The 57,671-nt window shown below is 39.2% G+C and carries 63 protein-coding genes, 1 tRNA gene, 6 pseudogenes and 1 riboswitch (1 of these 71 running past the window's edge); of the genes and pseudogenes, 41 read left to right on the forward strand and 29 right to left on the reverse strand.

Going from position 1 to position 57,671, the window contains the following annotated elements; all coding sequences use genetic code 11:
* Window positions 1–301: 301 nt before the first annotated feature.
* The 15 genes and pseudogenes from DX522_RS00025 to DX522_RS00060 all read left to right on the forward strand — a co-directional run bounded on the left by DX522_RS00025 (window position 302) and on the right by DX522_RS00060 (window position 7,482).
* The gene (locus tag DX522_RS00025) at window positions 302–574 is read left to right on the forward strand and encodes an LIC_12616 family protein (protein WP_262054103.1); all 273 of its coding nucleotides are present in this window, start codon (window positions 302–304) and stop codon (window positions 572–574) included.
* 196 nt (window positions 575–770) lie between these two features.
* Window positions 771–983, forward strand: a complete 213-nt coding sequence (locus tag DX522_RS11475) for a DUF3383 domain-containing protein (protein WP_262054104.1) — start codon at window positions 771–773, stop codon at window positions 981–983.
* Window positions 973–1,131: a DUF3383 domain-containing protein gene (locus tag DX522_RS11480; RefSeq protein WP_262054255.1), complete on the forward strand. Its 159-nt coding sequence runs from the start codon at window positions 973–975 to the stop codon at window positions 1,129–1,131. Before DX522_RS11475 ends, DX522_RS11480 begins: the two co-directional genes overlap by 11 nt.
* A 28-nt stretch (window positions 1,132–1,159) precedes the next feature.
* Window positions 1,160–2,088, forward strand: a pseudogene (locus DX522_RS11930) (DUF3383 family protein).
* A gap of 71 nt (window positions 2,089–2,159) precedes the next feature.
* Window positions 2,160–2,591: a phage structural protein gene (locus tag DX522_RS00035; protein ID WP_115179383.1), complete on the forward strand. Its 432-nt coding sequence runs from the start codon at window positions 2,160–2,162 to the stop codon at window positions 2,589–2,591.
* A gap of 59 nt (window positions 2,592–2,650) precedes the next feature.
* Window positions 2,651–3,000, forward strand: a pseudogene (locus tag DX522_RS00040) (phage tail assembly chaperone).
* A gap of 151 nt (window positions 3,001–3,151) precedes the next feature.
* Window positions 3,152–3,382 carry a hypothetical protein gene (locus DX522_RS11495; RefSeq protein WP_262054106.1) on the forward strand — a complete coding sequence of 77 codons (231 nt, stop codon included), beginning with the start codon at window positions 3,152–3,154 and terminating at the stop codon, window positions 3,380–3,382.
* Entirely contained in the window at window positions 3,363–3,704 is a 342-nt protein-coding gene (locus DX522_RS11500; RefSeq protein WP_262054107.1) for a hypothetical protein, read from the forward strand. Before DX522_RS11495 ends, DX522_RS11500 begins: the two co-directional genes overlap by 20 nt.
* Complete coding sequence (locus DX522_RS11505) at window positions 3,679–4,047, forward strand: hypothetical protein (RefSeq protein ID WP_262054108.1); 369 nt, start codon at window positions 3,679–3,681, stop codon at window positions 4,045–4,047. Before DX522_RS11500 ends, DX522_RS11505 begins: the two co-directional genes overlap by 26 nt.
* Before the next feature lie 37 nt (window positions 4,048–4,084).
* On the forward strand, window positions 4,085–4,384 hold the full coding sequence (locus DX522_RS11510) for a hypothetical protein (protein WP_262054109.1): 300 nt from the start codon (window positions 4,085–4,087) through the stop codon (window positions 4,382–4,384).
* A gap of 154 nt (window positions 4,385–4,538) precedes the next feature.
* A complete protein-coding gene (locus tag DX522_RS11515) occupies window positions 4,539–5,246 on the forward strand; it encodes a hypothetical protein (RefSeq protein WP_262054110.1) in 708 nt (235 codons plus the stop codon).
* Between the two features lie 5 nt (window positions 5,247–5,251).
* Entirely contained in the window at window positions 5,252–6,037 is a 786-nt protein-coding gene (locus tag DX522_RS00050) for a phage baseplate protein (RefSeq protein ID WP_115179384.1), read from the forward strand.
* 5 nt (window positions 6,038–6,042) lie between these two features.
* The gene (locus tag DX522_RS00055; RefSeq protein ID WP_115179385.1) at window positions 6,043–6,351 is read left to right on the forward strand and encodes a phage baseplate plug protein; all 309 of its coding nucleotides are present in this window, start codon (window positions 6,043–6,045) and stop codon (window positions 6,349–6,351) included.
* 134 nt (window positions 6,352–6,485) lie between these two features.
* Complete coding sequence (locus DX522_RS11520) at window positions 6,486–6,611, forward strand: hypothetical protein (RefSeq protein ID WP_257004065.1); 126 nt, start codon at window positions 6,486–6,488, stop codon at window positions 6,609–6,611.
* Window positions 6,612–6,625: 14 nt separating this feature from the next.
* A pseudogene (locus DX522_RS00060) lies at window positions 6,626–7,482 on the forward strand (phage protein).
* Between the two features lie 30 nt (window positions 7,483–7,512).
* On the opposite strand, the gene DX522_RS00065 reads toward DX522_RS00060, so the two are convergent.
* Together DX522_RS00065 and DX522_RS00070 are read right to left on the reverse strand one after the other, a co-directional pair.
* Window positions 7,513–7,797, reverse strand: coding sequence for a helix-turn-helix domain-containing protein (locus DX522_RS00065; protein ID WP_053465044.1), 285 nt, complete (start codon window positions 7,795–7,797; stop codon window positions 7,513–7,515).
* On the reverse strand, window positions 7,787–8,107 hold the full coding sequence (locus DX522_RS00070; RefSeq protein WP_053465043.1) for a type II toxin-antitoxin system RelE/ParE family toxin: 321 nt from the start codon (window positions 8,105–8,107) through the stop codon (window positions 7,787–7,789). The genes DX522_RS00065 and DX522_RS00070 overlap by 11 nt, the downstream gene beginning before the upstream one ends.
* A 301-nt stretch (window positions 8,108–8,408) precedes the next feature.
* Here DX522_RS00070 and DX522_RS11525 point away from each other — a divergent pair, with 301 nt between their 5' ends.
* From DX522_RS11525 to DX522_RS00135, 14 genes and pseudogenes are all read left to right on the forward strand, one after another.
* On the forward strand, window positions 8,409–8,765 hold the full coding sequence (locus tag DX522_RS11525) for a Gp138 family membrane-puncturing spike protein (RefSeq protein ID WP_262054112.1): 357 nt from the start codon (window positions 8,409–8,411) through the stop codon (window positions 8,763–8,765).
* A gap of 50 nt (window positions 8,766–8,815) precedes the next feature.
* Window positions 8,816–9,167 (forward strand): annotated as a pseudogene (locus DX522_RS11935) (hypothetical protein).
* A 128-nt stretch (window positions 9,168–9,295) separates the two neighbouring features.
* Window positions 9,296–10,609 (forward strand): DUF4041 domain-containing protein, encoded by a 1,314-nt coding sequence (locus tag DX522_RS00085; RefSeq protein ID WP_115179386.1) that lies wholly within the window; start codon window positions 9,296–9,298, stop codon window positions 10,607–10,609.
* A gap of 334 nt (window positions 10,610–10,943) precedes the next feature.
* Complete coding sequence (locus tag DX522_RS00090) at window positions 10,944–11,834, forward strand: phage antirepressor N-terminal domain-containing protein (protein ID WP_115179387.1); 891 nt, start codon at window positions 10,944–10,946, stop codon at window positions 11,832–11,834.
* A 113-nt stretch (window positions 11,835–11,947) separates the two neighbouring features.
* On the forward strand, window positions 11,948–12,535 hold the full coding sequence (locus tag DX522_RS11540) for a baseplate J/gp47 family protein (protein WP_262054115.1): 588 nt from the start codon (window positions 11,948–11,950) through the stop codon (window positions 12,533–12,535).
* 46 nt (window positions 12,536–12,581) lie between these two features.
* Window positions 12,582–13,091, forward strand: coding sequence for a hypothetical protein (locus tag DX522_RS11545; protein ID WP_262054116.1), 510 nt, complete (start codon window positions 12,582–12,584; stop codon window positions 13,089–13,091).
* Window positions 13,091–13,666, forward strand: coding sequence for a DUF2612 domain-containing protein (locus DX522_RS00100; RefSeq protein WP_115179388.1), 576 nt, complete (start codon window positions 13,091–13,093; stop codon window positions 13,664–13,666). The genes DX522_RS11545 and DX522_RS00100 overlap by 1 nt, the downstream gene beginning before the upstream one ends.
* Before the next feature lie 9 nt (window positions 13,667–13,675).
* Window positions 13,676–15,178: a tail fiber protein gene (locus DX522_RS11550; protein ID WP_262054117.1), complete on the forward strand. Its 1,503-nt coding sequence runs from the start codon at window positions 13,676–13,678 to the stop codon at window positions 15,176–15,178.
* Window positions 15,178–15,648, forward strand: coding sequence for a hypothetical protein (locus DX522_RS11940; protein WP_315972042.1), 471 nt, complete (start codon window positions 15,178–15,180; stop codon window positions 15,646–15,648). Before DX522_RS11550 ends, DX522_RS11940 begins: the two co-directional genes overlap by 1 nt.
* Window positions 15,630–15,797, forward strand: coding sequence for a hypothetical protein (locus tag DX522_RS11945; RefSeq protein WP_315972043.1), 168 nt, complete (start codon window positions 15,630–15,632; stop codon window positions 15,795–15,797). Before DX522_RS11940 ends, DX522_RS11945 begins: the two co-directional genes overlap by 19 nt.
* Entirely contained in the window at window positions 15,776–16,060 is a 285-nt protein-coding gene (locus DX522_RS00115) for a DNA helicase UvrD (protein ID WP_115179389.1), read from the forward strand. The genes DX522_RS11945 and DX522_RS00115 overlap by 22 nt, the downstream gene beginning before the upstream one ends.
* Window positions 16,047–16,430 carry a hypothetical protein gene (locus DX522_RS00120; protein WP_115179390.1) on the forward strand — a complete coding sequence of 128 codons (384 nt, stop codon included), beginning with the start codon at window positions 16,047–16,049 and terminating at the stop codon, window positions 16,428–16,430. The genes DX522_RS00115 and DX522_RS00120 overlap by 14 nt, the downstream gene beginning before the upstream one ends.
* A 174-nt stretch (window positions 16,431–16,604) precedes the next feature.
* Window positions 16,605–16,931, forward strand: coding sequence for a hypothetical protein (locus tag DX522_RS00130; RefSeq protein ID WP_115179392.1), 327 nt, complete (start codon window positions 16,605–16,607; stop codon window positions 16,929–16,931).
* On the forward strand, window positions 16,931–17,590 hold the full coding sequence (locus tag DX522_RS00135) for a hypothetical protein (protein ID WP_115179393.1): 660 nt from the start codon (window positions 16,931–16,933) through the stop codon (window positions 17,588–17,590). Before DX522_RS00130 ends, DX522_RS00135 begins: the two co-directional genes overlap by 1 nt.
* Before the next feature lie 101 nt (window positions 17,591–17,691).
* Here the strand turns inward: DX522_RS00135 and DX522_RS12005 are convergent, their stop codons facing one another.
* The 13 genes from DX522_RS12005 to mukF form a co-directional block, all read right to left on the reverse strand.
* Entirely contained in the window at window positions 17,692–18,021 is a 330-nt protein-coding gene (locus DX522_RS12005; protein ID WP_115179394.1) for a DUF1870 family protein, read from the reverse strand.
* Window positions 17,967–18,113, reverse strand: a complete 147-nt coding sequence (locus DX522_RS11555; RefSeq protein ID WP_262054118.1) for a hypothetical protein — start codon at window positions 18,111–18,113, stop codon at window positions 17,967–17,969. The genes DX522_RS12005 and DX522_RS11555 overlap by 55 nt, the downstream gene beginning before the upstream one ends.
* 43 nt (window positions 18,114–18,156) lie before the next feature.
* A complete protein-coding gene (gene acrIIC4 / locus DX522_RS00145; protein ID WP_115179395.1) occupies window positions 18,157–18,423 on the reverse strand; it encodes an anti-CRISPR protein AcrIIC4 in 267 nt (88 codons plus the stop codon).
* A gap of 109 nt (window positions 18,424–18,532) precedes the next feature.
* Window positions 18,533–19,090, reverse strand: coding sequence for a site-specific integrase (locus tag DX522_RS00150; RefSeq protein WP_262054119.1), 558 nt, complete (start codon window positions 19,088–19,090; stop codon window positions 18,533–18,535).
* Window positions 19,087–19,518 carry a hypothetical protein gene (locus DX522_RS11560; protein ID WP_262054120.1) on the reverse strand — a complete coding sequence of 144 codons (432 nt, stop codon included), beginning with the start codon at window positions 19,516–19,518 and terminating at the stop codon, window positions 19,087–19,089. Before DX522_RS11560 ends, DX522_RS00150 begins: the two co-directional genes overlap by 4 nt.
* A gap of 221 nt (window positions 19,519–19,739) precedes the next feature.
* Window positions 19,740–19,825: transfer RNA gene (locus DX522_RS00155), tRNA-Leu, on the reverse strand.
* Window positions 19,826–20,019: 194 nt separating this feature from the next.
* Entirely contained in the window at window positions 20,020–20,520 is a 501-nt protein-coding gene (gene ftnA, locus DX522_RS00160) for a non-heme ferritin (RefSeq protein ID WP_070714008.1), read from the reverse strand.
* A 20-nt stretch (window positions 20,521–20,540) separates the two neighbouring features.
* On the reverse strand, window positions 20,541–21,026 hold the full coding sequence (gene ftnA, locus DX522_RS00165) for a non-heme ferritin (RefSeq protein WP_014065387.1): 486 nt from the start codon (window positions 21,024–21,026) through the stop codon (window positions 20,541–20,543).
* Window positions 21,027–21,795: 769 nt separating this feature from the next.
* On the reverse strand, window positions 21,796–23,217 hold the full coding sequence (gene sbcB, locus DX522_RS00170; protein ID WP_115179396.1) for an exodeoxyribonuclease I: 1,422 nt from the start codon (window positions 23,215–23,217) through the stop codon (window positions 21,796–21,798).
* A 2-nt stretch (window positions 23,218–23,219) separates the two neighbouring features.
* Window positions 23,220–24,092 carry a DMT family transporter gene (locus DX522_RS00175; RefSeq protein ID WP_115179397.1) on the reverse strand — a complete coding sequence of 291 codons (873 nt, stop codon included), beginning with the start codon at window positions 24,090–24,092 and terminating at the stop codon, window positions 23,220–23,222.
* A 69-nt stretch (window positions 24,093–24,161) separates the two neighbouring features.
* The gene (gene mukB / locus DX522_RS00180) at window positions 24,162–28,679 is read right to left on the reverse strand and encodes a chromosome partition protein MukB (protein WP_115179398.1); all 4,518 of its coding nucleotides are present in this window, start codon (window positions 28,677–28,679) and stop codon (window positions 24,162–24,164) included.
* Window positions 28,679–29,431 (reverse strand): chromosome partition protein MukE, encoded by a 753-nt coding sequence (gene mukE / locus DX522_RS00185; protein WP_115179399.1) that lies wholly within the window; start codon window positions 29,429–29,431, stop codon window positions 28,679–28,681. Before mukE ends, mukB begins: the two co-directional genes overlap by 1 nt.
* A 46-nt stretch (window positions 29,432–29,477) precedes the next feature.
* Entirely contained in the window at window positions 29,478–30,812 is a 1,335-nt protein-coding gene (gene mukF / locus DX522_RS00190) for a chromosome partition protein MukF (RefSeq protein ID WP_115179400.1), read from the reverse strand.
* 383 nt (window positions 30,813–31,195) lie between these two features.
* Between mukF and DX522_RS00195 the strand changes: the two genes are divergently transcribed.
* The 3 genes from DX522_RS00195 (at window position 31,196) to DX522_RS00205 (ending at window position 34,061) form a co-directional block, all read left to right on the forward strand.
* Window positions 31,196–31,969, forward strand: coding sequence for an FNR family transcription factor (locus DX522_RS00195; protein WP_049370968.1), 774 nt, complete (start codon window positions 31,196–31,198; stop codon window positions 31,967–31,969).
* Between the two features lie 137 nt (window positions 31,970–32,106).
* Window positions 32,107–33,030: a universal stress protein UspE gene (gene uspE / locus DX522_RS00200; RefSeq protein WP_115179401.1), complete on the forward strand. Its 924-nt coding sequence runs from the start codon at window positions 32,107–32,109 to the stop codon at window positions 33,028–33,030.
* Between the two features lie 197 nt (window positions 33,031–33,227).
* Window positions 33,228–34,061, forward strand: a complete 834-nt coding sequence (locus tag DX522_RS00205) for a DUF4198 domain-containing protein (protein WP_054419576.1) — start codon at window positions 33,228–33,230, stop codon at window positions 34,059–34,061.
* Between the two features lie 36 nt (window positions 34,062–34,097).
* On the opposite strand, the gene DX522_RS00210 is transcribed toward DX522_RS00205, so the two are convergent.
* Both DX522_RS00210 and topA read right to left on the reverse strand, forming a co-directional pair.
* Window positions 34,098–34,658, reverse strand: coding sequence for a TIGR00730 family Rossman fold protein (locus DX522_RS00210; RefSeq protein ID WP_115179402.1), 561 nt, complete (start codon window positions 34,656–34,658; stop codon window positions 34,098–34,100).
* A gap of 1 nt (window position 34,659) precedes the next feature.
* Entirely contained in the window at window positions 34,660–37,266 is a 2,607-nt protein-coding gene (topA, locus tag DX522_RS00215; protein ID WP_115179403.1) for a type I DNA topoisomerase, read from the reverse strand.
* Window positions 37,267–37,363: 97 nt separating this feature from the next.
* Here topA and DX522_RS00220 point away from each other — a divergent pair, with 97 nt between their 5' ends.
* A complete protein-coding gene (locus tag DX522_RS00220; protein WP_115179404.1) occupies window positions 37,364–38,263 on the forward strand; it encodes a LysR family transcriptional regulator in 900 nt (299 codons plus the stop codon).
* Window positions 38,264–38,292: 29 nt separating this feature from the next.
* Here DX522_RS00220 and rnm read toward each other — a convergent pair whose 3' ends face one another.
* From rnm to pepN, 3 genes and pseudogenes are all read right to left on the reverse strand, one after another.
* Entirely contained in the window at window positions 38,293–39,120 is an 828-nt protein-coding gene (gene rnm / locus DX522_RS00225) for an RNase RNM (RefSeq protein WP_115179405.1), read from the reverse strand.
* Window positions 39,121–40,139, reverse strand: a pseudogene (gene pyrD / locus DX522_RS00230) (quinone-dependent dihydroorotate dehydrogenase).
* 69 nt (window positions 40,140–40,208) lie between these two features.
* Window positions 40,209–42,818 (reverse strand): aminopeptidase N, encoded by a 2,610-nt coding sequence (gene pepN, locus DX522_RS00235; protein WP_115179406.1) that lies wholly within the window; start codon window positions 42,816–42,818, stop codon window positions 40,209–40,211.
* 161 nt (window positions 42,819–42,979) lie between these two features.
* Between pepN and purE the strand changes: the two genes are divergently transcribed.
* The 3 genes from purE (at window position 42,980) to DX522_RS00255 (ending at window position 45,964) form a co-directional block, all read left to right on the forward strand.
* Window positions 42,980–43,474, forward strand: a complete 495-nt coding sequence (gene purE, locus DX522_RS00240) for a 5-(carboxyamino)imidazole ribonucleotide mutase (RefSeq protein ID WP_049368745.1) — start codon at window positions 42,980–42,982, stop codon at window positions 43,472–43,474.
* 70 nt (window positions 43,475–43,544) lie between these two features.
* Entirely contained in the window at window positions 43,545–44,633 is a 1,089-nt protein-coding gene (gene purK / locus DX522_RS00245) for a 5-(carboxyamino)imidazole ribonucleotide synthase (RefSeq protein ID WP_115179407.1), read from the forward strand.
* 140 nt (window positions 44,634–44,773) lie between these two features.
* Complete coding sequence (locus DX522_RS00255; protein WP_115179409.1) at window positions 44,774–45,964, forward strand: amino acid aminotransferase; 1,191 nt, start codon at window positions 44,774–44,776, stop codon at window positions 45,962–45,964.
* A gap of 45 nt (window positions 45,965–46,009) precedes the next feature.
* Here DX522_RS00255 and moaE read toward each other — a convergent pair whose 3' ends face one another.
* The 4 genes from moaE to moaA form a co-directional block, all read right to left on the reverse strand.
* Window positions 46,010–46,462, reverse strand: coding sequence for a molybdopterin synthase catalytic subunit MoaE (moaE, locus tag DX522_RS00260; RefSeq protein ID WP_115179410.1), 453 nt, complete (start codon window positions 46,460–46,462; stop codon window positions 46,010–46,012).
* Entirely contained in the window at window positions 46,463–46,708 is a 246-nt protein-coding gene (gene moaD / locus DX522_RS00265) for a molybdopterin synthase sulfur carrier subunit (protein ID WP_005625813.1), read from the reverse strand.
* Between the two features lies 1 nt (window position 46,709).
* Entirely contained in the window at window positions 46,710–47,192 is a 483-nt protein-coding gene (gene moaC, locus DX522_RS00270; RefSeq protein WP_005642378.1) for a cyclic pyranopterin monophosphate synthase MoaC, read from the reverse strand.
* Between the two features lie 88 nt (window positions 47,193–47,280).
* Window positions 47,281–48,294, reverse strand: coding sequence for a GTP 3',8-cyclase MoaA (gene moaA / locus DX522_RS00275; protein WP_115180862.1), 1,014 nt, complete (start codon window positions 48,292–48,294; stop codon window positions 47,281–47,283).
* Window positions 48,283–48,424, reverse strand: a riboswitch (molybdenum cofactor riboswitch). Its footprint overlaps the gene before it by 12 nt.
* A gap of 157 nt (window positions 48,425–48,581) precedes the next feature.
* Between moaA and yvcK the strand changes: the two genes are divergently transcribed.
* Entirely contained in the window at window positions 48,582–49,526 is a 945-nt protein-coding gene (gene yvcK / locus DX522_RS00280; protein WP_115179411.1) for a uridine diphosphate-N-acetylglucosamine-binding protein YvcK, read from the forward strand.
* Window positions 49,511–50,776 (forward strand): annotated as a pseudogene (locus DX522_RS12010) (IS3 family transposase). Before yvcK ends, DX522_RS12010 begins: the two are co-directional and overlap by 16 nt.
* A gap of 34 nt (window positions 50,777–50,810) precedes the next feature.
* Here the strand turns inward: DX522_RS12010 and thiI are convergent.
* A complete protein-coding gene (gene thiI / locus DX522_RS00305; protein ID WP_115179414.1) occupies window positions 50,811–52,262 on the reverse strand; it encodes a tRNA uracil 4-sulfurtransferase ThiI in 1,452 nt (483 codons plus the stop codon).
* A 167-nt stretch (window positions 52,263–52,429) separates the two neighbouring features.
* Here thiI and xseB point away from each other — a divergent pair, with 167 nt between their 5' ends.
* From xseB to dxs, 3 genes are all read left to right on the forward strand, one after another.
* A complete protein-coding gene (gene xseB, locus DX522_RS00310; RefSeq protein WP_005696153.1) occupies window positions 52,430–52,672 on the forward strand; it encodes an exodeoxyribonuclease VII small subunit in 243 nt (80 codons plus the stop codon).
* 3 nt (window positions 52,673–52,675) lie between these two features.
* Window positions 52,676–53,569, forward strand: coding sequence for a (2E,6E)-farnesyl diphosphate synthase (ispA, locus tag DX522_RS00315; protein WP_115179415.1), 894 nt, complete (start codon window positions 52,676–52,678; stop codon window positions 53,567–53,569).
* A 70-nt stretch (window positions 53,570–53,639) separates the two neighbouring features.
* A complete protein-coding gene (dxs, locus tag DX522_RS00320; protein WP_115179416.1) occupies window positions 53,640–55,493 on the forward strand; it encodes a 1-deoxy-D-xylulose-5-phosphate synthase in 1,854 nt (617 codons plus the stop codon).
* 243 nt (window positions 55,494–55,736) lie between these two features.
* Here the strand turns inward: dxs and rplT are convergent, their stop codons facing one another.
* The 4 genes from rplT to DX522_RS00340 all read right to left on the reverse strand — a co-directional run.
* The gene (gene rplT / locus DX522_RS00325; protein ID WP_005596075.1) at window positions 55,737–56,090 is read right to left on the reverse strand and encodes a 50S ribosomal protein L20; all 354 of its coding nucleotides are present in this window, start codon (window positions 56,088–56,090) and stop codon (window positions 55,737–55,739) included.
* A gap of 66 nt (window positions 56,091–56,156) precedes the next feature.
* On the reverse strand, window positions 56,157–56,354 hold the full coding sequence (gene rpmI, locus DX522_RS00330) for a 50S ribosomal protein L35 (protein ID WP_005596065.1): 198 nt from the start codon (window positions 56,352–56,354) through the stop codon (window positions 56,157–56,159).
* A 197-nt stretch (window positions 56,355–56,551) separates the two neighbouring features.
* A complete protein-coding gene (gene infC / locus DX522_RS00335) occupies window positions 56,552–57,094 on the reverse strand; it encodes a translation initiation factor IF-3 (protein WP_075875453.1) in 543 nt (180 codons plus the stop codon).
* 145 nt (window positions 57,095–57,239) lie between these two features.
* Window positions 57,240–57,671 carry the 3' portion of a D-hexose-6-phosphate mutarotase gene (locus tag DX522_RS00340; RefSeq protein ID WP_115179417.1) on the reverse strand. The gene runs 387 nt beyond the window's last position, so only the last 432 of its 819 coding nucleotides appear in the window; its start codon lies off the right edge, out of view — the gene reads right to left on this strand; the stop codon is at window positions 57,240–57,242.

The raw sequence follows: 57,671 nt of genomic DNA on the forward strand, positions 1-57,671 counted from the left end.
ATAAAAATCTACACCATTAAGCCGTTAAAAATAGGTGATTTGGTTATTTATGAAGGGGAAACCTACAAAAAAAAACCGTAGCAAATTGGGAAAATATGGATACCACAACAATATCGGCGTTAGACACAGCCAAACTGCGAAAGTGGATTCAACAGGCTTTACAGTTACCTAATGGTGCCGTTATTGGCTGGCTCCCTGAAAATCCTTTACCTGCTTTTATTACCGTGGATTTGATGACAAGTAATGAAATCGGCAGGCCACGAGAGAATTTGACGGTAAGCGTGAGCGTATCATTCAGTCAATGCAAAGCACTGTTAGCGTCTCTTGTTTTGGTCGGAATTCCCTTGCGCAGTGTTACAAGCTAAAAGCCATTTTCCAAAGTTCGGCGTTTCTTTCTTTTCTAAAATCAAATCACTGGGGCGTGATTCGTTTTTCAGATGTCCGCAATTTAACGGCTACCGTTGGGGCAGATTATGAAGAACGAGGGCAGTTTGATGTTGTATTTAGCCATCATCACATTGTTGATACACCTCTAGATCCGATAGAAACGTTGAACAACGCACAAACCATTTAATTCAACAAATAGGAGGATAGCCTTATGGCATTATCTATCTCGCAGATTGTCAATGTGCAGTTAAATACTGTGCCAAAATCTGCCGCGCGTAAATCATTCGGTATAGTAGCATTGTTCACGCCCAGAGGCAGGACAAGCATTTGCTGATGCGAGTACGCGTTATGTTTATGTCGAAAATCAACGTGATGTAGAACAGTTGTTCGGCACAAATTCAGAAACAGCAAAAGCAGCACAGCCATTTTTTGCTCAAAGCCCTCGTGCAAAACAATTAATTATTGCGCGCTGGCAAAAAGAACCCGCAACCATTGATGCAACCAAAAACACATTAAGCGGTGCAACCTTATCGGATGATTTAGAGCGTTTTAAAAACGGTTGTAAATGGTCGATTCACTCTGACTATTGGCACTGAAACCAAGAAAGTAAATGGGCTATCTTTTGCTGATGCATCAGATTTCAATGCGATTGCAGTTAAAATCCAAGAGAAATTGACAGCACTTCCTTCATCTTTATCTATCTCTTACGATAAGCGTAGGACAACGTTTTATCATCACATCTAACAACGCTGGAGAAGATACAGCGACCGAAATCCATTACGCCTTTAATAGTGGTGGTAACGGTGAGTATATTGGCTCATTGCTTAAATTAGAAAATGGCCAAGCAAGCCGAAAAGTAGGCAAGGCATCAATTTCTTTGAAAAAAGAAACCGTTGCAGAGGCATTATTTAACGTAGCCGAAGTGAATAATGCGTGGTATGGCTTTACGTTTGCTGCACAGCTTACTGATGGTGAAGTGGAATCTGCTGCAAAATACGCGCAAGCTAATACCAAAATGTTTGGTGCGAATGTTATTCGCGTTGAACAGCTTGAATGGTCTGCTGATAACATCTATAAGAAATTATATGATGCAGGTTTAGATCACACATTAGCGATGTTCGATAAAAACGATATGTACCCAGCATCTTCCGCATTGGCTCGTTTATTATCAACGAACTTTGCGGCAAATAATTCAACCTTAACGCTTAAATTCAAGCAACAACCAACTATTACAGCAGATGAAATTACGGCAACGGAGTTCTCTAAGGCTAAACGCTTAGCATCAACGTGTACACCTATTTTGATGATGTAGCGATGATTGCTGAAGGTACAGTGATGGGCGGTAAATTTGCGGATGAAATCGTTATCTTAGACTGGTTTACCGATGCTGTGCAAAAAGAGGTATTTGCTCGCTTGTATAAATCACCGACAAAAATCCCATTAACAGACAAAGGCCAAGCGGTATTAATTGCTGCCGTGGAGAAAGTTTGTTTAGAGGGTGTAAACAATGGTGCTTTCGCACCAGGTCAATGGACGGGCGATAGCTTTGGTAACTTGACGACAGGTGATTATCTTGAGAAAGGTTACTATGTATGGGCGGCACCAATGGATACGCTATCTGATAGCGACCGTGAGCAACGCCGTGCAACGCCAATTCAAACCGCAGTGAAATTAGCAGCGCAATTCATTCAAGCGATGTGATTGTGAACTATAACCGATAATTCAAAAGCCAAGGAGAAATTCTTGGCTTTATTCTACTAGAGGAAAAAACTATGGCAGTTTTCGATCCAAAACAAGTTGTCGTGTTATTAGACGGCAAAGAAATAAGTGACTGGGCAGACGGATCAGATGTGATTAATGCGACCAACCAAGTTGATGCGGGGCAAATGGTTATTGGTGCAAATGGCACAGGCGTATTTATCGCAAACCCTGACCAATCAGGCAAATTAACCCTAAAAATTAAACAACATTCTGAGGATAACGCCTATTTATCTAAGTTGTTTAATCAACAAAAAACCAGTATTAAAACCTATTTACCGATAACTCTCGCTATCCGCGATTTAATCAATGATGATGTTGTCACGGCAAGTAAAGGGTATTTCACCACGCCTGCGCCTTACGTGCGTGGGAATGGACACAATGCGACAACCTGGACGATTGTGTTTGAGAAAATGACGATGAATCTTGAAAAAGGTGTTCAATAATGGAAAGTAAACAAATCAATATTGAAAATGTCACTTATACGATGACGCCAGCTAATGCGATGACAGCATGGACTGCACTCAAAAATGCAATGAAATTATTGCAATCAGTCGATTTATCATCATTAGGTAACAATAAAAAACTCGGTGCAAGCGTATTGACGACTGTATTGGCGAATTTAGGCGACCCAAGCATTAAAGAGCTTGAGGATATTGTGCTTAAACATACCTCATGTGAGCAAGATGGCAAACTATACGACTGTCTGAACGTTTTGATAGTCATTTTAACCAACACCGTGGGCATTTAATCCCAGTATTAAAAGAAGGGTTGATGTATCAATTTGCTGATTTTTTTATCGGTGGGGGCGGATTGCTGAGCAATATTCAAGCCAATCTAAAAGCGAAGAAATAAGCCAGTCAGACAGCAAAGTTGACTGGTTTATTTTTACGCCCATTGTAAAAAAACTTTTGTTCACTACACGAATTAAGGTCGGTTTATTCGTTAACCGACCTTTTATCTTTCCATGAAGTCATTGTTGAATTAAATCAAATGGAGCAACGCAATGCTACTCGATGAACTACTGATTAAAATCGGCATTGATGCGGATAGCCAAGCAATGCAACAGTTTGAGCGATTCCTCAATGCAATTGGAGACGGCACTGAAGACGCAGCAGAAAGTTTAGGTGCCTTTGGTCAAGCGTTGGAAGATGCCGCTAACGAGGCCGCTAAACAAGTCAGAGACATGCCTGAGTTCAGCGAGTTTTTTGCATCGCTTGAAAAAACTACAAGCTGAAACAGAAAATCTTTCTGAAGATGAAGCCTTAGATGCGTGGGTGCAGAAACTTATCGAAGGGGATAAGCTCTTATCTGAGTTTGGTGAGAGCTTTCTTGAAAACACTGAACAGCTCTCGAAAGAGTTACAAGAAGCGGGGTTAAGTGCCGAGCAGGTTGAGAAAGTTATTGGCAAACTCAAATCTGCGATTGAGCAAAAAACCGATGCTACCGAAAAAGATACAAAAGCCGTAGAAGATAACGCCAAAAGCACAGAAAATTTATCTGACAATATCATTGACTTGTGGGCGACCCAATATGGTGGCAGTCGGCTTATTGAATAAATTCGAATTACTTGGCATTACCATCAATAAAACCACTCTTAAAGTTGCGGCATTTGGTGCAGCTTTCTACGCTGCCACAATCGGAGTGAAGAATTTTGTTGATGCTAATCTTGATGCACTCGATGAAATTAAACAACTCTCAGCTGTCACGGGCGAATCAGCCGACCAAATTTACAACTTAGGTAAGGTTGCAGAGGTCAATGGCTCATCCGCACAGGCTGCCCAATCGTCTATTGAAGGATTGTCTCGTGTTATAGGTGAGGCAGCAACAGGTATCGGTCGAGGGGCTAAATCATTTGAGCAATATGGACTAAGCGCCAAAAAAAGCGAATGGGGATGTTAAAACCTCAAGCGAAATGCTAGGTGAAATCTCGGACAAGATGAAAGCAATGGGCGAGCAAGAGCAAATTGCGATGCTTGCGAAACTCGGCATTGATGGTTCGATGATTCAAACCTTGCGTCTTGGTAATGATGAGCTGAAAGAACAAATCGCCCTTGCAAGCGCACTTACACTTGGGGTGGGTAACGCAGAAAATGCAGAAACTGCCGCCGCTTTTAAAGATGCGTTGACGCAGGTTTCTCAAGTATTTAAGGCTATTGGTGAATATGTATCACTCCGTGTCGCGCCATCCATTCAGCGATTAGCCGAGCGGTTTACAAAAATGGTTTACCGAGAATAATGAGTTTATCAAGACCGCACTCAACGGCTTTGGCAAAATACTGTCATTTTTATTTGAGTTAGCCGCGGCCATTGATAATGTTGTTGAACATACTGTTGGTTGGAAAACTGTAATCTATGCATTAGGTGCAGCGTTATTGTGGTTAAGTCGACGGATGTTATTAGCTTTTGCGACCAACCCTGTCACATTGATTATAGCGGGCGTTGCAGCCTTGTTTTTACTTGTTGATGACTTTATCACTTATCTTGAAGGCGGAGAAACGGCATTAGGTGAATTTTGGAAGCCATTTAAGAGCGCACTTTTATGGGTAAAATCCACGTGGAAAGATTTTGTTGATAACTTTAGTGTCGATCCAATTGGTGCAACATTATCCCTCATCACAGATATGCTTGAGTTACCGTTTAAGCTTGGGCTCGCGCTTGTTGGTGGTTTGTGGAATTTATTTACTGGCGAACAGTTAGATTTGGATGTTATCGAGACCAAGTTCGCCCAAGTCACCGACTGGATTAAAAAGCCATTCCAAAGTGCATTTGATTGGGTTAAGGGCTATTACGACCAATATATCGCACCGATTGTTGATACAATAAAAGGGTGGTTTAGTGATAGTGGCGAAAAGGTGGGAACAGCAAGTCAAAATGCGAAAGCCTATGACACGATGATGTTTGACCCATCTTACACAGCGGCTCCTCAAGTTGCTGCGGCAGGAGTCAATAATAAAACTTCAAATGCGGATAACAGTGTCAAAAACAGCAATAACAAAATCACCATTACGCAAAATATCCAAGGCACGGACAATCCAAAAGCAGTGGCAGACCAATCGGCTCGCGCGATCAATAATCAACTTTCACCTGTTGTGGGGTAGCCTCTATGTTAAATTTTGCACAAGTATCCAATCGTAGTATTGGCACAATAACATTCGATGTGGTTACAACAGAAGACCATCAGTCGGATTTATCTATTACAGAAAACCCGATTGAATCAGGGGCTGCCATTGCTGACCATGCAGTTATTCAGCCTAAACAAGTTACCATTAATGGTGTAATGGTTGATCACGACCATTCGACTTTTGGTTTAGACCTTCCGTTTATCGGCAATATTCGTGGCGGGATAGACTTTCTTAACAACTTTCCTCTGCCAGTTAAGGTTATCACTCAAACATCGCAAACTATCGCAAGAGCGGGGAGAGCGATTAGCCAAGTTGCAGGTGCGTATAGTCAAGCGAAGAGCATTCTTAATCAAGCGCGAACCATTGCCCCTTTTTTGCCTGACTTTGGGCTAGGCGGATTGCTAGATAGCAGTGCAGGGGATAGCAGAGTGCAAAAATGCTATGCCGACCTTGTTGCTTGCCAGAAATCAGGGGAAACCATTGATATACAGACAGGGATTAACTTGTACAAAAACATGCTAATCCAATCTGTAGCGGTCAATCAGTCACAAGATGGCAGTGCAACATTTACCATAACGGCTCGTGAGATATTTATTGTTGAGACGCAAACAGCTCAATCTAAATCTAAGACAGGGGTATCGGGTAAAAGTAAAAGCGGTCGAGCAGCGACTCAATCAGCAACAAAATCACAGCAAGGTTCTACTCAACCAAAGAACGATACACCTAAAAGAACCTCTTCGCTTTTCAATCTTTTTAAATGGTGGTGAGACGTATGCGTAAAATTCCATTAACACAACATCCTTATCAGGAGCAAACTTTTGAATTTAACGGCATAAAAATCCGCTTAACCTTGCGATTTAATAGTATTGGACAGTTTTGGGCAATGGATGTATTTGAGCCAGTAAATCAAAAACAGATTTGTCGAGGTCATGCGCTCGCGTGCGGAGTGCCATTATTGGCTCGCAGTACGCAGCCTTATTTCTTCTATTTGGACGATGAAAGTGGTGCTGAATTAGACCCAATGAGTATGGAAGATTTGGGCACTCGATGCTTTTTGTATATAGGCGAAAAGGCATCGTAAATTAATAGATAAAAATAACCCCGATAGCTAGGCACTATCGGGGTTTTTATTCCAACTTTCCCAATAAAGAAGGAACAAATTTTGAGTAAGTATAGCAAAACTAAGTTAAAAATACACTTAAAAGAGGGTTAGAAATGGAAACAAATGCAAGTCCGATTATGCGAGGTGCAATCGCATTCTCTATTGTTATCGTTGCGCTTGGCTTGTTTGCTTTATGTATTACACCGTTGGCAAATGTCCTTATTGAACTTGCTAAATAGCGCAAGGAGAGACAATGAAACAATTTGGCAGACGTTGGAAACTCGACATTAGTAACGACCAAGAACGTTAAGCATTGAGCAATTACGTGTTGCGTTTGAAATTGATAAAACCATCAATGAAAAGCCTAATCCCGCTAAAATCCAAGTGTGGAACTTAAATCGAGACCATATCAACCAATTATTAAGCCAAGACTATAAGAAAGTTGCCTTATCAGTTGGTTATGGCGAGTTACGCCAAATCTATGCGGGAGATATTACCAAGACAAGAATCCAACGAGAGGGATTGGATTTTGTCCTTACGCTTGAGTGTTCGGACGGGCATCAAGCCTACACTCAATCGAGAGCTAAAACAACATTAAAAGCAGGAGCAACAGACAAACAGATTGTTGAGGAATTGCAAAAGACCATGCCTAAAGTACAGTCTGGTGCCATTGACATTCCTAATCAGCGCAAACTCCCTCGTGGTAGGGTATTAAACGGCAATAGCCGAGATATTCTCACTAAAATTGCGCGCAATAATAAGGCTGATTGGTCTATCCAAGATGGCTCGCTTATTTTTCTGCCGAAAGATAAAGTGCTAAGTGATGATGCTGTACTGATTTCTCAAGATACAGGAATGATTAATGCACCAGAACAAACCGATGAGGGACTAGAGCTCACTTGTTTACTCAACCCTGCATTACAAATTGGCGGACTTGTGAAAGTTGAATCTATCATTGAGTACTTCAATGGGGAGTACAAGATTGTAAAACTTGCGCATTCTGGCGATGGTATCGGTGGGGATTGGCACAGCAAGATGACGGTTGTCGGGGGCAAATTCCAAAAGGTAGAAAAGCCTAAAAAAACGGACAAAAAAGACAGGAAAAAATGACCGCACTTTTGTTAAGTGCAGTCATTTATATTAAATGACACCGACACGCAATTCGGCACCGCAAGCATGCGCATAGCGTTGTAGTGTTAGAAATGAAGCCCGACTGGCATTCTTTTCTAATTTGCTGATTGCCGGTTGAGTTACACCCATTTTTTCGGCAACTTGAGAAATAGTGAGACCTGCACGAATACGCATTTCTTGGAGTAGTGATTGCAGTTCCTCAATACGTTTTTCTTGCAAATAAAGTGCTTTAGTTTCTTCGTCTTGAAGTAAGGTCTCTTTTACTTGTTTGTAACTTATCGGTTTAACTTTCATCGGTCATTTCTCCTAAACGTTTTAAAGCTAATTCAATTTCTGACGGTGGGGTTTTCTGTGTTTTCTTAACAAAAGTGCGCAGGATGTAAATTTTCTTCCCTATGGCAAAAGCAAAAAAGGTGCGCGAAATATCTTTATTGCCAGCGCGCAGTTCAAATAAACCATTACCCATTGCGCGCGTATGCGGGAAACGAAGCTCACTGCCTAATGTTTCTAACTTATCCAGAGCATTTAACGCTTTAGCTCGCATTATTGGAGATAAGGCTTCAATTTCAGCGAATGCTTCAGGGTGAAATAATAACTCGAACATAAAACTCTCATAACTTTTAAGTTATGCAAATCATAACATATTTAAAATATAAATCAAAGGTTATATTTAATGAACCTACGCACAAACCTTAGCAACGCCAGAAACCGCAACCGACCATCAAATCCAACAAAACCAACTAATTTACATACTGCACTTCCTGCAAAAGTGGTGAGTTTTGACCCAGCCAAAACAAACTGTATCACTTGCCATACAATAAAAATGCAGTTAGTCGATGGAGTGGGGCAGATATACCGCCACTTCTTGATGTGCCTGTGAGTTTTCCTCGTGGCGGGGCTTTGCAGTGACATTCCCGCTTAAAGCAGGTGATGAGGGGATAGCGATATTTTCCGAGCGTTGCATTGACGGATGGTGGCAAAACGGTAACGCATCAACGCCTTTAGATTTTAGGCTACATGATTTATCCGATGCGATGTTTATTCCTGGCATATGCTCTGTGCCGAAAGCTATTGGCGGATTTTTTACCGAAGGGTTATCAATGCAAACCCTTGATGGCGGCACATACATCAGAATCAAAAACGGCTCGATTTTGATTAAAGGAAATATCGAACATCAGGGCCATACCTCGCAAACAGGCTCGCATAGCTCCACAGGCGTTATCTCGAGCGATACAGATGTAAAAGCAAGTGTATTTCAGTGAAAAACCATAAACATACAGGCGACAGTGGCGGTAAAAACAGGAGTGCCAGAATGAGAGTAAGACGACTTAATAAAGAGCACGATTGGACATTTGGCAAGGCTTTTCAAACTACGCAACAGAATCAGATGCCATTGCTCAAAATGTACAAACTCGCCTTTGGTCATTTGCTAATGACTGGTTTTTAGACCTAGAACACGGTTTGCCTTGCTTGAACAAATGGGGCGAGGGGTAAATATGGCAGACTGGGAAATCAAAATAAAACGCTATGTGTTGGAAACTGAAGGTGTAAGCAGAATAACTGATTACCAAGCTAATTTTGATGCAGATACACGCAAGCTGACCATATCGATTGATTACCAAGATATTTACGGACAGCAACAAACCGCACGTTATGACGCTTAAAGTGTGGTTAAATTAAGTAAAGTTTTGTGATGAAGATCGCAAAATAGAAAATTTCTGATTAAAAATCTACATAAACAATTTTGGTTCCGTAGAATAGATACTCCTATTTTTAATGAAGGATGCATACTATGGAACCAAGCAATATTTTTGCCACAATTATTGTAATTTTAATGTTACTTAGCCCTTTTTATCTTGTTTATCTGATTATAAAGAAAATAAAAAAAGGCAAGGATCAAAAGATACAATCGGAATATAACGACCTATCATCAAAAATTAAACACCTACAAGATGAGATTAATGAAAAGTCAAAAGAGTTATCTTTAATTAAGGATGAGCTTAAGAGTTATGAACCAGAAGGGGCTTTATTAAGAGTTGGATTATACCAGCCTATATTTAGCTTTGATACCTCTGAAGAATATAAAGCAAAAATTCTTGAATTAAGAGAAAAGCAAAAAGCACTATTTAAAAGTAATTTGGCTTGTACTTGCTCTACAACATGGACTGTTGGGACAGGTAAAGATGCTAAAAAGCAAGGTGCTAAAATGACAAAAAATAATATTGATTTAGCTTTAAGAGCTTTCAATAATGAATGTGATGCGCTGATTAGTAAAGTTAGCAGTAGTAATTTTGAAAAAATACGAAATGGAATCCAACATTCTTATGAGCATATTAATAAGCTAAATCAACACAATTTAATATCTATTAATCCAGCTTATTTAGCTCTTAAGCTAAAAGAATTAATGGCTACCTATGAATATGCCTTGAAGAAAGAGGAAGAAAAGGCAGAACAAGCCAGAATTAAAGAGGAAATGAGAGAAGAGGCTAGAGCACAAAGAGAATTAGAGAAAGCTAAAGCTGAGGCGGAAAGAGCTCAACGAGATGCCGAGAAAGAGTTGGAAAATGCTCGGAAACTGCTTGAGAAAGATCAGGCTAACACTGAGCTTCAGGCAAGAATCGCCGAGTTGGAGCTGAAATATCAAGAAGCCTTGGAAAATAGCCAGAGGGCTATTTCTCAAGCTCAACTAACGAAATCCGGGCATGTTTATGTAATTAGTAATATTGGTTCATTTGGTGAGAATGTGTTTAAAATTGGTATGACACGCCGATTAGAGCCATTAGACCGTATAAGAGAATTGGGCGATGCTAGCGTGCCATTCTCTTTTGATGTTCACGCATTGATCTATAGTGAAGATGCGCCAGCATTAGAAAATGAATTGCACAAGGTGTTTGCGGATCATCAAGTAAACCGTGTCAATCCACGTAAAGAGTTCTTTAAGGTACCATTAGAGATAATTGCCGACGAGGTCAAAAAACGCAATGCTAAAATTGAGTTTACAATGCTGGCCGAAGCGTCGGAATATTATCAATCCTTGGCAATGGAGAAAGAGCACAAATATACTGATATTATTGAATCTGATGATGAAGATTTATCAGAAGAATAGTTACAAATCCCCTTGACACCCAAGGGGATTTTTCATTATTATTTTTATCAAGCAGATAGTTATCTGCTCAAGGTGTCGAAGCCTTATTAGCAGTAAGCGGTTAGTCCGCTCCCGATAGCATAGCGGTTTTTTTTATGCGTAAAATTTAGCAACCTTGTTTGTTTATTGCCATTAAACATTCATTACGCATAACCATATCTTATCTATGCCGAGTGGGCGACTAATACAATACCCGAAAGGGAAATATGTCCAGCTGACTTACTGCAGCCTTCGAACCACTTGGCGCCCAACTTGCGGCATCTTAAAAATATCGAAGAAACAGTAGGAGACAGTTATGTCTAATCAAATCTCAACTCAAACAATTTCATTCAACAATCAGTCATTAATTACCGTTGAACAAAATGGCGTGCATTATGTTGCTATGAAGCCTATTTGTGAAAATATCGGCATTCAATGGGAATCGCAATACAATCGAATTAGACGTGATGATGTACTAAATTCAGTTATATTCATCATGAATATGACTGGAAGTGATAGTAAGAATTATCAAATGATCTGCTTACCAATCGAATATTTAAACGGTTGGTTATTTGGTATTGATATTAATCGTTGTAACCCAGAAATCCGTGACACATTAATCAAATACAAAAAAGAGTGTTATCAAGCGTTACATGATTATTGGTTTAATGGTAAAGCAGAACGCAAAACTACGGTAGATGATCGCACAGGCCTACGCAATGCTGTAAATATGTTAGTTAGCAAGAAAGGCTTAATTTATTCTGAGGCTTATCATTTAGTCCATCAACGCTTTAATGTGGAATCAATCGAAGATTTAACATTAGAGCAATTACCGCAAGCAGTAGAGTATGTTCACAAAATAATTTTAGAAGGGGAATTAATCACTGAGGCTGAATTGCCTAGCCGTGAAAAGAAATTCAGCTTTGAATTTACCGAGTACGAACTCCAACAGCTTATTTGGTTATGGTTTGCTTTCAAACGTGGCGTCGGCACATTCCAACATATTGAGAGAGCCTTTAACGTTCTAGGCTCGAACATGAGTGGGCAAATCTACGGACAGGCTTACGAATATTTAAGCGTGTTACGCTCAACAAACAAAATCTTAAACCGCATTACACAAGAGTTTGAGATTGACCCAATGACAAATTGGCGTGTATTAAAACACTTGCGAGGCTTTAATCCAAAAGCAGTCAAAATCGACTTCTAAAAACAACGGAAAATCCGACCTCACTTACCGCTTACGGGAAACTGTAAGCGGCTTTAGGCGTGCTTAAAATCACAACCCGATCATTTCCGATCGGGTTTTTTATTGGAGAAAATATGGCAAAACTGATTGAAACAGGCATTCAAATTGATCGATTAAACGAAATCGTAGCACGATTTGAAGATGGATTTAGACAAATCTATGGGCAGAATATCGACCTATCGCCCAACTCACCCGATGGGCAAATGGTGGGCTTACTTGCTCAGATGAAGATGGATATTGAGGAGCTTGCCGAGAACGTATATCGACAGTTAGATCCTGATGTTGCGACAGGTGCTTGGCTCGATCAACGAGTCGCTTATGCAGGATTGATAAGACGAGCGGCAAGCTATAGCTATTTGCGCTCAGTAATTTTGACAGGGGAGCCTTTAACTCACCTTTATGCAGGGATTGTAGTGTCTGACCCACATAAAGTTCGATGGGTATTAACGGCAGATGTGCAGCTAGATAGTAATGGCTCCACCCGTGCGGACTTCCGCAGCGAAGAATTGGGTGCGTTTAACCTCATAAAAAACACGAATTTAACCATTGAGACCGTTACGCTTGGTCTTACCTCGGCAACCACATTCGAAAATGCCGAAATTGGCGAGGAAGAAGAAACCGACTTGCAATTACGAGAACGTTTTTTTCATCAGCCGAACTAAAAATGCGCAAAATTCTGCCGATGCTATCCAGTCAAAAATTGCCGCATTGCCTGATGTTAGACAAGTTAAAGTGCTAGAAAACAATACTAAACAACGTGATAAATATGGGGTTGAGCCTAATTCGTTGAATGTTATTGTCGATGGCGGTGAAGATGAGCAAATCGCTCACGTTATTTATGAAAATAAAGGAGCAGGGGTCGGGTTGCAAGGTGCTACAGAAACAACTTTAACGGTAAATGGCGAACGTAGAGCATTGCGGTTCGACCGCGCAACGCCTGTTGATGTGCAAGTGTCTATGCGTTGTGTTCGATACGAAGATTTTACTGAAGTAGATAAGGATGAAATCAAGCGATTATTATCCATTCAACGCTTTGGCATCGGGCAAAATCTTTCACTTTCCCGACTTTATTCGCCAATTAATAAAGTGGGTGGTTTCTGGGTGAAAGAACTAAAAATTGGGCGCAAAGGGCAGTCTCTCACCACGGAAAATATTACCGCACAACCACGTGAATTAATCCGAATTTTAGCAACGGATATAACCATTGAGGTGGAATAATGGGCTATTCTGATTTGTTGATTTGGCAATACCGAAACAAGCCCAAAGCCGTCTCAACGATTAAGCTATTTGAAAACATTATCGGGCAAGGCTTTATCGATTTATATCGATTGCAAGATGTGCTGAATATTGAAACGGCCACAGGGCATCAGCTTGATTTGGTCGGTAAACACGTCGGGCAATTTCGGGTTATTAATGGCTATCAATTGCGTAAGTTTTTCGGTTTCCGCAATTCGCCTAATGCACTGGGATTTAGCAAAAAAAGGCTAGGCGGTGCGCAATGGTATCGGAAACGAGACCCACTGTCTGATTCTGTCAGATTATCTGATGATGATTATCGATTCTTAATTAAATGCAGAATCCTCAAAAACTACCAAATAGGCACGCTACCAAACTTAATTGAGGCGTGCCTATTTATTTTTGGCGAAGGTTGTCACATCGTGGATAACTACGATATGACCGTCTCTATCTCTGTTCCAAGCACTATCACATCTGATTTTAAGAAATTCGCAATCAACCACTTAGATATACTGCCACGCCAAGCAGGTGTGCAATATCTTTTCAACCTAATATAGAGGTCACATATGGCATTAGTAAATAAGCCAGATGAAAGCATTTTTGCGTCATCTGCAAAACAAGGTGAGGTCGATAATTTCCCTGACTTATTGCGTGGTTGGGGGATTACGTTTGACCAAACTCAAGGCATCCCTCCTATGGAGTGGTTTAACTTCTTATTTAAACGACTTGACGAAAAACACGCTTATTTGATGCAACGAGGGCTACCCGAATGGTCTGCTACGCAAGACTATACTAAAGGCTCTTGCGTGCAGTTTGATGGCGTAAGCTACCGAGCATTAAAAAATAGTAAAAATAACAGCCCGAATGAATCAAATTCCCAATATTGGGTACGTTGGGGATTTGCATTGAGTGAAATTGCTCAGGCGACATTAACTCAATATGGGATAACCAAACTCTACACTGGCTACGATAGCCAAAGTGAAGATTTAGCATTAACGCCTAAAACCGCTTATCAGCTAAAACAGCTTATTGACTCCAACACACGTGCGCTTGGCAATGTTATCCCAAACAGCAAAAAATCCTCTGCAGTAAATAGCAATAGCGCAGACACCGTGGCAACCAGTGCTGCGGTTAAGACCGCGAATGATAACGCAAATGGACGCGTGTCAAAATCGGGCGATACGATGACAGGCAACTTAACTGTACCCAATATCATAGTCAACGACCCAACAAACAATAACAACTCTGTGCAAATAGGTGATGACACAAAGTTAATTGATGTTGACATGGTGCATACCGTTGGATTGCAAGCAACAGACAATGCAAATGATGCCTACATTGCCTATGGAGCAACCAAAAAACGATTTGGTTTTGATGGCGTAAATTTTTCAGCTGAGAGTGGTCTTGGCGCAAAATGGCATGGGAGCAACAAGCAAGGAGAAGGTGCTTATGTTGATCAATATAACTCATTAGCTCCCTATTATGTCGATGTAGGGAACGCTATGGGGGCTAATATCTATTATCCCTTTATAAAGGGTAAAGTCGCAAATGGCCATATTTATGGCGAGTCTTTTTCATTTGGTTATGTTACGCCGGGTGTAATTAACCAATTTGGATCAGGCGTCATTAATCTTACCGATGATGTTCAAGGTAATAAACAATGGCACTTTCAACATGACGGTATTTTCCGGTCTGCAGGTGATGTGATTTCCGCAAGCGGGATATCACTCGATGCATTATATAATAATTTAAATACATACAGTAATAAGTTAAACGAACTCATTAATGGGTTTACTGCGACGTGGTATGGCAGCCATTATCAAGGTGCGGAAGTTTATAAAATTAAACAAGGGCGTTTAATGATTATTCGAATGAATATAGGTGTGATAAATCAATCAGGCAATTACTATCTCCCCGAATCCTTTGATGGTGGGGCCACTGCAATCGCAATTGATTCTGGTGGTGGTCAAAATAATGTCGGTGCAATTTTTGCAGGCGGTAATGTTGTTTATATAGGTATAAACAAAGGTACAAATGTTAGCGTTATTGTGATAGGAGTAAAAAATTAATGAAACAATTTAATTTAACTCAATTAGTTTTCGATGATTTAAATCATGATACCCATCTAATAGATGGATGGCATCCTGTAGAAGAACAACGAGATATTGACAAAATATGTGAAACAATAACAGGTGGCGGCAAAGTTTGGTTGGAAAACGGTAAAATTCAATGTTCCGGCAAGGCCCCGAGTCAATTTCACGTTTTTAATATGGAGACAAAAGAATTTGAGCTTTCAGCCGAAAAACAAAGCGCACTTTTTGCACAACAAAAAGAAGGTTTACTCAATAAGTTAGCGGACAAAGCCGACCAACTGAAAAATAGCTTGCTGGTGGGCTACCCACAAACGGAAATCGAAAGTTTTTACCGTCAGGAAAAAGAGGCTCTCGCATGGCAAGCCGACCACAACACACCCACACCAATGCTTTCGCAAATTGCTCGTGTACGTGGTGTGCGCTCGATGTGCTTATTAGCAAAGTGATTGAAAAATCCACCCAGTTTGCCGTGGCGATTGGCTTGATTATTGGGCAACGTCAGGCATTTGAGGACCGCTTGTTCGCTTTAAAAACACCAGAGGAATTAACCTCACTTGAACAGGAGATTGAACAATGGCAATTCCAAGCAAATTAAAATGTTATGGCTATCACGTGGTCATTGCCATAGACCAACTGTTTAACGCCTTAACAGGTGGCGCAGCGGATGAAACCCTCTCCAGCCGCACTTATCGCGGTGCTATTTTAGCGGATAAACCGAAAAAACGCTGGCGTGTGCTGTATCGCGTCATCAATAGCCTTTTCTTTGACTGCAATCACTGCAAAACGGCCTATGAAAGCGAGATTTCGGGCAAACAACATGATGAACGCTTCAAGGCGGTGCAACATGCAGGAAATTAGTTTTAACGAGGAAATTAGTTTTAAGTGGATTCGCGGTGATGATGAAGAGGAAACCTTAGAGTTTTACGGGGAAGATGGCGAACCTTTAGATTTTACAGGCAGTCGGTTTGATTGCGATATTGTGCCTGTAAGCAAAGGCGAGCGTATTTGCCTATCTAGCACAAGCGAGAGTATATCGGTAAAAAACAATAAGGTGACGTTTATCATCTCACACGATAAAACTGAGCAAGTCGATTGGACGCAAGCTAAATGGGATTTGCAACAAACCAATGGGCAAGGGCTCATCAAAACCCTGTGCGGAGGTAAGATAACTCTCCGTAAGGATATAACTCCCCGTAAGGATATAACATATGACGTGCCTCAGCGCTAAACCCAAAAACAAAATCAAGGTGCAAGTGCAATCTAAGCCCATTATTTCCGTTGCACTTAAACCCAAAACTAAAATTAATATCAAGGTGGCAAAAGGATTTAGGGTGATAAATGCGGAAAACCCCATTATTCCAACTCTACCTGATTTAATCCTCAACTACAAAATAGGACGACTATGACAACACAAACAATCCAGCAATTATTAACCGAATTTGCAACTTACTTAGGCGAGCAAGACAAAAATATTTTGGCTCAAATTGATGCTAAGGTCACTCAGCTTAAAAATGACCTGTTAGGCGGTGAGGTATCAGCAGATTTAGATACATTCCGTGAGCTCGCGGAGGAATTACGCAAACTCAAAGCAAGCGGAAGCAGTGCCCCTGAGGCATTAACCACTAAACTGACTGAATTTAAATCGAGCCTAGATGAGGTGATTGAGCAAATTAACGCGCTAAAAGCAATGGACTTAATGGCAGCTTATCAAAAAGGTAAAAATAGCTAATGGACCTTTTGCAACAATTACCCGAAGTCATCGAGCAAATCGGGCGAGATGTTAAAGCCATAACCGTTGTACTTGGTAGCGGTCGTCCTGATAAGCCCGAAACCACAGGTGGCAAAATAACAGGGCAGGAGCCTAACGGCACCATTTATGAGTCATCAGATGGCGGCCGAGTGGGTGCATGGAAGTGGCAAAAACGTAATGGGAAATGGGTGGTCACCGATGGTGATACAGGCTTGGTTAATGCTGTAACTAAAAACCTAAAGCCTGGTGCTTACATTAAATTCCGCAGGCAAGGAAACCTTGTATCATGCCACATGGGCGGGTTATCTTGGGGATTGTTTGGTTATCTGGGCAAAACCGAAAAAGGTTATAGCCCACGACAAGCAGGTCGAGTTGAGGTTATCAGTCAAGGAAATATCCCTCTTGGTTTTAGAGCTGACGACTCTTGTGGATTTAGTTTATTTGATGATGACACCAACCGAGCTGTTGCAGGTGTTTATGTGGGCGGGGTTGGCGATTCTAATTTTATGCGATTCACGCCTTATCACGCAGACCCTAAAGTAAAAGGCAATGATGCAATACCTGACATCGGGCCAAAAAACTTAAGACCGCCAGCGATGATGTGGACAACATCCGATCCATGGCCTGATAGGGTTTAAAATAATTTTATATCTCTAAATAGTATTCTTTGGTGATTCAGAACCATTTCCTGAAACTCTGCCTTAATCAAGAAGTTCAGTAACTTCTTCCATAAATAAAGCTATCTAGACGCAGCCCACATTGCTCTAGATGGCTTGCTATCATTCAGCCTATTCTCCTTAATAAATCTCTCAAAATCCTGCTTATCAAATTCGACCAATTTAGCTCCAAAATCTAACGATAGAGTAGAGGCTAGCGATTGAGAAAATCGCCACTCGAGAACGTTCTCGCAGTATTCTGGGGTTTTGTAATAAATAACAGAAATTCCCTTCGCCTTTTCTCCCATGTTGTAAACTTCCGCTATAATCTCTCTTCGTCTTGATAGCAAGGAGTTGATTAGTTCTTCAACATCCGGCTTAATAGTTCTTTGACCATTTTCCCAATACTCCACGAACGCTTGCTGACCTGTCCAATATGTTCTGCAGCTTCAACCGTTGATAAACCCAACAGCTTTCTTGCGACTTTTAGTTCAAGTGGTGTCATAGTGTTATCCTTATAGAAAAGCCGTCAAATGACGGCTCTTAGTTTAAAATTGAATACCTTGTTTCTCTGCTAAGTCGATGGCTTTCTGTAATTTTTCAACCGCCTCATTCACAGCTTCTTGATTGAATTTCTCTGCTAATTCTTTTGAGTAGTTTTCATTTTTAAAGAAATCTCTCGCAGAGCTAAATTGCTCAACTGCTGATTTAAATAGTCCTTTGATTGGATTTCGATGGTTTTTCGGTAAGACTGAAAGTTTAGCAAAGTTTTCAGATGTTGCGATTGTAGCAAAGTTTGCAGATGTGATTTTCATAATTTTCTCCTTGAGATTAGAGTCGCACCATTGCGTTCTCTTTATGGGTGTATAATGTTCGCATTTGACGAACAAGTCAAGAGGAAAATTGTAAAGATTTGTAAATTTTTTAATCCAACAATTCAGCAATCTCTTCCATATTCGGGGCGTAATAGACATTTTGAAGTATTCTGATGTCTTTATGCCCCGATATTTTCGCTAACGTCATTACATCAACTTTTTTAGCTAATCTGGTTAATGCCTCTCGTCTTGTATCGTGGAAGTGTAAATTATCTCTGTTGGCCGCTTTCTTTAACTTCCTAAATGTTGCATCAAGTATATTTGATTTCACTTGAAAGCAAGTTTCACCTTGTTCTATTTCGTCTCTTAACCTTTCCAGTATTCTCACCGCATTTTTTGAAAGTGGAACGGTCCGAGAATTGCCGTTTTTCGTCATTGGTAAATAAGCTGTCTTTCTTTCTAGGTTTACATTACCCCAAGTTAATCCGCATATCTCACCAGCTCTCATCGCAGTTTCAACAGCAAATAGCACTGCCGCACCTGTGCGAGCCTTAGCAGTCTTTAAGCTCTCATTATATCCGCTAATCTTGATAATCTCGTCTATATCTTCTTGTGTAAATCTTTGAGTTCTTGGTTTGCTTGCTTGTGGCTGTTGCAATCCAGTCATAGGGGAGGTTTGGATATACCCCAACGCTCAACGGCAACTTTGAATATATGCCCGATGGTAGATAACTCCCTGCGAACACTTTCACCTTTAACGGTTTCTAGTCGCTCTTTAATCCACAATTCTAAATCTTGGCGAGTAACATCAGATATATATTTATCTGTTATAGGATGGCGCAGAAAACGAGTTAAGCGGTTGAATTCGTGCTTTTCGCCTCGTTTCGTTGGCGTAACCTCATTCAAATAACGCTTAATCACATCAGAAAATAGCGTTTCTGGCTGCATACCTTTAGCTATTAACTCTAATTTCTTTTCTTCTTCCGCTCCCCACAAGATAGCTTCTGTCTTTGTTGAGCAGGTTTTGGATTTTCTTTTACCGTCTCGATAGACTTCTACACGCCATCTATCGCCACGTTTTCTAACTGTTGCCACTTTATTTAATCTCTAAACGTAAAAACTCGCCAAAAATTAAACCGCTTGGCGTAATTTTGGCGTAATGAACGCATAAAAATATATAAAAATACATAAAAAATGGCAATACTGGATAAGATTAAAAGAGTGGAAAAGTGATATTTAAGTATCGTAAAGTGTTGATTTTATTAATAGAAAAGCAGAAAAGAAAAATCCCCGTCCAATGAACGAGGATTATAATGTGGTGCCTAGGGTCGGACTCGAACCGACACGGTTATTCACCGGCGGATTTTGAATCCGCTGCGTCTACCAATTTCGCCACCCAGGCATTTGGGTTGCTCTGAATTATACGTTTATCTTACTTCGTTGCAAGTAAAATTTCATTAAAAACGTGTGGTTGTTTTAAATTTCATCAACTTGTATTCAAATATAAAAGGGAAGTTTAAAATAATTTGATACGTTGTCACAATTTATGAGTAAAATAAAAGCTTAGTATTTCTACTAAGCTTTATGATTATCTAATTAAGCGGTTTGACCAGCAAGGTTACCTAAATCTTTATCGATTAAGAATAAGCCTTTGCCATCTTCGCCAAGAAGATTTAATTTGTCTAAAATACCACTGAATAATTTCTCTTCTTCGTGTTGTTCTGCAACATACCATTGTAAGAAATTGAATGCAGAGTAGTCTTTTTCTTCAAAAGTTTTACCCACTAATTCATTAATTTTACTTGTGATCAATTTTTCGTGTTCGTAAGTTAATTCAATGATTTCTTTCAATGATTTGTACTCATGCGCAGGTGCTTCAATTGCAGTGATTACCGCTAATGCACCAGTTTCATTTAAATAAGTGAATAATTTACGCATGTGTTGCATTTCTTCTGCAGCGTGTTCTGATAAGAATTTAGCTGCACCTTCAAAACCATTTTGTTCGCACCATGCACTCATTTGTAAGTAAAGGTTTGAAGAGTAGAACTCAAGGTTCATTTGATCATTTAATAATTTGATTACGTTTGCTGATAACATTTTGTATTCTCCTTCTAAAATTATAATGTTGCTAAATCACGATCAATAAAGTAAAGCGAACGACCGTCTTCACCCAACAAGTTAAATTTATCAATAATGCTATTGAATAATTTTTCTTCTTCATGTTGTTCTGCAACGTACCATTGTAAGAAGTTAAAAGTAGAATAGTCTTTGTTTGCAAAAGTCACTTCAACTAATTCATTAATTTTAGAAGTAACGAGTTTTTCATGTTCAAGTGTGGTTTCAAATACTTCTTTAAGTGATTTGTAGTCATTCTTAGGTGCATCAATTTTACCTAAAAGTGGCATACCACTTGTTTCACTCACATATTTGAATAATTTTTGCATGTGTTCTAATTCTTCATCAGCATGACGAAGTAAAAATGCTGCAGCACCTTCGTAACCGTGTTTGCTACACCAAGAACTCATTTGTAAATAAACATTAGAAGAGTAGAACTCTAAATTGATTTGTTCATTTAACTTATCTGCGATTGCTTTATTAAGCATAACCAACTCCTTTCCTTATTAAGTAGAGATTAAAAATAAAAACAAGACTGCTTAACTTGTCATCGGTGTGCATTCTAATCCAGCAAATGAGAATGGTCAAGTATTTTTTTAAATTATTTTTTATAAGTCACTAATAATAAAAGAAAAATCAATGTTAATTATTCTCATTTATGTAATATATGTAAAATAAATTCTCATTATCAGATCAAGAATGATGAAATCTGCTGAATTGTGATGTATGCAATTGTATTCAGAATTCACGTAGCGTTATCTCAAAATTTCATTCTAATTTAATTATTCCATCACAAAGACATCCATTTATTTCTTTTATATCTATAAGCCGAAACTCACCTTATTTTGAGTAATGCATGAAATAGGATAGTCATCTATTTTTATTTGTGACACATTTATAAATGTTATTTAACATAATATACATTATGCGAAATCAATTACAAGGTTAGTGAAAGCTACGTATTAATAAGATCACAGAGTTATGCACAGGTCACGAATGCTGCTAAAGTAATGTGAAATCTGGATTGGCAATACCTTGTAACAAGATTAAATAATGATTTATACACTCTAAAGTTTTTATGTAAGGAAAAAATAAAGAAGTTTATATGTATCAAATAATGACAACGCTACGTGAATTCTGCGTTATTTTATGAGGTGAATACCATCAGATTAAAAAAGAAAAACGTAAATCTCAGGGATTAAGATTTACGTTTTTGATGAATGGTATTTGTGTGACCATGTCACGATATGTATAAGGTTAAGATAACAGTTTTGCTCCGTATTCATAAACCTGTTGCAGTAAATTCAGTTTGGTTGGATTATCCGAATATTCCTCTGCTAACCGTTGTAAACTTTCTTCAAATTTAACCGCACTTTGTTCTAATTTACGTTGGCGATATTTTTGCCATTTGATTTGCTCAGCACGATTTAGGGTTTTGTAGAAATATCTTGCACGATAATGGAATAACAATTCAGGAATTCGTTTATCTTCAAAGGCTAAACCATGCTCAGCTAATTTTTCAGCTGGTAAATCGCGTAAAATAGCCATATTGTTTTTATCGGCATTGCTAAAGAAACCGTTATAAAGCTCCGTTTCTACATTATCACTCGGCTCAAATTCGCGTTCTTCTGCGAAGATTTCAATAACTTTCTCGCGAATATCTAAGGATTGGCGCAATTTTGCTAAATTATCTAAGCAATATTGTCTGTCTATTCCCAAACGAGCTGCATTTTCTGGTAGTAACGTTTTTGCTGGTGCCAAAATTGGGCATTTATTAATATGAACCAATTTCAATGGAACTGATGAAACTCCCCTTTCTTCTAGCTCACTTTTCTTAGTATATAAATCTTGTCGCAAATCAACCGCACTTTTACTGAGTAAATTATCAATATCACCTGATAAATCACAGACGATTACGGCATTTTGATTAGTTGGATGCCATGCTAATGGTGCCACCCAAGCACAATTGCCGCGATAATTCCCTAACATACCTGAAACATGAACTAATGGTGTCATTTCCGCGGTATCAATTAGCTTCTCAATTTCCCTTTTACCTCTATACTCAAAGAAGAATTGAAATAATTTAGGCTGCTTTTCTTTGATTAATTTAGCCATAGCGATGGTTGCATATACATCCGCCATCGCATCATGGGCATTTTCATGCTCGATACCATTTACTTTGGTTAATTTTTCTAAGCGAAAGCTTGGCATACCATCATCGTCATAAGCCCAATTTATCCCTTCTGGACGCAGCGAATAGCAAGCCCGTACCAAATCCAGTAAATCCCAACGAGAATTGCCATTTTTCCAGCTATATTCATAGGGATCGATGAAATTACGGTAAAAGGTATAACGAGTCATTTCATCGTCATAACGAATGTTGTTGTAACCCATCACACAGGTGTTAGGTTGTGAAAATTCAGCTAGAATTTTTGCGGCAAATTCAGGTTCAGGAATCCCCTTTTCATTACATTCTTGTGGCGTGATTCCTGTGACCATTACGGCTTCCGGGGCAGGCAAATAATCATTGGTTTGCTTGCAATACAGAATAATAGGCTCGCCAATGATATTGAAATCGGCATCGGTACGAATACCGGCAAATTGAGCTGGACGATCACTTGCCGGATTGATACCAAAACTTTCGTAATCGTAGATAAAAAAACTAAAATTGTTTGCCATAATTATGCCAAAATTTTATCTAAATAATATAAACAGAAAATTGCTGAAAGGCTGACAAGCACACCAAGCCAGTTGATTTTGCTGATTTTTTCTTTAAAGAAAAATGCGCCGGTGATGGTGCCTAAACAAATAACACCAATATTCATTCCCGCAAAAACTAAGGTTGGGTTTTGTCCGAAACTTTGGTGAGCTTTAATGTAAAACAGAATGTTGAAGAAATTCAATACACCTAAAATAATTCCACCAATAAAGCTTGGCACAGTCCATTGAGTGCGTTTTAGGAATAAATACAGGAACATGACACAAGCGGCTAATGAGAAAGCAATGAATAATGTGGTTGGGAATGCTCCCCCGCTTTTGGCCACTTGTTTGAATAAGATATCAATGGTGCCATAACCAAACCAAACACCGATTAAGCCTAAAATACCTTTAAAAGTGACCGCACTTTGTTCATTTGATTTGTTCAAAATACAGAATAAACCGGTGAATGCCAAAATAATGCCAACAATTTTAGGCTGACTTAATGTTTCATGGAAAATAATAAAAGAGGCAACAATCGGTAGAAATAACGATAAGCGTTGTGCGGCATCTGAACGCACGATGCCTGCAAATTCAACGGCTTTAGACATAATGATAAATACGGTTGGTAATAAAATACCTAACGCCAGGAAAATAGGTGTGCTATCACTTTGTGCTAAATATTCGGTAAATTCCAATCCTTTAAAATCAGGTTTGAGTAAGAAATAGCTTAATGAAATGGCGATAATATAGTTGAACGCTATTGCTTGTTCAATAATGATATTTTTCTTGCGCGCAACTTTGAGTAACACCGATACGGCAACACTACATAGAATGGCAAAAATAAGGTTGTGCATAATTCGTCCTAAATTCTCATAAAAATAACAATGAAAAAAGCGGCCAATTGCTTTGACCGCTTTAAAAAACTACTCTGTTGCGCCAAAGCCACGCAAACCAACCACATGAACTTGTTCTTGGTTGCCGGCGATTTTACGCACCAGTTTATAGGTTGTGCCTTTTTCAGGGCTGATATTCTCTGGCGCTGCGATAAGTAATTGCATATCCAAACGTTCGCAAAGTTCGAACAAGGTGGAAATAGATTTACCATCTAAACGTGCCGCTTCATCCAAGAATAGTAAACGACATGGTACGATGTCTTTACCGCGAATACGGCGGCTTTCCTCTTCCCAACTTTGTACAACCATTAATAGGATTGACATACCCGTACCGATCGCTTCACCTGTCGATAATGCGCCACTTTCAGCACGTAACCAGCCATCTGCACCACGGAATACTTCAACTTCTAACTCGAGGTAATTACGGTAATCTAATAATTCTTCACCGATAGTTTGTGCTGTGCGTTGGCCCATATCAATATGAGGGTTAATGCGTTGATAAAGTTTCGCAATAGCTTCAGAGAAGGTAATACGGTTATCACTGAATAAATCTTGATATTCTTCCTGTTTACCAGACAGCGCATCAAGCAACATCGCATGTGTATCGCGAATATTGACGACTAAACGTACCGATTTCACCTGACCGAAAGCAATATTTTGTAGACCTTGGTTCAACATGCGAATACGATTTTGTTCACGTTGAATGGTTTTACGCATAATATTTGCCACACTTTCAGAACTGATCGCCAATTTTTTCTCACGGCCAGTCAATTCTTCTGTTAAGCGATTAAGCTCAATTTCCATTTGCTCAATTGCATCAATCGGATCATCTGTTTTAATAATATCCTGACGAATACGTTCACGAAGATGTTGATAGACAGCAATGAAGAAGCGGACTTTATTTTCCGGTTTACGGCTATCTTCAGAAATACGTAATGCATTGCGGAGATATTCATTATCTGCCACCGCAGTACGTAACGCACCTAAGGCTTTATCCGACATTGAACGTAGTTCATCAGCAGATAAATAAGCTAATTCACGGCGATTGAGTCGTTTTTCCACATCAGAATTGCGAGATAAACGCAGAACCACGCACCAGCTGACTTTAGCTGCCACAACCAATTCACGTTGAGTTTTGTAATCACGTTCCGCTTTGCGAATGCGTTTATTCAAGTTATCCGCTTCGCTTTCAATAAGCGTTAATTGTTTTTCGACATAAGAACGACGTTGACGGCTGGTTGAAAGTTGTTGATACAACTCATCACGGCGATTTCTCGCACGTTCCTCTGCCCCTTCATCAGCACGCACGCCCAATTCACCAATCTCAGCAATTAATTCTTTTAACAATTGATTTTTACTGTCATAAGAACTTTGTAGTTGGATAAATACTTGATTGTATTGTGCAAATTGGCTTTGTTTTTGACGTAATTGTTCACGTTGAGCATCACGTTGTGACTGCAATTGTTCCAAACGTTGACGAAGTTGCTCATTAAGCTCTGATGTTTCTGCTTGCCCCGCATCTTCATAGCTGAAGTGATTTTTACGTTGTACTACATCCGCTAAAGCAAATACACGTTGCTGTACTTGTTTTTGACGTTCAACCGCTTGGGTTAAATCAGCTTTTAAGCGTTCATAGTTTTCTGGATCGCTTTGTAAGGTATTTGCAATCGGCTCTAACTGTGACAACGCAACGCCATGTTGACGAATAAAGCTTTCATCTTGCTCTGCGATGTCTAATTGTTCGAGGCACTCTTCAATGCGATCAAGTAATTCTTCATCAGCAAGCAAGTTAAGCTGTGGCATTAACTTATTCAACAATTGCATTTTTTCTTTGGCATTATCCAATTTAATGCGAATTTGTTGTTCGGTGCTTGAGAATTGATTGAGCTCGCGATCAATTTCATTGCGTTCTTGATTGATTTCCGCCATCACCTCTTCTGGGTTTGGTTGGAACGCAAGAGCTAGATGTAAGCCAACAAACTTACTAAAGTGTTCGTGTAAACGTTGACATTTTTGTACATCAAAGGCGATTTGTGCATATTCTTCCGCAATTTCATCACGTTTAGCTTGTAATTCTTCTAAATGTTTTTCACGTGCTGCACGGCCAAATAATGGAATTTGCGGGAATTTTGAATAACGCAATTCACGATCAGACACTTGCACCACAACGCCCATTTCAAGTTCTTGGGCTGAAAGTACGCTGTCATCAAAGGCATTTGGATCACCTTCGATTAAATATAAATCGTCTGGACAATCTTCTAAATTAGCTAATTGTTCGCGTACCGTGTTGAGATCACGTACAACAATAGCATGACGTGCAGGACCATAAAGTGCAGAGAAATAAGGTGCATCTTCAATTGGTACATCATCATATAATTCAGAAAGCAACACACCACCAAAACGTTCTGCAAGCACATTTAAGCGAGCATCTTCTGAACCATCTGGTTGGCTTAAACGAGAAATTTGCTCATCTAATTGTTGACGTTGCTTCTCTAAATTGTCACGTTGAATAGTCAGCTCACGTTCTTTCACCAATTGTGATTGCATAAAATGCATCACATCTTGGCTATGTTCAAAGGTTTCACCACTTTGTTCTTGTAAACGTTCTAAAGCGGCTTGAGCAGTTAACCAAGCCGGTGCTTTACGGGCATTTTCTTCGTAAAGTGCGGTCAAACTTTCACGTTTTTGACGCAAGGTTGAACGGTTTTCTACTTGCTCTGCAAGTTCTTCATTCAAACTTTCAATGAGTTCTTCTTGTTCAGTGTGGTATGCTTCAAGTTCATCAGCAGTTTCTAAAGATAAATCAGCGCGTTGATTAAAATCAGCCAATAATTTAACCGCACTTTGTTGTTGAGCATAGCGCTGCTCTAACTCATGTAATTTCGCACGTAATTGCGGGGTTTGTTGCGCTTGAATTTTTTGCGTTGGATATTCACGCAATAATTCTTTAGCGCTTTCCCAAGCACTTGAACGTGGCATATCACCAGCAATTTTACATACCAACTGATAGGCTTTATCGAATTGCGATTTTGCCGCTTCAGAAATAGACATTTTATGTTCTAACTCAAGCACTTGCTCGGTAAGGCTTTCAGCATGAGCAGCAAATTCTGCTTGGTAATCTTCCACATTTTTCACGCTTAAATCCGCTAAACCACATAAGGTTTTCGCTTTTTCAAGCGCGGCAATTGCTTGTTGATATTGTAATGCACGGGTTTGTTGTGCATCTAATGCTTGTTGATAATCCGCAAGTTGCGCACGTACTTGGTCAATTTCAAGTTCTGTTTGCTCAAATTGTGCTTGGCTTTCTTCAAGCTGTTCGGTTGCGGTTTCCACAACCATTTTTTGTTCTTCTAATTTTTCTGTAAGTTCAGCTACGTCTTCTTGATAGCGCGATACTTTTTCTTGATGACGTAACGCATTTAATACCAAGTTTAAGTGGTCTGCCGCACTTTGGTGATCGACTTCTAAAGTACGTTCATTTTCTGCCAATTCAGCTGCTTCACGGCTTAAATCAATTAGTCGATGTTGCGATAATTCTTGCTCAGCTTTTGCTTTATACCAATCACGGCGGAAACCTAGAGCCGCTTCGATATTACCGCGGCGTTCATTGGCATTACGCATATAATCTGATGCCACATAATTAGTGGTTTCGGTGATTAAATGTTTGAATAAATCACGGTCAGATTGCGTAACTTTAATTGCCTCAAGGGTCATGCGGTTTTCACGTAACGCACTTTCCATATCTTGGAAGGCTTTGCGCACACCAAGGTTTTCTGGCAATAAGTAATCACGTAAAGAACGGGTAATAGCGCTGGAAATACCACCGTATAAAGAAGCTTCGATTAATTTATAGAATTTGCTACGATCAGAGGCACTACGTAAGCGTTTTGGAATAATGCCCAAATCAAACATCATGCCGTGATAATCGGTGATGGAATGATATTGTTTAAATTGCGCACCAAGGTTTTCAATTTTGTCTTTTAATTCATTTAAATTGAGTACACGTGCTTGACGCTCACCGACTGTTTCGGTGAAAAGTGCGGTCGGATTTAAGGATAATTCCACTCCTTGAATCGAGAATGTTTTTAAATCCACTTTCTTATCACGACCTGCGATTTGTTGCAGACGCACACCCACAAGAATTCGTTGGTGACGAGAGTTGATGGTATCCAATACCGCATAACACACACCTGGACGTAATTTACCGTGTAAGCCTTTATCACGAGAGCCGCCTGTCGAGCCGGCTTCTGTGGTATTACGGAAATGCAATAAGGTTAAGTCTGGAATTAACGCTGTAACAAAACCCGCCATGGTCGTAGATTTACCGGCACCATTACCACCGGAAAGTGTGGTCACCAATTCATCCAAATCAAAGGTACGGGCAAAGAAACCATTCCAGTTAATTAAGGTTAGTGAATGGAATTTACCACGTTCTACCCCATTATGTTGGTTTAATACAGGAGCAATAAATTCTTCTTCAACCTGTTCGGTTGATTGCTCAGGTTCGTCTTGATAGATTTCGTTTTCAAGTTCTAATACATCAGACATTATTCTTGTTCTCCTGCATCATCAAATTCTTCATCAATTTCGACCGCACTTTCTTCATCATCGAGATCATCAGCATTGCTTGCCGCTTTTGCTTGCTTTTCGAGTTCGAGAGATTGCGGTGTGGCTGCTTCCCCATCACGAATTAAGCGAGCTTGTGCTTCTAATGGATCATCACCGGAACGCACTTCAGCACCGAAACGGAAAACTGATTCTGAAATAGTAAATTTACCGCTATGCTGTTCACCTACGGTATGAATCATGCCTAAACGGCGTAAACGGCCGATCGCTGCACGTACTTTTTCAGATAATTTTTGCTTATCCAAATCCGAACCGCTGGAACGTTGATTGACGGCTTTCAATAATTTACCTTCGTCTGCTAAATTCAGTAATTCATCATAAACTTCTTGCGTACTGAAGATACCTTGCTGTGCCAAACGTTCTGGGCTTAAATATAAATAGCAAAGTACTTTCCCTACTAACATTTCTAATTCGGAAAGCACTGAACGGGCAATTAACGTCGTGGCTTTCGGACGTAAATAGAAAAAGCCTTCCGGTGCACGAATTAATTCCACGTTGTAACGGCGATAAAAACCATCCAACTCATTTTGGAAATCCATCAAAAAAGCATGATTATCTAATTGATCTGTGCTGATATGGCGACCTGAACGCAATAAGCTGTCCACTGCCGGGAAAATAGGATTTGCAATGGCATTTGCCAATTTCGGGGAAATTACATCTTGAATATCTGTCATGGTTAAATTCTCATTTTATGAATTCGTTTTTGGGTAAGCCACGAAATTAATATTTATCAATTACATGCGCTTGCACTTCTGCGCCGTAATCGTTAATTTCCTGCCATTGCGGATAAATACCGGCTAAATCATCATTTGCCATACCTAAACGCACAGCTTGATCCACAATAATGCGTGCCACATCAAAATGACGAGAAAGTGGGTAAGCTTCTAATTGTTCTTTTAAGACTAAACTTAAATCAATCGGACGATTATTTTCACGGTATTGAATGAGTAAGCCTTGCATATATTCGACGATTTGATCATGTAAATCAGCCAAAGATTCATATTGTAACTCTTCAGGTAATTCACCCAATGCATCATCTTCACGCAATACCATTTCTTCATCACGCAGATCGACCAGACGTTCCGCTTGAGCTGTCCACAAGAACCAAGGATGATCGAAATAGCTGTGGATAGAATTACGCAACCGTTGTGAGAATACACGATTTTTATCCATATCAATGGCGGTACGGATAAATTTATGCACGTGACGGTCATAACCAATCCATAAATCGATGGCTTGTTGCCCCCAGCTAATAATGCGGTCAAGCTTGGATTGTAAATCGGTGATTAATTGTTCAATAAAATACAGCTCATCATGACCAATTACACAATCTTGAATACGTAATAATTGAGCCTGTAACTTATCACCTGCTGCATTTAAGGTATCTTGTAACTCACGTAAATTGCCTGAGGTTTCATCTAATAAACGTTCACAGCTAGAAATTGCCGCTTGCCAATCTTTGGTAAGCAAATTCGCAATTTCTTCCTTAATGCTTTGCTGATTTTCATCCATCACACGTTGTGATAAATCAATGTTATCGAAAATCTCTGCCACAGAATATTTTAACGGAGCGAAAACATTCCGACGCCAAAAATGCTCATTCCCCCCTTTTGCTGCACCTTCTTCTGCTGCATCAGATGCACGCTGAATTTCATCAGCCACAATAGAAAGCTGTACAGAAAGACGCAACGCAGAAAATTCACGCTGACGAATATAATAATCTGATACGCCAACACCTAAAGGAGTGAGACGATAAATGGAAAGCCCTTCAGTAAATTCACTGCTGAAACGGTTAAGAAAACGCTGCTTCACCAATTCATTGATAGCATTATTGGCACGGGTGGCAATCGCATCCGTTGATTGGTCAAAGGCGTTGGCTGTATGGCGGAAAATATCCACTAAATCAGCTTCTAACATCTCACCGTCTAAACGTTCATTGTTATAGATGGCAATAGCCAGTAAAAACACCAAACGCTCTGTCGGCAGATTTAACGAAAATTCCCGCTCTTTCGCCCATGAGACAAGTTCAGGGATGGTTTGTGAGGTTTCGATCATTCGGTTACAAAAGCTTAAAATTGAACAAAAAATTAGCGAGATTATACAGGATTTTTTATCGTTCTTGAAATCTTCTTGCAAATTGAACGAACTTTTTATTTTTCAAGATTATATGTGGCTAATCTGCGATGTAAAAAAATTAATAAATAGACGTTATCTTCAAAACAATCAAAAATTTGACCGCACTTATTACAAGATATATCGCCAAACAAATGCACTGACTAAAATAATCAACATAATAATAATTTGTATTAAACGTTTTTTGGTTAATTTTTCTGCTGCCATACCTATTTACTCGTAGATAACTTCTTTAATTTACTATTTAGTGGTAGAATAATTGCGTTAGATCAATTTTACACTATATTTATCGATTTGAGGAACTAATGAATAATTTCGTTTCAGAAACTAAATCAGGGCGCAGAGTTCAATCTGGTGGTTGTGCGATTCATTGCCAGGATTGCAGCATTAGTCAACTTTGTATTCCTTTCACATTAAACGAACATGAGCTCGATCAGCTTGATAATATTATTGAGCGTAAAAAGCCTATACAAAAATCTCAAGTCCTTTTTAAAGCGGGTGATACGCTTAATTCTATTTATGCGATTCGTTCTGGTACCATTAAAACTTATACCATTAGTGAAGCGGGCGAAGAACAAATTACCTCTTTTCACTTACCGGGTGATTTAGTCGGTTTCGATGCGATCACAAATATGCAACACCCAAGTTTTGCTCAAGCATTAGAAACCGCAATGGTGTGTGAAATTCCATTTGATATCTTAGATGACTTATCTGGCAAAATGCCTAAGCTTCGTCAGCAAATTATGCGTTTAATGAGTAGTGAAATCAAAAGTGATCAAGAAATGATTTTATTACTGTCTAAAATGAATGCTGAAGAACGTTTAGCCGCATTCATCCATAACCTATCCAAACGCTATTCTGCTCGTGGTTTCTCAGCGAAAGAATTCCGTTTAACCATGACTCGTAGTGATATTGGTAACTATCTTGGTTTAACCGTTGAAACCATCAGTCGTTTACTTGGCCGTTTCCAAAAACTGGGTGTACTCTCTGTTCAAGGTAAATACATTACTATTAATGATATTAATGCATTGATTGATTTAACCGGTGTACATAAAACCAAAATCCAATTAGCAGAATAAATTAAAAGCGTGAGTTTTCACGCTTTTTTAACATTTGAAACAAAAAAACTTGCACGAGATCACTTTTTTGATAATAGGTTCTTGTCATCGTTTAAAATCTTTTCTATCCTATTGATATCTCATATCTTGGAGGTTTTATGAAATTTAATAATATTCTTGTTGTACTCAATCCTGATAACGAAAAACAATATGCGCTTGCTCGTGCCGTTCGTCTTGTTAAAGAACAGCAAAATGAAACAAAGGTAAAAATCACCACCCTTTTGAGTGTTTATGACTTATCGTATGAGATGTCAGCCCTTCTTTCTTCTGAAGAACGCAGCGAAATGCATAAAACAGCCGTTGAACAACAACGTCAAGCTGTGCAATTTTATTTAGATAAATATGCTGATTCGGAAATTGAGTTTGAATCTCACATTGTATGGAGCAGCAATGAAGCGGATGCAATTCGTGAAGAAGTTGAAAAGAATCAATACGATCTCGTTGTGAAATACACTAAAGATGAAGAGAGTTTCACTTCATTGATTTTCACACCAGTAGATTGGCAATTATTGCGTAAATGTCCAATTCCAGTATTAATGGTGCGTGATGGTGACTGGAAACACCAACGCCGTATTTTAGTTGCTGTTAATGTGTCAGGTGAACAAGAATATCAAGATGAATTCAACCGAGAGTTAGTTTCAACAGGAATGAGTTTAGCGGAGAACTTAAACCGTGGTAATGTGCATTTAGTCGCAGCTTACCCTGTTGCGCCAATTAATATGGCGATTGATTTACCTGAATTTAATACTTCAGGTTATGAAAATGGCATTCGTGGCCAGCACCTCATCAATATGAAAGCCTTACGTCAAAAATTTGGTATTGATGAAGATCATACCCATGTACGCGAAGGTTTCCCTGAAGAGGTGATTCCTGAAGTGGCGAAAGAAATTGAAGCTGAATTAGTGATTTTAGGTACAGTGGGAAGAACGGGTTTATCTGCAGCGTTATTAGGTAATACGGCTGAACATGTAATTAGTAAATTAAGCTGCAATTTATTAGCCATTAAACCATCTAAAAAATAAGCCTATTTAGCTTTTTATTTAAAACAAGTGCGGTCAGAAAAACAATCGTTCTATTGACTGCACTTTTTTTAAAGAAAATGTGAAGTTCCTCACAAAATCAACTTTTTCTATTCGTCTCATTATTTCTTTTTCGTTATACTCGTCCGCCCTATCGAAGACTTTCTATAAATTGATTTATTGATTAAAAAGGAAAGACAATGAAAAAAACATTAATTGCAGCACTACTTGGTTTCTCTGCGCTCGCACAAGCTCATGAAGTTTGGGTTGCAACACCTGCTCAACTTGCTTCCAATTCCGTTTTAAAAGCTGATTTAGCTTATGGTGACTACCCTTACGTTGAAAAAATTCCTGAAAAACGTCTTGCTATTTTTCCACCGATGGAACTCATCAATCAAGATGGTGAAATGCAAACATTAGTACAAAAAGGTGAAAACTACCAATATCAATCAGAAAAACCGTTAAAAGACGGTTCATATTGGGTAACAGCTACTTATAAACCAACTTTCTGGTCACAAAATAATGAAGGTTGGAAAATGGATAACTTACAAGGCACACCAAATGCATTCTATTGCGAACAAACTCAAATGTTTGGTAAAGCCTTTACTGTAGTGGGCAAAAAACCATTAAATGCAGATATGGCAATGACACGCCTCGGCTTACCACTTGAAATCGTGCCACTTAAAGATCCGAAAACAATTAAAGCAGGTGAAGCTTTCCCTGTTCAGATTTTCTATAAAGACCAACCACTTGCAGGCGAAACGATTATCGCAACCTCTGATACATTTGTTGTGAAAGATATGGAAGCGGCAACATCTCACCGTGAGCCGCAAGCCTTTTCTGGTAAAACAGACAAAGAAGGTAAAGTTAACTTTATTCCATTAATTGAAGGCGTTTGGAAACTTAAAGTGATTCATAAAGAACCATTTGAAGATCAAAAAGTTTGTCAACATTCAGCGAATTACGCGACGTTAATTCTCCCTGTTGGTAAAGCTAGAGCTAAACTCCCACCAAAACCAGAACATCATCATTAATCATAAAAAAGTGCGGTCAAATTTAACCGCACTTTTTTAATATGTTCTTAATGCTGGAGGTTGATAATTCTCAATAAAGGTTTCAATTTTTTGAAGATCATTCGAGAATAGAATCTTCTCAAAATCACCTTGAGTAAAGAAGCCTTCTTTCACCATATGGCTAAAAAAGGACTTTAGTGAATCAAAATAACCCTTTTCATTAAACAAAATACAAGGATTATTATTTTTCCCAATTCGTGCCCAAGAAATCACCTCAGCAATCTCTTCTAAAGTGCCAGGTCCGCCAGGCAAAGCAATATAAGCATCGCCAAGCTCAACCATTTTATTTTTTCGCTCAGACATGTTTTCAACAATTACGGTCTTAGTTAAATTAGGATGTGAAACTTCTCTGTCTTGTAAAAATTGAGGGATAATACCAATTACTTTGCCTTGATGAGCAAGTACAGTATCTGCAACCACGCCCATTAATCCCAATTTTCCGCCACCATAAACTAAAGTATGTTGGCCATCTGCAATCCATTTTCCTAATTTTTTTGCGGCAGCCTGATAGGCAGAATCATTACCTAAACTCGCACCGCAATAAACCGTGATGTTCATCCTACTTTTTCCATTCTCCCCATTTCCCATCAATATAATCCACAATCCATTTTGTGGCTTTACCATTCTTTTCAGATGTCACATATTGATGTTTTTCTTTACGGCTAAAGCGGATAATGGCTTCATTACCCTCAGGGTCTTTTTGTGGCGCATCCGCTAAATAACGTAATTTTTCCGGTAAACGATCACGATAAAGCGCTAATTCCGCCACTTTTGCTGGTCGTGTTTCACGTGATTTCGGGAAGTTATGTGCAGACATAAACACGCCACTTGCACCATCACGTAATACAAAATACGCATCAGATTTTTCACATTTCAGTTCAGGGAAATGAACAGGCTCTTCTTTTGGCGGTGCAACCTCACCGTTTTTCAAAATCTTACGGGTGTTATCACAGCTGGTACAGCCCATATATTTACCAAAACGACCGAGTTTTAAGTGCATATCTGAACCACACTTATCGCATTCTACAATCGGACCGTCATAGCCTTTAATTTTGAATTGGCCTTGTTCAACCAAATAACCATCACAATTCGGATTATTACCACAAATATGCAATTTACGATGTGGGTCGATGATATAGCTATCCATCGCCGTGCCACATTTCGGGCAACGTTTACGATCCATTAAGGCTTTGGTCTCAGAAGCCTCATCCAATACATTGAGTAATTCTGCTTCTGGAATGAGATTAATCGTGGTTTTACAACGCTCTTTTGGTGGTAATGCATAACCCGAACAACCAAGGAATACACCAGTACTTGCTGTACGAATCGCCATTTTGCGACCACAAGTTGGGCAATCAATATCGGTGAGTACAAGGCTATTCGGCTTCATTCCACCTTCTAGTTCATCTAATTCAGCCGTAGAAAGTTGGGTAGAAAAATCTTTGAAGAATTGATTTAACTCAGCCTTCCAATTTTTCTCACCGGATGCAATTTGGTCTAGTACGTTTTCCATGTTGGCAGTGAAATCGTAGCTCATCAAATCAGTAAAAGATTGATTTAAGCGATCAATAACGATTTCGCCCATTTTCTCGGCATAGAAACGGCGATTTTCAATGCGTACATAACCACGTTCTTGAATAGTTGAAATAATTGCCGCATAAGTCGAAGGCCGACCAATACCACGTTTCTCCAATTCTTTAACCAAGGCAGCTTCGGTAAAACGAGCTGGCGGTTTGGTAAAGTGTTGGCTTGGCGAAACCGTTTTTAGTGCTAATGTTTCGTTCAAACTCACAGCTGGCAAAATTTGGTCTTCTGGATTTTTACCTAATTGTGGCAAGACTTTTGTCCAACCATCAAAGCGTAAAATACGGCCTTTGGCTTTCAACTCATAATCGCCAGCCATTACAGTGACGGTTGTGCTGTCATATTGTGCCGCTGGCATTTGGCAGGCTACAAATTGACGCCAGATTAAATCATACAAACGCACAGCATCTTTATCCATGCCACTTAAATGATCCGCGAGCATTTTCACATCAGAAGGGCGAATGGCTTCGTGCGCTTCTTGTGCGTTTTCTTTACTCGAATAGAAATTCGGTTTAGCGGGCAAATAATCTTTGCCGAAATGGCTTTCGATATAAGAGCGTGCCATATTTAATGCATCTTGGCTCAAGTTGGTAGAGTCAGTACGCATATAAGTGATGTAACCAGCTTCATATAAACGTTGTGCCAACATCATAGTTTTCTTCACTCCAAAACCTAAACGCGTGCTTGCAGTTTGTTGTAAGGTTGAAGTGATAAATGGGGCTCTTGGTTTAGAACCTGTTGGTTTTGTTTCTAAATCTGTGACAACGTAATGTGATTTATTTAAAAAATCAACCGCACTTTGAGCTTCTTTTTCATTTTTCGGCTCAAATTTCTTGCCTTTATATTGCACCACATCCAAACGTAAGTCTTCTTTCTTGCTCGTTTGGGTTAGCGCTTCAATTTCCCAGAACTCTTCCGGTTGGAATGCTTTGATTTCACGTTCACGCTCTACCACCAATTTCACGGCAACAGATTGCACACGTCCAGCTGATAGGCCTCGCGCTACTTTCTTCCATAATAATGGCGATACCATAAAGCCTACTACGCGGTCTAAGAAACGACGGGTTTGCTGAGCATTAACCTGGTCCATATTAATGTTGGCAGGATGCTGGAAGGCTTTTTCAATTGCTTTCTTCGTAATCTCATTAAATACAACGCGGCTAAAACGACTATCATCGCCACCAATGACTTCACGTAAATGCCACGCGATAGCTTCCCCTTCTCTATCCAAGTCGGTTGCGAGATAAATATGATCGGATTTTTTAGCAAGGGATTTTAATTCAGCTACCACTTTCTCTTTGCCTGGTAGAATTTGGTAATTGGCTTTCCAATCATGATAAGGGTCAATTCCCATACGTTTCACTAAGGCCGCACGGTCTTTTTCTGCTTTAATTTTGTTTTTTTCTTCCGCACTTAATCCTTTTGTGGAAACGGGTTTAGCCTTCTCGCCTGTGCTACTCCCTGCAGTAGGCAAATCACAAATATGCCCTACGCTGGATTTCACCACATACTGGCTACCTAAATATTTATTGATGGTTTTCGCTTTGGCTGGCGACTCCACAATCACTAAAGATTTGCTCATTTGCTTACCTAAAATATAACTAGAATTCTTTAAAATTGGCGATATACTGCAAACTTACGCCGATAAAATCAAGCTTTTTTTCAAAAAGGATTTATAAATGGATAAACTCAATGCAATTTCGGTTTTCTGTAAAGTGATCGAAACGCAAAGTTTTACACAAGCCGCAAACCAACAGAATATTTCTGTGGCGATGGCGAGTAAATTAGTTTCACAATTAGAAGAACATTTAAAAACGCGATTATTACAACGTACAACGCGAAAAATTGTGCCAACTGAAGCCGGTATGCTTTATTACCAACGTTGCCAAGCCATTCTATTAGATTTAAGCGAGGCTGACTCTAGCATCAGTAATATGGCAACGAGCTTACAAGGTAATTTATTAATCTCTGTGCCACGTGATTTTGGCTTACTTTATATTTCACCGAACTTGCCTAAATTTATTGAGCTTCATCCTAATTTACACGTAGAAATTGAATTTGAAGACAAGCGTGTTGATCTCGTTGCGGAAGGCTATGACTTAGCATTACGTATCGGCTATATGCAAGATAGCTCACTTGTTGCGCGTAAAATTAGCAGCTCCCCTATGCATTTTGTTGCTTCGCCAAGTTATTTAGAGTCGCGAGGCACGCCGCTTACACCTGATGATTTAGAATATCACCAAGGTTTACTTTATAAATCATCGTTAAATCAAGTGCATTGGCAATCAACAAAAGCCAATCAAATTCAACGTTATAAAATTCAATCTAAAGTAGTTTCCAATAATGGGATGGCATTGTTAGAAATGACGAAAGCGGGCTTGGGCATCAGCAATTCACCTAGTTTCTTTGTAAAAGATGCACTTGCTTCAGGTGAATTAGTTGAAATTTTGTCTGAATATAAACAAAAACCTTTAGATATTTATGTGGTTTACCCAAATCGTCGTCATTTACCAGCTAAAGTTCGCGCATTTATTGAATTTCTAGCGAGTCTCGGTTTGAGTGAGAACAGTCAAATATAAAAAATAAGGGCGGATTTAACCGCCCTTTATTATTCAAATAATGTCCAAATCGGTTTTACCTCTTCAGGTAAAAATAAATTTTTTCCTAATTCAATCCATCCACAAGGAAAATGAAAATCCGAGCCTAAAGAGGCGGCTAAGTCATATTCATTGGCTAAACGCGCAAGATATTGACGCTGATCTTTGGTCTGTCCGCTATCTGCGACTTCCATACCATCTCCGCCCCATTGTTTAAAATCAACAATTAGTCGACGAATCCATTTCCCTGTCATGTTATAGCGCATAGGATGAGCAATGACGGCAACGCCACATGCCGCATGAATCGTATCAATCGCTGTTGGAATATCTATCCATTCAGCTTTGACAAAACACGATTTGCCACCGCCTAGATAACGCTTAAAGGCTTGCCCATCATTTGAAACCTTGCCGATTTGTACCAAATAACGCGCATAATGCGCACGAGTTACTTCCCCATTGGCTAACGCTTTTGCGCCTTCATAGGCATTGGGGACGCCTGCTTTTTCTAATTTATGGCCAATTTCGACCGCTCTTTTTTCTCTCAGTGATTTTTGTTCGGCTAAAAGTGCGGTCATTTTAGGATGTGTTTTATCAAAATTTAATCCAACAATATGGATGCCACGACCTTCCCAATTCGTTGAAATTTCCACGCCATTAATTAGCTCAATACCTAATTTATCTGCTTCAATTTTAGCTTCATCAATACCCATCACGGTGTCGTGATCACATAAAGCAAGCACATTGACGCCTTGCTCATGAGCTCGTTGCAGAAGCTCTGTAGGCGTTAAAACACCATCTGAAGCCGTACTATGGCAATGTAAATCATATTTTTTTGTCATTTATTTAATCGCTTTCACTAATTCTTTAACTAAGCTTGGGCCGTGATAAATCAAACCAGAATAAACTTGTAACAACTCTGCACCTGCTTCAATCTTCTCTTGTGCATTTTGTACACCATCAATACCACCACTACCAATAATCGGAATTTGTCCTTTCAGCTCTTGATGCAATCTTCGAATAATTTCTGTACTTTTTTGCTGTAACGGTTTTCCACTTAAGCCACCTTGTTGTTCCGCATTTTTCAAACCTGTGACGTTGTCGCGTGAAATGGTGGTATTAGCCGCAATTACTCCATCCATTTGATGACGAAGTAATGTATCTGCAATTTGAACGAGCTCGGACTCGGATAAATCAGGTGCTATTTTTACTGCAATCGGCACATATTTATTGTATTGCTCAGCTAATACTTTTTGACGCTGTTTTACACTTTGCAGTAAATCATCAAAGTAATCACCATACTGCAATTGGCGCAAATCCGGTGTATTCGGTGACGAAATATTTACCGTAATATAATCCGCATAGTTATAGGCTTTGTTTAGGCAAAATAGGTAATCATCTTTCCCCTTTTCAAGCGGCGTGATTTTATTTTTACCAATATTAATCCAATTACGCCATCAAATTTTGCCTTTTTAACATTCTCGACCACATAATCAATGCCATAATTATTGAATCCATTACGGTTAATAATCCCTTCCGCTTCAACTAAACGGAATTGACGAGGTTTCGCATTCCCCTCTTGCGCTAAAGGCGTAACCGTACCGACTTCAATAAAACCAAATCCCATCGCACCAAATCCATCAATCGCTTCGGCATTTTTATCTGCTCCCGCCGCTAACCCAATAGGATTTTTAAACGTAATGCCCATTACTTGCTTAGGCGTACCTTGTGGACAAGCCAAAAGTTGATTCAATAAAAATTGAAAAGGTGATTTACCCGCTAAATGCAATGATTTAATCACTAAATCATGGGCGGTTTCAGGATCAAGGGAAAAGATGGCTTTACGGATCAAAGAATACATACTCGTTTATCTCTCAGGATAGTTCACTGTAAATGGAAAGTGCGGTCAAAATTAACCGCACTTTTTATTTTATTGCAAGGCTTTTTCAATCTTCTCAAATAAATCTTTTGAGAGATCTTCAACTGCACTTAAACGTTCTAAGGCTCGTTTCATTAGTGTTTGACGTTGTGCATCAAAACGTGAGAAACGAATTAATGGCTCAATTAAACGCGCAGCTACTTGTGGATTGCTTTCATTTAAACGAATTAAGACATCCGTTAAGAAGCGATAGCCAGAACCACTAATATGATGGAAAGCTTTTAAGTTGTGATTTGCAAAGCTACCCACTAATGAACGTAAACGGTTTGGATTGTTGAAGTTAAAACTTGGGTGATCCATTAACACTTGTACAATTTCCAATACGTTTTCATCTGGGCGAGTTGCTTGTAAAGCAAACCATTTATCCATGACTAAACCATCATGTTGCCATTTTTGTTCAAAATCGGTCAACAAGGTATCACGACAAGGTAACGCAGCTTTGGTCGCCATATTTAATGCCGCTAAAGTATCCGTCATATTATTGGCATTATTGTAATGTTTTTGCACTACATTATTGCCTAAATTGGTGTAAGCCAAATAACTTAAACAAAGATTACGCATTGCTCGTAAAGCAATATCTTCTTGAGTCACTTGATAATTTTCAAGACGAATATGTGTATAAATACGTAGCAAATCTTCTTTCAAGTATTCTGCGATTTGTACCAACATAAATTCTCTTGCAGCAGAAATGCCATCTGGATCAATTGTTTTGAAGTTTTCAGCAAACTCAATGTCTTTTGGCAAGGTCAGGATTAATGTGGCTAATTCGATATCCTGTTCGTAATTTTCCAATACATGGGCAAGTGCGGTCAAAATATCAGGCGAAATGTCAAAAGCTTCACCTTGTTGGAAATGCGCCACATTACGACGTAATTCTTGAGTAAACAGCATTTGTGCCGCATCCCAACGAGCAAATTGGTTATCAGCGAATTTAAGTAAACCTAATAACTGCTCTGTGGTGTAATCATAATCGAGCTTCACCGGTGCAGAGAAATCACATAATAACGCAGGAGTTGGGCGACCATAAATACCATGGAATTCAAACACTTGGTCTTTTTCTGTTACATTTAACACATCGCTTAACAACTCACCGTTATGCTGTAACATTTGTTTCGTGCCTTTGGCATCATAAAGCGCAATTTTTAATGGAATATGTAAATTTACTTTTTCCATTTGATCCGCAGTTGGCGGCGTAGATTGCGAAACGGTTAAACGATAAGTATGGGTTTGTTCATCATAGGCATCGCTAATCAATAATTCTGGTGTACCTGATTGGCTATACCAACGACGGAATTGTGCTAAATCAACGTCATTTGCACGTTCCATTGCAGAAACAAAATCTTCACAGGTTGCCGCTTTACCATCGTTTTCAGCAATATAGAGTTGCATCCCTTTTTGGAAACCTTGTTCACCTAATAAGGTGTGCAACATACGAATCACCTCTGCCCCTTTTTCATATACAGTCACGGTATAGAAGTTATTCATTTCAATGACTTTTTCAGGGCGAATTGGGTGTGACATTGGGCTTGCATCTTCGGCAAATTGCACCGTACGTAAGAATTTCACGTTATTAATACGATTGACTGCTCGAGAACCGGTGTCTGATGAAAATTCTTGATCACGGAAAACCGTTAAACCTTCCTTCAAACTTAATTGGAACCAATCACGGCAAGTTACACGGTTTCCCGTCCAATTATGGAAATATTCATGTGCAATCACGCTCTCAATGGCGAGATAATCATCATCGGTTGCTGTTTGTGGGTTTGCCAACACAAATTTAGAGTTAAAAATATTCAACCCTTTATTTTCCATGGCGCCCATATTGAAGAAGTCCACAGCAACAATCATGTAAATATCTAAGTCATATTCTAAATTGAAACGGTCTTCATCCCATTTCATGGCTTTTTTCAGACTTTCCATTGCCCAAGAGGCACGATCAAGATTTCCACGGTCAACATAAAGCTCTAAGGCTACTTCACGACCACTTTTTGTCGTAAAGGTATCTTGTAATAAATCAAAATCGCCCGCCACTAAAGCGAATAAATAGCTTGGTTTCGGGAATGGGTCATTCCACTCAACCCAATGACGACCATCCTCCAATTCACCACTTGCAATACGGTTACCATTAGAAAGTAAGTAAGGATATTTAGTCTTATCTGCGGTAATTTTGGTTGTATAGCGCGCCAATACATCAGGGCGATCAAGCATATAAGTGATTTGACGGAAACCTTCTGCTTCACATTGTGTACAAATACCCTCACCAGATTGATAAAGCCCTTGTAAAGAGGTGTTTTGTGCAGGCTCTAGATTCGTCACAATTTCAAGTTCAAAATTGACCGCACTTTGATTACTTAAATCTAACGTTAAACTTTCATGGTCTTGATGATAATGTTTGAAATCTTCGCCATTGAATTTAATGGAAGCAAATTGGAAGCCATGACCATCTAATCGTAGATGGGTTGCTTCATCATTTAAACGTTGGAAGGTTGTCTTTGCTGTAACAACGGTATGGCTAGGATCCAATTGAAAATCAAGGAAAATATCCGTAACTGTAAAATCAGGTTGTTTGTAATCTTTTCTATATTTCGCTTTAGCTAACATAATCGGCTCTATTTCTAAGAAAAAAACTCGTATTAGGATAAGATTTTATGACAAAACTTGCAATGGAATTTTCAGTTTTTACCACATAGCAAACGTTTGCTTAAAAGTAGGTAAATATGCTATTCTACGCATCGTTTTTTATCAGATAAATTTTTAAAAATATGTCAAATACCGCACAAATTGCTATTGTGATGGGCTCAAAAAGCGATTGGGCAACCATGCAAGAAGCCACTCAAATTTTAGATGAACTCAATGTGGCATATCATGTTGAAGTCGTTTCCGCACATCGTACCCCCGACAAGCTGTTTGAATTTGCCGAAAATGCACAAAAAAATGGTTACAAAGTAATTATTGCAGGTGCTGGTGGCGCTGCTCATTTACCCGGTATGATTGCGGCTAAAACGCTTGTGCCCGTATTAGGCGTCCCTGTTAAAAGCTCTATGTTAAGCGGTGTTGATAGTCTCTATTCTATCGTGCAAATGCCGAAAGGCATTCCTGTCGGTACGTTAGCGATTGGCCCTGCTGGTGCTGCTAATGCAGGATTACTCGCCGCACAAATTCTTGCAGGTTGGGATAATGCGTTATTCGCTCGCCTACAAGTATTCCGCGAAAATCAAACTAATATGGTATTGGATAATCCTGATCCACGTACATAAAACACTTTTAAATTTGACCGCACTTTTTAAAGTGCGGTTGTTTTTTTAGCTAGATTTGATGAGAAATTTTATGCAAAACTCTACCCTATATCCTACTGTTTATGTGCTTGGTAATGGTCAACTCGGCAGAATGTTACGTTATGCAGGCGCCCCCTTAGATATTCACGTTCAACCGCTTGAGTTCAATGCGCCCGTATTTGATTTACCTAAAGATGCCATCATCACCGCAGAAATTGAACGTTGGGAAAAAACACCTTTAACCGAATTATTAGGTCATCATAAGAATTTCGTTAATCAGAATGTTTTTGGCTTATTGGCTGATCGCTTTACTCAAAAATCTTTACTGGATGAACTCAATCTCTCTACCTCGCCATGGTGTTTATTAGAAGATAAAACGCAATGGTCTGAAGTATTTAAAAATGTGGGCGAAAAAGTTGTGGTAAAACGTCGCACCGGTGGTTATGACGGTCGCGGCCAATGGATTATCACTGAAAATAATCAACGTGATATTACGGACGATTTATTCGGTGAAGTCATCGCGGAAAAATTTATTCCTTTTGATTATGAAGTGTCTATTGTAGGCGCAAGATTTAAAAATGGTGAAAAACGTTTCTATCCTGTGACGCATAATCTGCAGCAAAATGGCATTTTACGTTACAGTGTGACAGATGTTTCATTCCCTCAACAACAAAGCCAACAAATTCAGGCTGAATCTATGCTCGGAAAAATTATGGATAAGCTTGAATATGTGGGTGTAATGGCAATGGAATGTTTTGTGGCGGGGGATAAATTATTAATTAATGAACTCGCTCCTCGAGTACATAACAGTGGCCATTGGACACAATTAGGCTGTGCGATTAGTCAATTTGAATTGCATCTACGAGCTTTACTAGATTTACCCACTCCATCATTACAACCCATTGCACCGAGTGTCATGGTCAATTTAATTGGTACAGAACATAATCCACAATGGTTGAACACGCCTTTCGCCCAATTACATTGGTATGGTAAGGAAGTTCGTCCAGGTAGAAAATTAGGTCATATCAATATTATGCATCCTGATAAAACGATCATTATTCAACAGCTTGAAAAACTTCGTCACGAACTCCCTGAAGACTATCAATCTGGTTTAAATTGGGCTATTGAGAAATTAAAATAATCGAAAAAAACAACCGCACTTTTTTGATGAATATCTAAAAACATCAAAGTGCGGTTGATTTTTATCAGGTTCTTCTTGATAAAATCTATCGGCTGAAGTATAAAATTGCTTATCTCACAACACATACATAAGGAAAAGCTATGTTTGAACATATCAAAGCGGCTCCGGCCGATCCTATCTTAGGCTTAGGCGAAGCATTCAAATCTGAAACCCGTGAAAATAAAATCAATTTAGGTATTGGCGTTTATAAAGATGCACAAGGTACAACACCGATTATGCGTGCAGTGAAAGAAGCAGAGAAACGCTTATTTGATAACGAAAAAACGAAAAACTATCTGACTATCGATGGTATTGCCGATTACAACGAACGCACAAAAGAGCTTCTTTTCGGTAAAGATTCAGAAGTCATTAAAGCAAACCGCGCAAGAACTGCGCAAAGCTTAGGTGGCACAGGTGCATTACGCATTGCGGCAGAATTCATTAAACGCCAAACCAAAGCTCAAAATGTGTGGATTAGTACGCCAACATGGCCAAACCACAATGCCATTTTCAATGCGGTGGGCATGACGATTCGTGAATATCGTTATTATGATGCTGAACGCAAAGCCCTTGACTGGGAACATTTACTTGAAGATTTAAGCCAAGCAAGCGAAGGCGATGTCGTGCTTTTACACGGTTGCTGCCACAACCCAACTGGTATTGACCCAACTCCTGAACAATGGCAAGAATTAGCTGCGCTTTCAGCAAAAAATGGCTGGCTACCACTCTTTGACTTTGCTTATCAAGGTTTAGCAAATGGCTTAGACCAAGATGCTTACGGTTTACGTGCATTTGCGGCAAATCATAAAGAATTATTAGTCGCGAGTTCATTCTCTAAAAACTTTGGTTTATACAATGAGCGTGTAGGTGCCTTTACCCTTGTGGCTGAAAATGCAGAAATTGCTTCAACTGCATTAACACAAGTGAAGTCAATTATTCGTACACTCTACTCTAACCCAGCATCTCACGGTGGAGCGACCGTAGCGACCGTATTAAATGATGCACAACTTCGTCAAGAATGGGAAAATGAATTAACTGAAATGCGTGAACGCATCAAAAAAATGCGTCATTTATTCGTTCAGTTATTAAAAGAATATGGTGCAAAACAAGATTTCAGCTTTATTATGGAACAAAATGGTATGTTCTCTTTCAGTGGCTTATCACCTGAACAAGTGGATCGTTTAAAAGAAGAATTTGCCATTTACGCTGTTCGTTCTGGTCGTATCAATGTGGCAGGTATCACTGAAGACAATATTCGTTATTTGTGTGAAAGTATTGTGAAAGTGCTGTAATTCATAAAAAGCAAAAGTGCGGTTAAGTTTAACCGCACTTTGTCATTACCACTTCTCTAACGCTTCTTTATCGCTTTCTCTTGCTTCAATCCAACGTTCACCTTGATTGGTTTGTTCTTTTTTCCAGAACGGCGCTTTGGATTTTAAGAAGTCCATAATAAATTCATTAGCATGGTAGGCATCACCTCGGTGAGCAGAACTGATGCCGACTAAAACAATTTCATCACCAGTCTGTAAAAGTCCAACACGATGAATCACAGACACTCGCTGAATATCCCAACGGGCTTTTGCTTGTTCTACAATTTCACGTAAGGCTTTTTCTGTCATTGCGGGATAATGTTCTAAGTATAAGCTGGATACCTCATCACCTAAATTAAGATCGCGTACTTTACCCACGAAAATAACCGTTGCGCCAACTGAATGTTGTTCAGAAAGCCAGTGGTAAACGGCATTTTGATCGAAAGGTTGTTCTTGTACTGAAATTTGAATATCCGTCATTTATCCCCCTGTTACAGGTGGGAAAAACGCAATTTCATCACCATTTTTGACCGCACTTTCTAATGGCATCAAGGTTTGATTAATGGCGACTAAAAGCTTCCCTTTTTCTAACGCTAACGCCCATCTATCACCTTTTTGAGCAAGATGTTCACGCACCGCTTCCGCTGTTGCAAAATCGCCTTCAAGCTGAATAGAATCTTCCCCGATTAATTCTCGAGTTTGAGCAAAAAATAAAACATTTAACATCTTATTTTTCCTCTGCAATAAAATGACCGGATTTTCCACCGCTCTTTTCTAAGAGGCGAACGTGCTCAATTACAATGTCTTTTTGTACGGCTTTACACATATCGTAAATGGTTAAGGCTGCTACGCTTGCTGCCGTTAATGCTTCCATTTCTACGCCGGTTTTTCCGGTTAATTTACAAAGAGATTGAATACGAACTTGATTGGTTTCAAGTAACGGTTCTAAATTTACTTCTACTTTAGAAAGTAATAAGGGATGGCAAAGTGGGATAAGTTCCCAAGTACGTTTTGCCGCTTGAATACCCGCAATACGTGCTGTAGCAAATACATCGCCTTTATGATGTTTGCCTTCCACGATCATAGAAAGGGTTTCTTTTGACATGGTCACAATGGCTTCAGCACGAGCTTCACGAACAGTCTCTGCTTTTGCAGAAACATCCACCATATTGGCTTCGCCTTGAGAATTGATATGCGTAAATGTAGTCATAATAAAATAAAGTGCGGTTAAAATATTGAATGTTTTACATGTGTGATGAAAGCAAAATAAGTGAACAGTAAAAGTCACCTATTTTCTTTTAGCCACCGATAGAGGCTAAATGATTTCTTACGCCACTATCGCCAACATGCAAGTAATGATGCTCACGTTTGCCTTGAAGTGCAGCAAAAATACGTGCTTGCAAAATATCTTGCTGTTCATGGGATTGTAATAAATCACGTAATTCAATGCCTTCTTCACCGAATAAACAAAGATGAAGTTTGCCCTTTGCTGATACTCTAAGACGATTACAGCTTGCGCAGAAATTCTTTTCATAAGGCATGATTAAACCAATTTCGCCTGCATAATCAGGATGTGTGAAGACTTTTGCAGGGCCATCTGTATGGGATTTATGCTGTAATGTCCAACCATTTTTTAGCAATTTATCCGCTAATACTTGTCCTGAAAGATGGAATTTATCAAAGAAACTATCCATTTCGCCCGTTTGCATGAGTTCGATAAAGCGCATTTGAATTGGGCGATCTTTCACCCATACAAGGAATTGCTCAAACTCTTTGTCATTCAAATTTTTCATCAAAACTGAATTGACTTTGACTTTGTTGTAGCCTACTTCAAATGCACGATCGATACCACGCATCACGTCATCAAATTTATTGATACCCGTAATTTGGTGGAACATTTTTGGATCTAAGCTATCAACACTGACGTTAATGGACGTAATCCCTGCTTTTCTCCAATCAGCCACATCTTTTGCCATGCGATAGCCATTTGTCGTGACAGCTAATTGACGAATGCCATCAATATTAGCAATGCTTTCAGCAATAGAAATAAAATCTTTGCGTAAAGTCGGTTCGCCACCCGTTAAACGGATTTTTTCAGTGCCCATTTCAGCAAACGCTTGAGCAAGATGGGTAATTTCTTTTAAGGTTAAGAAACTTGGTTTGTTAGCTTCGGGTTGATAACCATCAGGTAAACAATAGGTACAACGAAAATTACACTGATCGGTAATCGACAGTCGTAGATAGTAATATTGGCGTTGGAAAGGATCGACTAAGCGAGACTCTCCTACGTTCTTGATAGGAATGGATTGCATTTTACACCTTTCTAAATATGGAGAGGATAAACCGTTTCCAGCGTATCCCTGAATAACATACCGCGTTATTGGCTTGCCACCGTATTTCTTGTGAAACTTAGGCTAAACAAGCTCGGAGTTATGCGTTAAAAATAAATTGTGCTGGTATTGTAATAAAAGCAAGCGGTTAATAGCAATAATTTGGTAGAATAACCCGACTATATTGATAAAAATAACAGAATTAACCTATATAAAAAAATATATAACATTATTTTTTATAATAATTTATAGGTAAAAAAGGAAGAAAAATGTCTGATTTATCTCGTCACAGCCGTCATGAACATTTAGACGAAATCAAACATATTGTTGCCATTGGTGGTGGTCATGGATTAGGACGTGTATTATCGGCGCTTAGTTTTATGAAAGAGCGTTTAACCGGTATTGTCACCACCACAGATAACGGCGGTTCAACGGGTCGCATTCGCCAAGAACAAGGTGGTATCGCATGGGGCGATCTGCGTAATTGCTTAAACCAAATCATCATTGAGCCAAGCACAGCCTCCGCATTATTTGAATACCGCTTTACTGGCGAAGGTGAACTTTCTGGGCATAATTTAGGTAATTTAATGCTCAAAGCCTTAGAAGATATGCATATTCGCCCTATTGAAGCCATTAACTTAATTCGTGAATTACTCAAAGTAAAATCTCATATTATTCCCATGTCAGAAGAACCTGTTCATCTTGCCGCGAGTTTAGGTTCAGGCTCCAGCATTGTAGGTGAAGTGAGCATTGATAATTTAACAGAATTACCCCGATCACTTTTCTTAGTGCCTATGGTTAAAGCCGCACAAGAAGCCATCCAAGCATTGGAGCAAGCAGAAGTCATTTTACTTGGTCCAGGGAGTTTCATGACGAGCATTATGCCACCATTATTATTACCTGAATTAGCGACTGCCCTGCGTAATAGCAAAGCGAAAGTAATTTTTATTGATAATTTAGGGGTAGAAATTGGCGCTGCCTCTCAGCTTTCACTGGCTGATCGTATTCAGAAAATTAATGAAATCGTCGGCAAATCCGTTATTGATGGTACTATAACCCCTTATCGTGAACAAAGTGCGGTCGATTTGTCTGCGATTTCTCCCGTTAAAATCTTGGCTAAACGCTTGAATGCAGATGATATCAGCTATCGTCATGACCGAACGTTACTTGCCAAAGCTATCGATGAATTAGTGGGTGAATTAGATTACGAATAAAAAACCGCACGTTAAAGTGCGGTCATTTTGATCTGCACCCCAAAAGTTGGACTCAACAAACCAACAATTGAGGTGCAGATTTTTTTATGGGTAAACACTACACAATCGAATTTAAATTACAGGCTCTCCAACCTATTTTGAATGGAAAAATGAGTATTAGAGAAGCTGCGCGTTTTTACAATATTCCTTCCAACGCCTTAGTCGGGACATGGTTGAAACGGTTTGAAAAAAGTGGCATAAAAGGACTTATTCCCCGTAAACCATCAGGACGACCGCCGATGAAACCCAAATATGCAAAAATGCCACCGCCACCCAAAACTGAAGAAGACCGTTTACGCCTGAGAATTTTACAACTTGAAGCGGAGGTGGCCTACCTAAAGGAGTTGAGAAGGCTCAGACTTCAGGACGAAGCCGAGCAACGGAAATTATCCAAAGGTTAAGAACACGCTATCCGTTAAAATGGCTTTTAGGTTTTGCACAGTTAGCGCGTAGTACGTTTTTTGCTAAACTTCAGATTAAACCGGATAAGGATGAGCAGCTGAAAAAGGCCATTAAACGCATCAAAGCCAATCATCCTGATTATGGCTACCGACGAGTTCATGCCAGCTTGCCAGGCGTGAATCATAAAAAAGTTCAACGTTTAATGCAGACACTTGGGCTTCAAGTGCAGTCAAGAAAAAGCAAGAAATTGACGACCTATCGAGGCACGATAGGGGGATTGCACCGAATCATCTTGAACGCGATTTTAGTGCAACGGCCCCGAAACAAAAATGGGTGACCGATATCACAGAGTTTAAGACGAAAGATGGGAGTAAAGTCTATTTATCCCCAATTTTAGACTTATTTAACAATGAGATAGTCTCCTATAATCTCAGCTATTCCCCAAACTGGGCGCAAGTAGAGGACATGTTAATGCAAGCTGTCAAAGGATTAAATAAAGCTTGTGGTGTCATTTTGCATTCAGACCAGGGATGGCAATATCAAATGGTAGCTTATCGTCGAATCTTGGCTGAACATGGCATCATTCAAAGTATGTCGAGAAAAGGGAATTGCTTAGATAACGCCGCAATGGAAAGTTTCTTTGGGCGATTAAAAACGGAATGTTTTTATGGTCGGGAATTTAAAACAAAAGAAGAGAGGAGATAGTTGATGCTGTCAGAGATTATTTGGATTACTATAATCATCGACGGATTCAACTAAAATTAAAAGGACTGAGTCCGATACAATATCGAAAACAATCCTTTAAATAACAGTCTAACTTTTTGGGGTCAGATCATTTTTTGCTTATTTTTTCCCGAAAACTCTCACATTCGTGAAACCATTTTCTTTTAAATAAAGCGCTTGCAGTTTACTCATCACGCCTCGTTCACAGTAAAGCACATAGTTTTTACTTTGATCTAATGAGCCGAATTGTGAAGATAATTTATAAAACGGTAATTGCATCACTTGATGCTCGTCTGATTCAAATGGATTTTCATCTGTCTCTTCAGGGCTACGAATATCTAAAATAATATCGTTTTCACCAAGCACTGAAATGGTATCTACTTCTACCACTTCTTTCTCCGCTTCTTCTGCAATTTGGCGAATATCTAAATATTGTGCATTTTCAACCGCACTTTCCAATACGCCAAAATCAAAGTGATTTTCTTCTTCAAGAATTTTTTCACGTACCGCTTTGATTGTTGGATTTTTAGAAATCACCCCACAGAACTCCGGCATTGATTTAGCAATATCATCTGTGCCGATCTCTTTCGCCATTGCGATAATTTGTTCTTTATCATGGGTAATAAGTGGACGTAATACTAATGCATCGGATGCTTCATCAATTAAGCGTAAATTGGTTAAAGTTTGGCTTGAAACTTGTCCGAGTGCTTCGCCGGTAACAATGGCTTGAATATCAAAACGTTGTGCAACTTTACTTGCAGCACGCACCATCATTCGTTTTAACACAACGCCCATTTGGCCGTTATCGACTTTCTCTAAAATCTCGCCCACTACGCCTTCAAAAGGAATGGCAATAAAACGGACTTTATGGGATGAGCTATAACGATTCCAAATATGGTAAGCCATTTGTTTCACGCCAATTTCATGGGCAGCACCACCCAAATTGAAGAAACAGTAATGCACACGTGAACCACGGCGAATAAGCATATAACTGGATACGCCTGAATCAAAGCCACCTGAAATCAATGAAAGCACATCTTCTTGTGTCCCAATTGGATAACCACCAAGACCAACATGACGAGCTCTCACCAGCATCATTTTGTCATCTTCAATATCAATACGAACGGTTACATCAGGATTTTTTAAGCGTACTTTTGCGCTTTCAATATGCTGATTTAAACCACCACCAATATAACGTTCTGCTTCAATGGAACTAAAATCATGTTTCCCTTTGCGTTTTACACGTACACAAAAAGTTTTGTTTTCAAGTTGATCGGCAACATCCGCTAACGTCAATTCAAAGATATGATGTAAATCAGTAAACGGTTTTTCTTCCACTTCTAAAAAATGATGAATACCTGGAATGCGTTGTAAAAGCGCAATCAACTCTTCACGATTGGCTTCATTTTTTGAGCGCACTTCAATGTAATCCCAATGACGAACAACCGCTATTTCTTCATCATATTTCTGTAAAATATTGCGGATATTAGATGTCAAAATTTTTGCGAAACGCTTACGCACGGTTTCGCTTTTAATCATAATTTCAGGAAAAAGTTTAACGATAAATTTCATAATAATCTGTGAATAATAAAAAATGGCCGTATTGTACGCTAAATTCCAGATCCCACAAAGTTCAAATTCTCACGAAAAACTGACCGCACTTTGAAATAAGTTTTTAACATCCCTATAAAAATCAAGTACAATACGGAGCAATTTATTCATCTGAAAAGGATAATTTAATGGCGCGTAAACCAGCAAATGCTGAACCTGATTTTGAAACAACACTTGCACAATTAGAAACGATTGTGACAAAACTTGAAAGCGGTGAATTGCCATTGGAAGATGCGCTGAAAGAATTTGAGAACGGCATTAAATTGGCTCAACTTGGTCAAGAGCGCTTGCAACAAGCAGAACAACGTATTCAAATTTTGTTACAAAAAAGCGAAACCGCCCCATTAAGTGATTATCAAGGGGACGAGTAATTCATGAGTTATCAATTCGGCACTGAACTCAAACAAGTTCAAGATCGCATTAATCAGTTTTTAGCTAATCAATTTGAAGAAATTGACTCTTATAATGCCCCTTTGCGTGATGCCATGAAATATGGCTTATTGCTAGGCGGTAAACGCGTTCGTCCTTTTCTTGTCTATGCAACGGGTAAAATGCTAGGGGCAGAAATGCCAGCTCTAGATTACGCCTCCGCAGCCATTGAATCTATCCATGCTTATTCTTTAATCCATGATGATTTGCCTGCCATGGACAACGATGAACTTCGTCGTGGTCAACCAACTTGTCATATTGCTTTTGATGAAGCGACTGCCATTTTAGCTGGCGATGCGTTACAAACTTTTGCCTTTGAAATTCTTACGCAAGCCCCTTCTCTTTCTGCAGAACAAAAATTGCAATTAGTGAAAGTATTGGCTCAAGCATCTGGCGTACAAGGTATGTGTTTAGGGCAAAGTTTAGATTTAATTTCAGAGCATAAACAAGTTAATTTAACCGAATTAGAGCTTATTCATCGCAACAAAACTGGTGCATTGCTAACGGCCGCATTAAAAATGGGTTTTATCTGTTCGCCTCACTTTGAAAACAAAGAATTAGCGCAACAACTAGAACGTTATTCACAAGCCATTGGTCTGGCTTTCCAAGTACAAGATGACATTTTAGATATTGAAGGTGACAGTGCGGAAATCGGTAAACCGGTGGGATCTGATTTAGATTTAGATAAAAGCACTTATCCAAAGCTATTAGGGTTAGAGGGCGCAAAACAAAAAGCGCAAGAACTCTATCAAACCGCCTTACATGAATTAGACAATTTACCTTTTGATACTACCGCATTACGCGCATTAGCTAAATTTATTGTCAACCGTAAAAGTTAATAGTGACAGCACTGACTTTGATTTTTCAAAGTGCGGTCACTTTTTTTCACATTTTAGGACTAACGAATATATGAACAACTATCCTCTTTTATCCTTAATTAATTCGCCGGAAGATTTGCGTCTTTTGAATAAAGATCAGCTTCCGCAACTTTGTCAGGAGTTACGGAGTTATCTGTTGGAGTCTGTTAGTCAAACCAGTGGTCATTTAGCATCTGGTCTTGGTACCGTTGAATTGACTGTTGCATTACACTACATTTTTAAAACCCCTTTTGATCAATTAATTTGGGATGTGGGCCATCAAGCTTATCCACATAAAATCTTAACAGGTCGTCGTGATCAAATGTCCACTATTCGCCAAAAAGGCGGCATTCATCCTTTTCCTTGGCGTGAAGAAAGTGAGTTTGATGTATTAAGTGTGGGTCACTCTTCTACTTCAATCAGTGCAGGACTAGGGATTGCAGTTGCGGCAGAACGTGAAAATGCAGGTCGCAAAACCGTTTGTGTAATTGGTGATGGTGCAATCACTGCGGGGATGGCATTTGAAGCCTTAAACCATGCAGGTTCTTTGCATACGGATATGTTGGTCATTTTAAATGACAATGAAATGTCTATTTCTGAAAATGTCGGCGCATTAAATAATCATCTAGCCCGTATTTTCTCTGGTTCATTATATTCAACAGTTCGTGATGGCAGTAAGAAAATTTTAGATAAAGTGCCAACTGTTAAAAACTTTATGAAGAAAACCGAAGAGCACATGAAAGGTGTGATGTTCTCTCCAGAAAGTACGCTTTTTGAAGAGCTCGGTTTTAACTATATTGGACCAATTGACGGGCATAATATTGATGAATTAATTGCTACCTTAAGCAATATGCGCGATCTTAAAGGCCCACAATTCTTACACATCAAAACTAAAAAAGGAAAAGGTTACGAGCCTGCAGAAAAAGACCCGATCGGTTTCCATGGCGTACCAAAATTTGACCCAACAAGTGGCCAACTTCCTAAATCAAATGCCAAACCAACCTATTCAAAAATCTTTGGCGATTGGTTATGTGAAATGGCGGAACAAGACGATAAATTAGCCGGTATTACCCCTGCAATGCGTGAAGGTTCTGGCATGGTAGAATTTTCAGAACGATTCCCACAACAATATTTTGATGTTGCCATCGCTGAGCAACATGCGGTCACCTTTGCAGCCGGTCTTGCAATTGGCGGTTATAAACCTGTTGTAGCCATTTATTCTACCTTCTTACAACGTGCTTATGATCAGCTTATTCATGATGTCGCCATTCAAAACTTACCTGTTCTCTTTGCCATCGATCGTGCTGGCATCGTAGGTGCTGATGGTCAGACTCACCAAGGTGCTTTTGATTTAAGTTTTATGCGCTGCATTCCAAATATGATCATTATGACACCAAGTGATGAAAATGAATGTCGCCAAATGCTTTACACTGGTTATAAATGTGGTAAACCTGCTGCGGTACGTTATCCGCGTGGAAATGCAATCGGAGTAGAATTAACCCCACTTGCAGAATTAGAAATTGGTCGTTCAAAAATGGTTCGTGAGGGTGAAAAAATCGCGATTCTGAATTTTGGAACACTCTTACCTGCTGCTTTATCTGTAGCAGAAAAACTCAATGCGACTATTGTCGATATGCGCTTTGTGAAACCAATTGATGAAGCTCGTATTCTAGAAGTGGCAAATACCCATGATGTCATTGTGACATTGGAAGAAAATGCGATTCAAGGTGGTGCAGGTTCTGCGGTTTCAGAAGTGCTAAATTCTCATGGAAAAACAACCGCACTTTTACAGCTCGGTTTACCTGATATTTTTATTCCGCAAGGTACACAACAAGAAACGCTTGCTGAAATTCAATTAGATGAAAAAGGGATTAAAGAGCAAATTATTGCCTTTATAAAGGGCTAAATTCGTTCATTTGGGTTTAATTTTGATATTTTTAAAAAATTTTTCAAAAATATCGAACTATTTCAAAAACACACAGTCTGATACATTGCTAGTGCACTGCATATTGCAGTTATCTTTTTGAAGTTTCTTATAAATTAAGACCTCCCCGCTATTCAAGTTTTGAGTAGCGTTTTTTTCTTTTTGGGAGGTAATAAAAAAGGACGCTTTTCAGCGTCCTAATTTTTGAATCTAAACTTTAAAAAATTAAAGTGCAGATTTTGCTTTTTCAACTAATGCAGCGAACGCCACTTTGTCGAATACAGCGATATCAGCAAGGATCTTACGGTCGATTTCAACAGACGCTTTTTTCAAGCCGTTGATGAATTTGCTGTAAGATAAACCATTTTGACGAGCCGCAGCGTTGATACGTGCAATCCATAATTGACGGAATTGACGTTTACGTTGACGACGGTCACGATATGCGTATTGACCAGCTTTGATCACCGCTTGGAAAGCAACGCGATACACGCGTGAACGTGCACCATAATAACCTTTAGCAGCCTTAAGAACTTTCTTATGGCGTGCTCTTGCAATAACACCACGTTTTACACGAGCCATTATTTAATCTCCTATGTAATATTTTTAACTAATTTAACTAATCGTACGTTTCGCTTAAATAACGGCTTATGCGTATGGTAAGCAAGCTACTACTAAAACTTGGTCTGCTTTCGCAACCATTGATTTATGACGTAAATGACGTTTACGTTTAGTTGTCTTTTTAGTCAAAATATGACGTAAGTGAGATTGTTTACGTTTGAAACCGCCTGAAGCTGTTTTTTTGAAACGCTTAGCAGCACCACGTACTGTTTTAATTTTAGGCATTGTTAAAAAACTCCGCATTTTAAGTTAAACACATAATTAGGCGAATCCGAAGATTACTTGTAAGCACTAATTATTCCAATATGGCAAATTGAATTGCCCTTCTCCAAAAGCAATTAGGCTGCGTAGTTTGCCCAATGTGCAGTTGTATTCTCACCGAAGTGAAAATTCGATTATCTAGATCAAATCTAAATAAAAAATTATTTTTTCTTAGGTGCTAACACCATTACCGCTTGGCGACCTTCTAATTTACCCGGTGCAGATTCCACTACTGAAATGTCAGCCAAATCGTTTTTAACGCGTTCTAATACGTCTAAACCGATATCTTGGTGAGCCATTTCACGGCCACGGAAACGTACGGTAATTTTCGCTTTATCGCCATCTTCTAAAAAACGGATTAAGCTACGTAATTTAACTTGGTAGTCACCTTCGTCCGTACCTGGACGAAATTTAATTTCCTTCACTTGTACAACTTTTTGCTTTTTCTTCTGTTCTTTTGCAGTTTTACTCTTTTCATAGAGGAACTTGCCGTAGTTCATAATACGACAAACCGGTGGTTCGGCATTCGGACTGATCTCAACTAAATCAAGCGCTGCTTGTTCTGCCATCTCTAAGGCCTGTTGAATTGATACAATCCCCGCTTGTTCACCATCTTGGTCAATCAAACGAACTTCTTTTACTCGAATTTCATCGTTAATGCGATTCGGGCGGTTAGCTGCCGGAGCTTTTTTTACGGTTTTAATAATATTATTCCTTCTATTTATTTAAGATAAAACCCACTGCATTTAAAACAGAAGATTTCTTCAATCATTTGCTATAAAAACAAGCAAAAAACGGGCAAAATTTTATAGTATTTGCCACGTTTATGCAACAAGGATTTCTATTCCTTTAAATATCAGTGGTTAAAGCACTTATTTCAGCTGAAATACTCTCTCCAAATTGAAGCAATTTTTCTAATCTTGCGGTTTCAATACATACCATTGTTCTATATCCTTCTGGTTGCATCGCACTTGGTGTTTTCTCCCAAGGATTCCATAGCACAATTGAATCTGCATGATGATGGGTAATTCGAATACGTCGATTAAATGCTTTATCCACCAACAATGTTTTATTTTCTTCTAATGAATAAATACAATCTACGCCCTGTTCAATTCTGCGTGTTGAAGGAACGTCTGTATGTTTACCTTGCAATGAGTCAAAACAACGACTTGGTAAATTTTGGACTTCAATTTTTGAAATATCACTAATATTAAAATAACTGTGTAATGCCGCTTGAGCAGGTTCTTGTCCTAAATACGTTAAAGTCATTGTGCATTTATC

The sequence above is a fragment of the Haemophilus parainfluenzae genome (assembly GCF_900450995.1).
GTDB lineage: Bacteria > Pseudomonadota > Gammaproteobacteria > Enterobacterales > Pasteurellaceae > Haemophilus_D > Haemophilus_D parainfluenzae_O.

Coding starts and splice junctions, on each gene's coding strand:
- DX522_RS00025 (WP_262054103.1), top strand. CDS start 302: ATGCAAAGCACTGTTAGCGTCTCTTGTTTTGGTCGGAATTCCCTTGCG.
- DX522_RS00035 (WP_115179383.1), top strand. CDS start 2,160: ATGGCAGTTTTCGATCCAAAACAAGTTGTCGTGTTATTAGACGGCAAA.
- DX522_RS11495 (WP_262054106.1), top strand. CDS start 3,152: ATGCTACTCGATGAACTACTGATTAAAATCGGCATTGATGCGGATAGC.
- DX522_RS11505 (WP_262054108.1), top strand. CDS start 3,679: ATGGTGGCAGTCGGCTTATTGAATAAATTCGAATTACTTGGCATTACC.
- DX522_RS11510 (WP_262054109.1), top strand. CDS start 4,085: ATGAAAGCAATGGGCGAGCAAGAGCAAATTGCGATGCTTGCGAAACTC.
- DX522_RS11515 (WP_262054110.1), top strand. CDS start 4,539: ATGTTATTAGCTTTTGCGACCAACCCTGTCACATTGATTATAGCGGGC.
- DX522_RS00050 (WP_115179384.1), top strand. CDS start 5,252: ATGTTAAATTTTGCACAAGTATCCAATCGTAGTATTGGCACAATAACA.
- DX522_RS00055 (WP_115179385.1), top strand. CDS start 6,043: ATGCGTAAAATTCCATTAACACAACATCCTTATCAGGAGCAAACTTTT.
- DX522_RS11520 (WP_257004065.1), top strand. CDS start 6,486: ATGGAAACAAATGCAAGTCCGATTATGCGAGGTGCAATCGCATTCTCT.
- DX522_RS00065 (WP_053465044.1), bottom strand. CDS start 7,797: ATGAAAGTTAAACCGATAAGTTACAAACAAGTAAAAGAGACCTTACTT.
- DX522_RS00070 (WP_053465043.1), bottom strand. CDS start 8,107: ATGTTCGAGTTATTATTTCACCCTGAAGCATTCGCTGAAATTGAAGCC.
- DX522_RS00085 (WP_115179386.1), top strand. CDS start 9,296: ATGGAACCAAGCAATATTTTTGCCACAATTATTGTAATTTTAATGTTA.
- DX522_RS00090 (WP_115179387.1), top strand. CDS start 10,944: ATGTCTAATCAAATCTCAACTCAAACAATTTCATTCAACAATCAGTCA.
- DX522_RS11540 (WP_262054115.1), top strand. CDS start 11,948: ATGGCAAAACTGATTGAAACAGGCATTCAAATTGATCGATTAAACGAA.
- DX522_RS00100 (WP_115179388.1), top strand. CDS start 13,091: ATGGGCTATTCTGATTTGTTGATTTGGCAATACCGAAACAAGCCCAAA.
- DX522_RS11550 (WP_262054117.1), top strand. CDS start 13,676: ATGGCATTAGTAAATAAGCCAGATGAAAGCATTTTTGCGTCATCTGCA.
- DX522_RS11940 (WP_315972042.1), top strand. CDS start 15,178: ATGAAACAATTTAATTTAACTCAATTAGTTTTCGATGATTTAAATCAT.
- DX522_RS00115 (WP_115179389.1), top strand. CDS start 15,776: ATGGCAATTCCAAGCAAATTAAAATGTTATGGCTATCACGTGGTCATT.
- DX522_RS00120 (WP_115179390.1), top strand. CDS start 16,047: ATGCAGGAAATTAGTTTTAACGAGGAAATTAGTTTTAAGTGGATTCGC.
- DX522_RS00130 (WP_115179392.1), top strand. CDS start 16,605: ATGACAACACAAACAATCCAGCAATTATTAACCGAATTTGCAACTTAC.
- DX522_RS00135 (WP_115179393.1), top strand. CDS start 16,931: ATGGACCTTTTGCAACAATTACCCGAAGTCATCGAGCAAATCGGGCGA.
- DX522_RS11555 (WP_262054118.1), bottom strand. CDS start 18,113: ATGACACCACTTGAACTAAAAGTCGCAAGAAAGCTGTTGGGTTTATCA.
- acrIIC4 (WP_115179395.1), bottom strand. CDS start 18,423: ATGAAAATCACATCTGCAAACTTTGCTACAATCGCAACATCTGAAAAC.
- DX522_RS00150 (WP_262054119.1), bottom strand. CDS start 19,090: ATGACTGGATTGCAACAGCCACAAGCAAGCAAACCAAGAACTCAAAGA.
- ftnA (WP_070714008.1), bottom strand. CDS start 20,520: ATGTTATCAGCAAACGTAATCAAATTATTAAATGATCAAATGAACCTT.
- ftnA (WP_014065387.1), bottom strand. CDS start 21,026: ATGCTTAATAAAGCAATCGCAGATAAGTTAAATGAACAAATCAATTTA.
- sbcB (WP_115179396.1), bottom strand. CDS start 23,217: ATGGCAAACAATTTTAGTTTTTTTATCTACGATTACGAAAGTTTTGGT.
- DX522_RS00175 (WP_115179397.1), bottom strand. CDS start 24,092: ATGCACAACCTTATTTTTGCCATTCTATGTAGTGTTGCCGTATCGGTG.
- mukB (WP_115179398.1), bottom strand. CDS start 28,679: ATGTCTGATGTATTAGAACTTGAAAACGAAATCTATCAAGACGAACCT.
- mukE (WP_115179399.1), bottom strand. CDS start 29,431: ATGACAGATATTCAAGATGTAATTTCCCCGAAATTGGCAAATGCCATT.
- mukF (WP_115179400.1), bottom strand. CDS start 30,812: ATGATCGAAACCTCACAAACCATCCCTGAACTTGTCTCATGGGCGAAA.
- DX522_RS00195 (WP_049370968.1), top strand. CDS start 31,196: ATGAATAATTTCGTTTCAGAAACTAAATCAGGGCGCAGAGTTCAATCT.
- uspE (WP_115179401.1), top strand. CDS start 32,107: ATGAAATTTAATAATATTCTTGTTGTACTCAATCCTGATAACGAAAAA.
- DX522_RS00205 (WP_054419576.1), top strand. CDS start 33,228: ATGAAAAAAACATTAATTGCAGCACTACTTGGTTTCTCTGCGCTCGCA.
- DX522_RS00210 (WP_115179402.1), bottom strand. CDS start 34,658: ATGAACATCACGGTTTATTGCGGTGCGAGTTTAGGTAATGATTCTGCC.
- topA (WP_115179403.1), bottom strand. CDS start 37,266: ATGAGCAAATCTTTAGTGATTGTGGAGTCGCCAGCCAAAGCGAAAACC.
- DX522_RS00220 (WP_115179404.1), top strand. CDS start 37,364: ATGGATAAACTCAATGCAATTTCGGTTTTCTGTAAAGTGATCGAAACG.
- rnm (WP_115179405.1), bottom strand. CDS start 39,120: ATGACAAAAAAATATGATTTACATTGCCATAGTACGGCTTCAGATGGT.
- pepN (WP_115179406.1), bottom strand. CDS start 42,818: ATGTTAGCTAAAGCGAAATATAGAAAAGATTACAAACAACCTGATTTT.
- purE (WP_049368745.1), top strand. CDS start 42,980: ATGTCAAATACCGCACAAATTGCTATTGTGATGGGCTCAAAAAGCGAT.
- purK (WP_115179407.1), top strand. CDS start 43,545: ATGCAAAACTCTACCCTATATCCTACTGTTTATGTGCTTGGTAATGGT.
- DX522_RS00255 (WP_115179409.1), top strand. CDS start 44,774: ATGTTTGAACATATCAAAGCGGCTCCGGCCGATCCTATCTTAGGCTTA.
- moaE (WP_115179410.1), bottom strand. CDS start 46,462: ATGACGGATATTCAAATTTCAGTACAAGAACAACCTTTCGATCAAAAT.
- moaD (WP_005625813.1), bottom strand. CDS start 46,708: ATGTTAAATGTTTTATTTTTTGCTCAAACTCGAGAATTAATCGGGGAA.
- moaC (WP_005642378.1), bottom strand. CDS start 47,192: ATGACTACATTTACGCATATCAATTCTCAAGGCGAAGCCAATATGGTG.
- moaA (WP_115180862.1), bottom strand. CDS start 48,294: ATGCAATCCATTCCTATCAAGAACGTAGGAGAGTCTCGCTTAGTCGAT.
- yvcK (WP_115179411.1), top strand. CDS start 48,582: ATGTCTGATTTATCTCGTCACAGCCGTCATGAACATTTAGACGAAATC.
- thiI (WP_115179414.1), bottom strand. CDS start 52,262: ATGAAATTTATCGTTAAACTTTTTCCTGAAATTATGATTAAAAGCGAA.
- xseB (WP_005696153.1), top strand. CDS start 52,430: ATGGCGCGTAAACCAGCAAATGCTGAACCTGATTTTGAAACAACACTT.
- ispA (WP_115179415.1), top strand. CDS start 52,676: ATGAGTTATCAATTCGGCACTGAACTCAAACAAGTTCAAGATCGCATT.
- dxs (WP_115179416.1), top strand. CDS start 53,640: ATGAACAACTATCCTCTTTTATCCTTAATTAATTCGCCGGAAGATTTG.
- rplT (WP_005596075.1), bottom strand. CDS start 56,090: ATGGCTCGTGTAAAACGTGGTGTTATTGCAAGAGCACGCCATAAGAAA.
- rpmI (WP_005596065.1), bottom strand. CDS start 56,354: ATGCCTAAAATTAAAACAGTACGTGGTGCTGCTAAGCGTTTCAAAAAA.